Source organism: uncultured Senegalimassilia sp., from assembly GCF_934636665.1.
Classification (GTDB): Bacteria; Actinomycetota; Coriobacteriia; order Coriobacteriales; family Eggerthellaceae; genus Senegalimassilia.
The window spans coordinates 1-53,916 of sequence record NZ_CAKUAT010000018.1 but is presented as its reverse complement, the minus strand read 5'-3'; the positions used below and the strand labels follow the sequence as shown (position 1 = coordinate 53,916).

At 62.4% G+C, this 53,916-nt stretch carries 37 protein-coding genes; 3 read left to right on the top strand and 34 right to left on the bottom strand.

All coding sequences use genetic code 11. The annotated features are described in order from the left end of the window. The 7 genes from Q0G75_RS07960 to loaP form a co-directional block, all read right to left on the bottom strand. A partial coding sequence (locus tag Q0G75_RS07960) for a GDP-mannose 4,6-dehydratase (protein ID WP_294416491.1) occupies positions 1–300 on the bottom strand: 300 nt, incomplete at its 3' end. A gap of 3 nt (positions 301–303) precedes the next feature. After that, positions 304–1,200, bottom strand: coding sequence for a glucose-1-phosphate thymidylyltransferase RfbA (gene rfbA / locus Q0G75_RS07955; protein WP_294416492.1), 897 nt, complete (start codon positions 1,198–1,200; stop codon positions 304–306). 4 nt (positions 1,201–1,204) lie between these two features. Next, positions 1,205–2,470 carry a hypothetical protein gene (locus Q0G75_RS07950; protein ID WP_294416493.1) on the bottom strand — a complete coding sequence of 422 codons (1,266 nt, stop codon included), beginning with the start codon at positions 2,468–2,470 and terminating at the stop codon, positions 1,205–1,207. Next, entirely contained in the window at positions 2,467–3,639 is a 1,173-nt protein-coding gene (locus Q0G75_RS07945; protein ID WP_294416495.1) for a glycosyltransferase family 4 protein, read from the bottom strand. The genes Q0G75_RS07950 and Q0G75_RS07945 overlap by 4 nt, the downstream gene beginning before the upstream one ends. After that, positions 3,639–4,610 (bottom strand): glycosyltransferase family 2 protein, encoded by a 972-nt coding sequence (locus tag Q0G75_RS07940; protein WP_294416496.1) that lies wholly within the window; start codon positions 4,608–4,610, stop codon positions 3,639–3,641. The genes Q0G75_RS07945 and Q0G75_RS07940 overlap by 1 nt, the downstream gene beginning before the upstream one ends. 3 nt (positions 4,611–4,613) lie before the next feature. Beyond that, complete coding sequence (locus tag Q0G75_RS07935) at positions 4,614–5,297, bottom strand: sugar transferase (RefSeq protein WP_294416497.1); 684 nt, start codon at positions 5,295–5,297, stop codon at positions 4,614–4,616. Positions 5,298–5,559: 262 nt separating this feature from the next. Continuing rightward, on the bottom strand, positions 5,560–6,102 hold the full coding sequence (gene loaP, locus Q0G75_RS07930; protein WP_294416499.1) for an antiterminator LoaP: 543 nt from the start codon (positions 6,100–6,102) through the stop codon (positions 5,560–5,562). Positions 6,103–6,773: 671 nt separating this feature from the next. On the opposite strand from loaP, the gene Q0G75_RS07925 reads away from it, so the two are divergent. From Q0G75_RS07925 to Q0G75_RS07915, 3 genes are all read left to right on the top strand, one after another. After that, positions 6,774–9,599 (top strand): transporter substrate-binding domain-containing protein, encoded by a 2,826-nt coding sequence (locus Q0G75_RS07925; RefSeq protein WP_294416500.1) that lies wholly within the window; start codon positions 6,774–6,776, stop codon positions 9,597–9,599. Between the two features lie 264 nt (positions 9,600–9,863). Further along, positions 9,864–10,562: a cytochrome c3 family protein gene (locus Q0G75_RS07920; RefSeq protein WP_294416502.1), complete on the top strand. Its 699-nt coding sequence runs from the start codon at positions 9,864–9,866 to the stop codon at positions 10,560–10,562. Positions 10,563–10,582: 20 nt separating this feature from the next. After that, complete coding sequence (locus tag Q0G75_RS07915; RefSeq protein ID WP_294416504.1) at positions 10,583–12,298, top strand: FAD-dependent oxidoreductase; 1,716 nt, start codon at positions 10,583–10,585, stop codon at positions 12,296–12,298. A 241-nt stretch (positions 12,299–12,539) separates the two neighbouring features. On the opposite strand, the gene Q0G75_RS07910 is transcribed toward Q0G75_RS07915, so the two are convergent. From Q0G75_RS07910 to Q0G75_RS07780, 27 genes are all read right to left on the bottom strand, one after another. After that, positions 12,540–14,255, bottom strand: a complete 1,716-nt coding sequence (locus tag Q0G75_RS07910) for a helix-turn-helix transcriptional regulator (protein WP_294416505.1) — start codon at positions 14,253–14,255, stop codon at positions 12,540–12,542. A gap of 920 nt (positions 14,256–15,175) precedes the next feature. Next, the gene (locus tag Q0G75_RS07905; RefSeq protein ID WP_294416506.1) at positions 15,176–18,433 is read right to left on the bottom strand and encodes an AAA family ATPase; all 3,258 of its coding nucleotides are present in this window, start codon (positions 18,431–18,433) and stop codon (positions 15,176–15,178) included. Further along, a complete protein-coding gene (locus Q0G75_RS07900; RefSeq protein ID WP_294416508.1) occupies positions 18,430–19,785 on the bottom strand; it encodes an exonuclease SbcCD subunit D in 1,356 nt (451 codons plus the stop codon). The genes Q0G75_RS07905 and Q0G75_RS07900 overlap by 4 nt, the downstream gene beginning before the upstream one ends. 243 nt (positions 19,786–20,028) lie before the next feature. Further along, positions 20,029–21,216 carry a hypothetical protein gene (locus tag Q0G75_RS07895; protein WP_294416510.1) on the bottom strand — a complete coding sequence of 396 codons (1,188 nt, stop codon included), beginning with the start codon at positions 21,214–21,216 and terminating at the stop codon, positions 20,029–20,031. 177 nt (positions 21,217–21,393) lie between these two features. Beyond that, the gene (locus Q0G75_RS07890) at positions 21,394–23,640 is read right to left on the bottom strand and encodes a DNA gyrase subunit A (protein WP_294416512.1); all 2,247 of its coding nucleotides are present in this window, start codon (positions 23,638–23,640) and stop codon (positions 21,394–21,396) included. A gap of 83 nt (positions 23,641–23,723) precedes the next feature. Beyond that, positions 23,724–25,721, bottom strand: a complete 1,998-nt coding sequence (locus tag Q0G75_RS07885; RefSeq protein ID WP_294416514.1) for a toprim domain-containing protein — start codon at positions 25,719–25,721, stop codon at positions 23,724–23,726. 295 nt (positions 25,722–26,016) lie between these two features. After that, on the bottom strand, positions 26,017–26,454 hold the full coding sequence (mscL, locus tag Q0G75_RS07880; RefSeq protein WP_294416516.1) for a large conductance mechanosensitive channel protein MscL: 438 nt from the start codon (positions 26,452–26,454) through the stop codon (positions 26,017–26,019). A 306-nt stretch (positions 26,455–26,760) separates the two neighbouring features. Next, positions 26,761–28,485, bottom strand: coding sequence for a helix-turn-helix transcriptional regulator (locus Q0G75_RS07875; RefSeq protein ID WP_294416518.1), 1,725 nt, complete (start codon positions 28,483–28,485; stop codon positions 26,761–26,763). 264 nt (positions 28,486–28,749) lie between these two features. Beyond that, on the bottom strand, positions 28,750–30,237 hold the full coding sequence (locus Q0G75_RS07870; RefSeq protein WP_294416519.1) for an FAD-dependent oxidoreductase: 1,488 nt from the start codon (positions 30,235–30,237) through the stop codon (positions 28,750–28,752). A gap of 10 nt (positions 30,238–30,247) precedes the next feature. After that, positions 30,248–30,820 carry a cytochrome c3 family protein gene (locus tag Q0G75_RS07865; RefSeq protein ID WP_294416521.1) on the bottom strand — a complete coding sequence of 191 codons (573 nt, stop codon included), beginning with the start codon at positions 30,818–30,820 and terminating at the stop codon, positions 30,248–30,250. A gap of 170 nt (positions 30,821–30,990) precedes the next feature. After that, positions 30,991–31,584: an ATP-binding cassette domain-containing protein gene (locus Q0G75_RS07860; protein ID WP_294416522.1), complete on the bottom strand. Its 594-nt coding sequence runs from the start codon at positions 31,582–31,584 to the stop codon at positions 30,991–30,993. Further along, the gene (locus Q0G75_RS07855) at positions 31,578–32,732 is read right to left on the bottom strand and encodes an ATP-binding cassette domain-containing protein (RefSeq protein WP_294416524.1); all 1,155 of its coding nucleotides are present in this window, start codon (positions 32,730–32,732) and stop codon (positions 31,578–31,580) included. Before Q0G75_RS07855 ends, Q0G75_RS07860 begins: the two co-directional genes overlap by 7 nt. Positions 32,733–32,744: 12 nt before the next feature. Beyond that, positions 32,745–33,596, bottom strand: a complete 852-nt coding sequence (locus Q0G75_RS07850; protein ID WP_294381197.1) for an ABC transporter permease — start codon at positions 33,594–33,596, stop codon at positions 32,745–32,747. Continuing rightward, positions 33,596–34,579: an ABC transporter permease gene (locus tag Q0G75_RS07845; protein WP_294416526.1), complete on the bottom strand. Its 984-nt coding sequence runs from the start codon at positions 34,577–34,579 to the stop codon at positions 33,596–33,598. Before Q0G75_RS07845 ends, Q0G75_RS07850 begins: the two co-directional genes overlap by 1 nt. A 269-nt stretch (positions 34,580–34,848) precedes the next feature. Further along, positions 34,849–36,483, bottom strand: a complete 1,635-nt coding sequence (locus Q0G75_RS07840) for an ABC transporter substrate-binding protein (protein WP_294416528.1) — start codon at positions 36,481–36,483, stop codon at positions 34,849–34,851. Between the two features lie 350 nt (positions 36,484–36,833). Beyond that, positions 36,834–39,035 (bottom strand): NAD-dependent DNA ligase LigA, encoded by a 2,202-nt coding sequence (gene ligA / locus Q0G75_RS07835; protein ID WP_294416530.1) that lies wholly within the window; start codon positions 39,033–39,035, stop codon positions 36,834–36,836. A gap of 351 nt (positions 39,036–39,386) precedes the next feature. Then, a complete protein-coding gene (locus Q0G75_RS07830) occupies positions 39,387–39,911 on the bottom strand; it encodes an HdeD family acid-resistance protein (RefSeq protein WP_294416531.1) in 525 nt (174 codons plus the stop codon). Between the two features lie 503 nt (positions 39,912–40,414). Next, positions 40,415–41,347 (bottom strand): cysteine synthase A, encoded by a 933-nt coding sequence (gene cysK / locus Q0G75_RS07825; RefSeq protein WP_294416544.1) that lies wholly within the window; start codon positions 41,345–41,347, stop codon positions 40,415–40,417. A 209-nt stretch (positions 41,348–41,556) separates the two neighbouring features. Then, positions 41,557–41,994 carry an Rrf2 family transcriptional regulator gene (locus tag Q0G75_RS07820; RefSeq protein WP_042435389.1) on the bottom strand — a complete coding sequence of 146 codons (438 nt, stop codon included), beginning with the start codon at positions 41,992–41,994 and terminating at the stop codon, positions 41,557–41,559. Positions 41,995–42,109: 115 nt separating this feature from the next. After that, positions 42,110–44,437, bottom strand: a complete 2,328-nt coding sequence (locus Q0G75_RS07815; protein ID WP_294416533.1) for a YgiQ family radical SAM protein — start codon at positions 44,435–44,437, stop codon at positions 42,110–42,112. A 197-nt stretch (positions 44,438–44,634) separates the two neighbouring features. Beyond that, positions 44,635–45,495 (bottom strand): DUF4013 domain-containing protein, encoded by an 861-nt coding sequence (locus tag Q0G75_RS07810; RefSeq protein WP_294416535.1) that lies wholly within the window; start codon positions 45,493–45,495, stop codon positions 44,635–44,637. A 284-nt stretch (positions 45,496–45,779) separates the two neighbouring features. Next, complete coding sequence (gene rplL, locus Q0G75_RS07805) at positions 45,780–46,154, bottom strand: 50S ribosomal protein L7/L12 (RefSeq protein WP_294416537.1); 375 nt, start codon at positions 46,152–46,154, stop codon at positions 45,780–45,782. A 94-nt stretch (positions 46,155–46,248) separates the two neighbouring features. Beyond that, the gene (rplJ, locus tag Q0G75_RS07800) at positions 46,249–46,767 is read right to left on the bottom strand and encodes a 50S ribosomal protein L10 (RefSeq protein WP_114620067.1); all 519 of its coding nucleotides are present in this window, start codon (positions 46,765–46,767) and stop codon (positions 46,249–46,251) included. A 187-nt stretch (positions 46,768–46,954) separates the two neighbouring features. Next, entirely contained in the window at positions 46,955–48,958 is a 2,004-nt protein-coding gene (locus tag Q0G75_RS07795) for a Tat pathway signal sequence (RefSeq protein WP_294416539.1), read from the bottom strand. A 163-nt stretch (positions 48,959–49,121) separates the two neighbouring features. Further along, positions 49,122–51,797, bottom strand: a complete 2,676-nt coding sequence (gene acnA, locus Q0G75_RS07790; protein ID WP_294416540.1) for an aconitate hydratase AcnA — start codon at positions 51,795–51,797, stop codon at positions 49,122–49,124. Between the two features lie 98 nt (positions 51,798–51,895). After that, complete coding sequence (locus tag Q0G75_RS07785; RefSeq protein WP_294416542.1) at positions 51,896–52,993, bottom strand: isocitrate/isopropylmalate dehydrogenase family protein; 1,098 nt, start codon at positions 52,991–52,993, stop codon at positions 51,896–51,898. Positions 52,994–53,080: 87 nt separating this feature from the next. Next, positions 53,081–53,689, bottom strand: coding sequence for a hypothetical protein (locus Q0G75_RS07780; RefSeq protein WP_294416543.1), 609 nt, complete (start codon positions 53,687–53,689; stop codon positions 53,081–53,083). Between the last annotated feature and the right edge of the window lie 227 nt (positions 53,690–53,916).

Genomic DNA, 53,916 nt, shown 5'->3' with positions numbered 1-53,916 from the left:
GGGCTCGGGGTCTGCGATGGAGTTGTCGTTGTGGGACTCGGCGGCGTAGTGGACGATGGCGTCGTGGCCGGGGACGATCCTGTCGAGCAGCTCGGCATCGCAGATGTCGCCGACCACGAGCTCCACGCGGTCGGTGGGCAGCCCCGCGATGTTCTCGCGGTTGCCCGCGTAGGTCAGCTTGTCGAGCACGGTCACGTGCACATCGGGGTGCTCCCGCACCACATGGTGCACGAAATTGCTGCCGATGAAGCCGCAGCCACCCGTGACGATGATGCTTTTGGGCTCAAAGGTCTCAGCCATACCCTAGTCCTCCTTGGAAGAAATAAGGCCCGAGGCCACTGCCTTGAGATGCTGGCCATAAACGCTTTTGCCGTAGCGCTCTGCGGCGGCAGCCAAGGTTTCCTTGTCGATCCAGCCGTTCTCGTAAGCGATTTCCTCCGGGACCGACACGGGCAAATCCTGCGCACGCTCAACCGAGCGCACGAATTCACCAGCCTCGTAAAGGCTCTCCATCGTGCCGGTGTCCAGCCATGCGTAGCCCCTCCCCAGGGTCACCACGGAGAGCGTGCCGTCCTCCAGGTACATCTGGTTCAGGGTCGTGATTTCCAATTCCCCTCGCGCAGAGGGCTTCACCTGCTTGGCCATCTCGCACACGCGAGAGTCGTAGAAGTACAGGCCCGTCACCGCGTAGCTGCTCCTCGGGTGCTCGGGCTTCTCCTCGATGCTCACGGCGTTGAAGCCCTCGTCGAATTCCACCACGCCGAAGCGCTCGGGGTCGTCCACGTGGTAGCCGAACACGGTAGCGCCGCCGTCCCTCTCGGCCTTCTGCACCGCGCGACGCAGGTGGCGGCTGAGGCCGTTTCCGTAGAAGATGTTGTCGCCCAGCACCAGCGCGCAGGGCTCCCCAGCGATGAACTCCTCGCCGATTACGAAGGCCTGCGCCAGCCCGTCAGGAGATGGTTGCTCGGCGTAGGACAGCTTGACGCCGAACTGGCTGCCATTGCCCAGAAGGCGCTCGAAGTTGGGAAGGTCGTTGGGCGTGGAGATGATCAGGATGTCGCGAATGCCCGCGAGCATCAGAGTGCTCAGCGGATAGTAAATCATCGGCTTATCGTATACTGGCAGCAGCTGCTTGCTCGTGACCGACGTCAGCGGGTACAGGCGCGTGCCGCTACCTCCCGCGAGAATGATTCCCTTCATATAATTATTCCTCTCTGGATTTTATATAGCTACCCGAATTAGCCGGATCGCCCTTCCCATAACGGAAAGCCAGCGACCGTGCCTCTGAAGCGCCCGAAGACGAAACCGTACACAGTTGCTTCCCGGAATCCGAGAAAATCACCATTCCAATAATTGAGAAAAAGGGGTTGATCTGCGGATAGTAGCTGAGGCATTCGCACGCACCATATAGTGAGAAGCAAAGGAAGAGCACCACCGCCGTGCGCGAGACAACACTCTCACCCCTGGCCAGAACCATCAGATTGGCGGCAACAAGAAGCAGAAAAGGAATGATTCCGTACGTGATTAAAAAATGGCAATATGCGTTATCTATCGCATAGAACGATGTTTCGATGAAATAACCGCTCAGGCTTCTGAAATCGACCTCCTGCCCAAAAAGCGTTAACCCATAGTCGTCGAAGAAGTAATGGGCAAGGCTGAGACGGTTGGAGAACAAGTCATCCGTAGCAACAAGCAAAGGGTCTTGGCTTGTATAGCAGACGCATACGCCGACGCTGACCACCACAACGGCCAGAAAAACAGCGATGAACCAAGCCTTCGAGAAGCCAAGCCCTCGCATGGGGACCGCATCCTTCTTGATTGCCAACTGATAGGCAAGAATTAGCAACACTATAAGAGCTGACGTCCTTGAGTTGACAAACCCATAGTCGAGAACGAGGATGACGGCAGTTAGCACAGTTGCCGTTTTTCGCCTCTTGCCCTCGAGCAAATATGTTATGCACGCGACAATGGAAAGAAGATAACCACCGAGCGTGTTCTTGGAGTTAAATCCCAAGGCCAGACTCTTCAAGCCCTGGATGTCGTATCTGTAAAGGCCGCCCCCGCCAAAGAATAAGGTCGATATGCTCGAGACGACAATGGCGAACACGACATAGGAGAAAACGACCTTTACGACGCTCTTCAGTCTCACGCCCTCGCTAGATGCAACAAAGGCCGCAATCACAATGGGCATCGCATCCCGCGAGGCAAGAGAGCACATGGTTCCCGTAAATAGGATGAGGAGAGCTGCGAGCGCTTCTTTATGGGTAAAGCGCTGAAAACCAACAATCTTAATGAAGAGAAGAAACGCGCAGCCAGCCATGAGAGGATTCTTGAGATGAGCCGCGGTAGGCAAGGCATGCTGCAGTGAAGAGGAAAGCGTGATGAGCAGGGAAAGGCCCCAGAACACGAGAGCGACAAGATACAGACGCTCACCGGTGTAGCCTCTCTCGCGGACGGTTGAGCCGCTCATTGTCCCACCACCTCGTGTACCAAGGAGGCAACCTGATCCGCCTGTCGCTCCGCCGTGAGTGTTCTAGCAAACGCTTGTCCTCTCTCAGCAGTGCGACGGACGCGCATCGGGTCTCCAAAAGCGGACTGGAGAGCATCCGCAAGGTCGTCGCTTGATCCGCTCGAGAAAAGAATTCCCCGATCTCCAGAAAGCAGCTCGGCGGTCGCCCCCGAATCAGCTCCCACGACTAGGCAGCCTTCCCGCATTGCCTCAATGGTCACAAGACCAAATGCTTCCGCCCTGCTGCACACAAGCGCTATATCGGCAGCCGAGAAAACCGCCTCAACGTTGTCGCAAAAGCCTTTTATTCGAACAACCCCCGACAATCCATACTCGTCAATTTTGGCTTGGAGCAGCGATGCGTACTTCCTGTCTTGCACCTTCCCATAAAGGCTCAAGACAAAGTTTCTAGGCCCGAGCTTGTGGCGAAGCGTGGCCGCAGCCTCAATGGCGACCAGCTGTCCCTTGTGAGGGGCGATATTGCCCACAAGGACCAGCTCGACCGTTTCCCTGGAAAGAAGGTCGCTCCGAATCGGCATTGTGCGCTCATCCCCGCCCGGAAGGCCGTTATAGATGACGCTGCAGGGTGTGGTGGCGAGATGCGACCACGCCGTTTTGACGGGTTCAGATATGGCGACAAATCGACTCGCTCCCTCAAGAACGGGGATGGCGTCACTCGGATCGGCGAGCTCGTAACCGAGATCTTCCCTCAAAAGTTCCTGTAAGTGAAATACATATGGAATCCCTTTTGAATCTGCAGCTTTGGCGCCGCAGCCTATGACGCCGTCGAAAATGTAGACGAGATCAATCCCATCTTCGTCGCATAGGCGGGCTATCCTGCGCTCGGCAAAACCGTTTAGGATGGACTCGATAGGGCGAATGAGCGCATGAATCTCCTCTTTCCCAGTAAGTCTCCTGCCCGAAATCGGCTTGACCCACCAAAAAAAGGGCATTACCCAAACGATTATGCCTGCGGATTCGAAGTGTTCCTTCAAGCCCCCGGCCCTAGGCAAGACGACAATCGGCTCAATACCCCTCTTCGGCATCAATCCGACTACGCTTTTCCACACGTTGGCCGCCCCGCTGTCCTCGTTGGCTGAGGAAAGGATAAAAAGTACCCGCTTACGCATTACTTCGCCCTCAAAACGTATCGCGGCTGCTCGGCCTTCCTGCCGTCGTGGATACCGCGAAGGAAGGCGGCCAACTTACCTCTCTTGCCGTCCTCGAAAAGAAGCGTAAGGAAAATCTGAGGGATAATCTGAACGGACCCCTCGAACTGCCTGGAGCCCGGCAGCCCCTTGTACTTCTTGCTGTAAAGAATTCTGTTACGCGCTTTGTAGTAGCAGCGAAAGGACGAATGCCCAAACGAGTAAAAGCGCTCAAGACTCCAGGTCCCATCCTGTCCTTTGCGCGGTGTGCGAAGCCATGTCGGCGTGGCCTTGCCACATTCGTGAATCAAGCCTGCGTCTCCGGCCCGCAAAAGCGTATAGCCCTCGAGAAGGAGTCGCTTATTAAAGTCATAGTCCACGTAGTCGATAAAGAAGTTTTCGTCGAAGCCACCAACATACCCCCATGCTTGCACACTAGTGAGGGAGCCAGACGTCAAAATCCCCTTCCTCGCCGCTTGCGCAACCTGGAACACCCTACCGTCAAGCAGACGGCTTGCATCTTCGATGTCCTCCTTGTTTCTGTCGATTACCTGCGGGGCGACGATGCCGACGCCTTTACCTGCGTGTTGAAAAAGCGCATCGACCATTCCAGGCATGCTAACGCTGTCCTGGTCAAGCGTGAGTACATACGAATAGCCACGGTCCTTGCCTAAAACGAACAGCTGGTTCAAAGCGGCCGCAATCCCCTTGTTCTCGGAATTGCGCACCAGACAAACTCGGGGCTCAGATTCGCAATAATCCACAATATCCGAAACATTCCCAGACCCATTGTCCACAACGAAGACCTTGTCAACTTGGTCGGCAATAGACGAAATATTCTGATCGAGACGAATCAAGTCGGGGTTATAAGTAACAATGCCGGCACACACGCAACAATTTGAATTCAAGCTCAAATCTGTTTCCCTATCTGTAGAGGGGACGTAACTGCCCATCGTCTACCGTCCCATAAACATTGCTTTGAAGGTCTTTGCGAACACCCGGGCATCCAGTCCGAAGCTCATATGGCGCACGTAAAAAAGCTCGCGAGCCTGACGTACTCCACCGCTCCAAGTAGAATCGTTTCGATCTGTAACGGCCCACCAACCCGTAATACCCGGTTTGCAAGCCAAAACTTCATCGCGCGCATTACCGAATTCGTACGTCTCTTCGAGCGTCACCGGCCTTGGGCCAATGACCGACAAGTCACCCGTGAGCACATTGATGAACTGTGGCAACTCGTCCAGAGACGTGCGGCGCAGGATGCGGCCCACGCGCGTGATGCGCGGGTCGTCGTCGAGCTTCTGCTCCCTCTTCCAGGTCTCCAACTGCACGGGTGTCATGTACTTCTCGGGGTGCTCGTGGGCGTCGGAGACCATCGTGCGCAACTTGAAGATGTAGATTCTCTTCCCGCCCTGACCTATGCGCTCCTGACGGAAGAAGGGCTTGCCCGGCGAGTCAATGCAGATGGCGGCACATGCGGCTGCAACAGGGATGGCCAGGATGATGCATACCCCAGCGCTGAAGACAACGTCGAAAACGCGCTTGAAAGCGAGATACCCCGCCCCGCCCTTCTTCGGCGCGCCGACCGTCGGGTCGGGAGCAGGGGCCTTGTAGGTCCCCGATGCCCCATAATCAGACACAGGAGCCGGGCAGCCCTCGACTGGCGTGGCGATACGGGCGTGCGCTACCTCAGACGATGCTGCGGCGTCTCCCGACGGCCCCGCGAACGCAGGGTCCGTAATGTCTCCGTTGGCCACTAAGCTACCGCCAATGCGAAAAAACCGGCATTATACTCTTGAATCTTCAAATCAAATGCAACACTTCTGAGCAGCGGCTCACCGCAACCCATCGTGGATAGCGAGCCACAAAGACCATTCCGCTCCTTAGCTTGTCTAAAAACTACTATCTCCACTTTTCCCTATCCAAAAGTTTGCCTTGGGTTTTGCTGACCATTTGCAGGCCTGCTTGGGCTCGCACGGTGCGGCCACCCATCGGCATTTCCAGATACGCTAGGCGCTTGCGATGATTCACCTTGCGCACCCAGTCTTCCCTGCCCCTAAGCGGGCCCTCCACGATCACCAGCTTGCCGTCTTCCATGTAGCCCACGGATTCCCCGACGGTTCGCTGGTCTTTTTGGGTGACCTTTTGCACCCACGCTCGTTCGTCTTCGGTCAGGGGGATGAATGCGTTGTCGTTTCCCAGAATCTTGGTGAGGTTCCTCACGCGGCGCAGCTTGTCGGCCAGCTCGTCTACCTGCGACGTTACGCAGATCAGGTAGCCGGGGAACAAGCGCTCCTTCGAAGGAATCCAGGTGCCATCGGGTCGCCTTTTGCCGGTCAGGTACTGCGGGACGAAGCATTCGTCCAGCACGTCTTCGGCTGCCTGCTTGATGTCATCGCATGCCGTCTTCTCGCGGCCGGTCTCAACTTGCACGACGTACCACATGGGCCGCCCCTTTCCGCTTGGCTTCATGAATTTTGGGATGGCTGCGCCAGCCCGCCATGGTGCGGCAGGTGGCTGTTGGAAAACGCATTCATTCCCCTGGCGCCAACGAACATCGAACGCGATGTTGTTCAGGGCACCCTGGTATGGTGCAGACCGTCGCGCCTAGGGCGTGCCGGCCTACGGAAAACGCGCTGATGGGGTTTCGCCGCAGTGTCGGTGGCACGACATCTTTTGCGATGCGGTGGCCCCGACATGGTGCGAAAAACGTGCCATCGGCTTGTTTTCCATCTCGCAATAATACACGAGAATAAATATCGTGTTGTAAAAATACTGTTATGCCCCCTACATCTTCGCATGCAATGTTCCGAGAGCACTTCTTTCTGCAATAAACGCGGTTTTATGTGGGTCTTTGTGAGTGACGTTCCACAGCGGGCGCAGGATGCCCCCGGGAGCTGCTCGCTGACTGCGCTTCCGCTTACCCCCGCCGACGTTGTTCGCGTTTCGCCTGATGGCGCGGACGCATCTCCGCCCGCAGCACGTTTGGGGCGGCCCCGGCATGTGGCTTGCTATTTCCGCGGCCTTTGCTGGGGCAGCTCCCCTCGCGTTCGCCGGTTCATCTGCTAGAATCGCATGTGCATCGCTTCTATGCTTATCATTTGGGGGAGACCGTCTTGAAATTCTCGTACACGCTCCGCGCCGTTGGCCGACGCGCCGTCGCGCTTGCGTTGAGCGCGGTACTGGCCGCCACCTGCGTCTCGCTGGCGCCGCTTGGCTTGGCATCCGCCCAGGAGCAGGCCCCTGACACTCCTTCGCAATCCGAATCCTCCGAGATCAAAACCGTGCGCGTGGGCTGGCTGCTCAGCAACCAGGGCTTCCAAAACGGCATGCCCGGCGAATATCTGTCCGGGTGGGGCTACGAGTACCTGCAAACGCTGTCCTACTACACCCCCGGCTGGAAATACGAGTACGTCCCCGGCACCTTCCCCGAGCTCATAGAGAAGCTGGAGGCCGGCGAGATCGACCTCATGCCCAACATCTCCTATACCCCCGAGCGTGCCGATAAGCTGCTGTTCTCGTCGAACCCTCAGGGCGTGGAGCACTATTACATCTACGCAAAACCCACCAACGACGCGCTGGGAATGGACGACCCGGCCGCGCTCAACGGCATGACCATCGGAGTAAACCCCGGCGTCGTGCAAACCGAGGTGGGCCAACAATGGATCGAGAATCAGGGCATCACCTGCGACTACCGCTATTACAGCAGCGGCGACGAGCTGTTCGGGGCGCTTTCCTCCGGCGAAGTGGACGCCATCATCATGAACGACACCATATCGTCCGCCGACGCCATGCCCGTGTTCTCCGTGGGCGAGAGCAACTACTACTTCGCCGTGCCTAATTCGCGCCAGGACCTTATGGACGACATCAACGCGGCCACGACCATGCTCAGGAGCACCAACCCGCGCTACAACGACGAGGTGAAGGCGCGCTACTCCGCGCGCAACAGCGGATCGTCGGCGCTAACCAGCCCCGAGACCGCCTGGCTTGCCGAGCACGGCAACACCATCACCGTGGGGTATCTGGACAACCTGCTGCCGTTCTCCAACCAAGGGGAGGACGGGCAGATGGAGGGCTCGCTTTCCGCCCTGGTGGCCACCTTGAGGGAGCAGTTCGGCATCACGGTGAACGAGATGGCGTTCGAGTCGAACGAGGAGCTGACCGACGCGCTGCGCGACGGCAGCATCGATGCGGCCATGCCCATCAACAGGGACTATTGGCTTGCCGAACAGGCGGGGTTCATCCAGTCGTCCATGATGAGCACCACCTCGCTCGTGGCCATCTACGCGGGCGGCAACCTTGACGACGCGCTGAAGGACATCGCGTACCACGACCGCTCGCTGCTTGACGACATCGACCTGAAGGTGCGCTACCCCGAGGCCACCATCACGCAATACCCCGACGCCCATGCGTGCATCGACGCCATCAAGGCAGGCAAGGCGACATGCATGATCATGACCGTCACCGGGCTTGACACGCTGCGCGACCAGGTCGACCTGGGGAACCTTGTCACCTCCGAAATGCCCAAGAGCATCGCGCTGGCCTGCTGGCTGCGGCAAGGCGACGCGCAGCTGCTCAGCATCGTGAACAAGGGCATCATCAACGCCACCGACGACATCGCGGCAAGCGCGTATTCGCATTATTCCTATTCGGACGATCGATCCGAATTCGCTAAGTTCGTCGAGCGCTACCGCGCGCCCATCCTCACGCTAATCGCCCTGCTGCTTGCGGGCACGATCGCCATCCTTGTGTGGTCGCTGCACAGCGCGCGCGAGGCGCAGCGCAGGGCGCAAGAGGCGAACGCCGCCAAAACCGCGTTCCTCGCCCGCATGAGCCACGACATCCGCACGCCGCTCAACGGCATCCTGGGGCTTTTGGAGATAGGCGACCAGCACCCTGACAACGTGGAGCTGATCAGCCAGAACCGCGCGAAGGCCAAGATGGCGGCCAACCATCTGCTCACACTGATCAACGACATCCTGGAGATGAGCAAGATCGAGGACCGCGCCGTGGTGCTGGAGAACGAGCCGTTCAACCTGACGGACCTTTGCCAGGACATCTTCGTGCTGGGGCAGATCCGCGCCGGCAGCCGCGACGTCACGCTGACCACCAGCGGCCCGGAGACCTTCGAATACCCCAACGTGTACGGCAGCCCCCTGCACGTGCGCCGCGTGTTCCTGAACCTGGTGGAGAACTGCATCAAGTACAACAAACCCGGCGGCACCGTGCGCTGCACCGCCGAGCAGATCGACCTGGTCGGGGACAAGGTCGTCTACCGTTTCATCATCAGCGACACGGGCATCGGCATGTCGCCGGAGTTCCTCAAGCACCTGTTCGAGCCGTTCGCGCAAGCCAACGACGACGCGCGCAGCAACTACCAGGGCACGGGCATGGGCATGCCCATCGTGAAGGGGCTCGTGAAGAGCATGGGCGGCAGCATCTCCGTGGAAAGCGAGCTGGGCCGGGGCACCACGTTCACCGTTGACCTGCCGTTTGTGATCGACCAGACGCCTGAGAAAGTTGCGGAAACGTCGGTGGACGCCGCGGATTGCGACATTTGCGGCATGAGCATCCTGCTGGTCGAGGACAACGAGCTGAACACCGAGATCGCCCAGACGCTGCTGGAGAACGAAGGCGCGCTGGTCACCACCGCTGCCAACGGCAAAGAGGCGCTCGAGGCGTTCCGCGTCAAGCCCGCCGGCACGTTCGACGCCATCCTCATGGACGTCATGATGCCCGAGATGAACGGCTACGAGGCCACGCGCGCCATCCGCCTGTGCGACAAGCTCGACGCCGCCGACGTGCCCATCATCGCCATGACCGCCAACGCCTTCACCGAGGACGTGGCGCAAGCCAAGGAGTCCGGCATGAACGACCACCTGTCGAAGCCGATCGAGCTAGAGAAGCTGAAGGCCACGCTGGGGAAGTATCGGGTGAGGTAACGGGGAGCGGCGGGCCCGCAAGCCGAGCGCGCCAGGGGCGCGGCGAACACGCAACGACTCGCGAGTCAGCGGGTTGCGGGCTTGCCGCACCGGGCTTGCGGCAAGCATCCCGTAGCCGCCTCCCCTACCCCCTTCGCTACCTTTCTGACCTGCGGAAACGTTGATATACCCTACTCTATGCAATTCTTTCTCCTTGGGGTTTTCCCTATTCTTTTCCTTGCTCGCACGTAGCAAGAGAAAAGGAACTCAAGGAGAGGAGAACATGTGAGCGAAAACGAGAATGCGCCTGCGCCGAAGCGCGTGCGGCGTGGGGCCATCGTGGGCGGCGTGGTCGCGGTCGTCGTGGTGGTTGCCGCGATCGGGGCGTTCGTCTGGCACGGGCAGCCCAGCTTCTGCAACGCCATCTGCCACACGCCGATGGACGGCTACCTGGAAACCTACGAGGCGACGCCCGGGCAACCCGCAACCGACAAGTGGGGCAACCCCGTGGCCGACGCGTCCGGCATGCTGTCCGCCGCGCATCGCACCAACAGCAGCGACGCCGACTGCCTGACCTGCCATCAGCCCGTCATGAGCGAGCAGATCAACGAGGGCATGGAATGGCTCGGCGGCAACTACACCCTGGTGGCCACCGACGGCAACCCCGACGGCGTGCTCACCGAGCGCAGCACCGACCAGCTGACCGAGGCGCGCGGCGTCCAGGGCGACCAGTTCTGCCTGAACAAAGACTGCCACAACATGACGCGCGAGGACCTGACCGCCATGACCGAGGTCAAAACCGACAACCCCGCCATCAGGATCCGCAACCCGCACTCCTGGCAGCACGGCCAGCAGGCCTGCACCGATTGCCATAAGGCGCACCGCGCCAGCGTGCTCACCTGCACGCAGTGCCACGCCGACATGCAGGTCCCCGAGGGCTGGATTTCCGCCCAAGAAGCGAAACTGCTTCCCGACCAGGCCTAACGCGAAACAGGAGCAACCATATGAGCAATAAGACGTTAAGCCGCCGAAGCTTCCTCACCGGCTTCGGCGCAGCAGGCGCCCTGGCTGCCGCCGGCGCGCTGACGGGTTGCGGCGCCCCCGCCGTGACCACAAAGGAGGACCTGGAGCGCCAGGAAGCCGCCGAAAAAGCCGATTGGTGCGAGAAGCCGGCCGTCCCGCAGAAGGTCGCCGAAACCTTCGACGCCGACGTGGTCGTGGTCGGCGCCGGCAACGGCGGCATGGTGGCCGCCACCACCGCGGCGCAGGCGGGCGCAAAGGTCATCGTTCTGGAGGCGTCCAACGGCCTGGCATGCGCACGCGAGGCCATCGGCGCGCTGAACTCCAAGCTGGCCGGCGAGCACACCGAGGACGTGGCGAAGCTCATCAACTACGCCAGCCAGGTCGAATCCGGCGACATCAACCCGCCGCTGTACCGCACCTGGGCCGAGAAGTCCGGCGAGATGATTGAGTGGATGGCCGAGACGTTGGCGCCGCTGGGAATGGTGTTCCCGTTCGAATGGCACAAGCCCGACGACGAGCATGCCTACTACCCGGCCATGTGCTACAACCCCTGCCTGGGCGAGTACAACCCCGACGGCCCGAACTACACCGCCTACATGCACGTTAAAATGCTGCAGCAGGTGTTCGAGAGCCTGGGCGGCGAGATCAAGTTCCTTACGCCCGCCGAGCAGCTGATCCAGGACGCCGACGGCCGCGTGACCGGCGTGTATGCCACGCAGGCCGACGGCAGCTACATCAAGATCAACGTGGCGAAGGGCGTCATCCTGTGCACCGGCGGTTACGGCGCCAACGACGAGATGCTCGAGGCCCTGCAGCCCGGCGTGACCGACTGGTGCGTCACCGGCAGCGCCACGTGCGAGAAGGGCCAGGGCATCAAGATGGCCCTGTGGGCCGGCGGCCAGCTTGAGGCCGGCGGCGGCTCGATGATCTGGAACCGCGGCGGCATGACCGACGACACCACGTTCGGCAAGCCCTACAACGGCGAGCTGTTCATCATGGGAAGCCAACCCTACCTGCACGTGAACACGCGCGGCGAGCGCTTCATGAACGAGGACCAGTGCTATCCCATGAGCTACGCCATGGGCTGCAACCAGCCCGGCCACTACAGCTGGGAGGTGTTCGACGGCAAGTACTACGAGGACGCCGAGCGCTTCGACACCTGCGGCTGCTCGCGCATCGTGCCGGCGCCGTCGGGGACCGCGTTCAACGCCGACGTGTACAGCCTTGAAGCGGTCGGCAAGGACAACCTCGACAACTTCTGGATCGGCCCGGCGCTGGAGAAGGGCGTGCTGAAGAAGGCCGACACGCTTGAGGGGCTGGCCGACGTCATGGGCTTCACCGGCGAGGAGAAGAAGACGTTCCTGGCCACGGTCGAGCGCTACAACAAGCTGTACGAGCAGGGCGAGGACGTGGACTTCGGCAAGCCGATGTACCGCATGTCGTCGGTGTCGCAGCCGCCGTTCTACGCGGCGCGCATCGCCGGCACCATGCTCGTGACTCTCCACGGCGTGATTACCGACACGAACAGCCAGCCGCTGCGCGAGGACGGCAGCGTCATCGAGGGCCTGTACGTGTGCGGCAACGACCAGGGCGGATTCTATCCGCACAACTATCCGAGCAACTTCACGGGCATCAACGCAGGCCGCACGGCCACGTTCGCCCGCATCGCCGCCAAGCACGCCTGCGGCGTGAAGTAGCGGGAGCCGCGGAGCGCTCGCGAGGCGCGCAGGGCCGGGACCCACGAGGCATAGCAGGATTGAGCGATGCCGGATTCGGGTTTGCCCGCGAGCCTTGCGCGCGGCGAGCGACGCGGGGCCGGGAAGGTTTGGGTGATGCCGGACCGGGATCACCCCGTGCGCTTACGCGCGGCGAGATTTGTGCGATTTGCGAAACCGCAAAAGAGGGCGTCCTTCGGGGCGTCCCTTTTTGCGTTTGGGGCTACAGCTCGTTGCTCATGACCAGGTCGATGAGCTCTTGGCGCGAGTGCACGTCGAGCTTCGCGTAGATATGCTTCGCGTGCGTGGCAGCCGTGTCGCGGCTGATGATAAGGGCGTCGCGGACGTATGGGATGGAGCGCCCGTGCGCCAAAAGCCCGAACACCTCGGTTTCGCGCGGCGTCAATTTATGCTCGCGAGCCAACAGCGCCACCCGCTGCCCGATGAAATCCACAGGCTGAGGGTTTTGCGAGGAGGTGGCGGAAGGAGAAGCGCCAACGGCAACCGGCGCACTCACGCCCGTTTCGCCAGCCGCGCCTTCGCCTTCCCCGCCCGCACCCCTGACACTTTGGGGACGTAGCGCTACCTGTCCGGCCTTCGCTTCGCTAGCTGCGCTCGCGGCATCCACCGTGTCAACGTCCACGGCTGCACCAGCGCCCGTTGCCGCGCCCGCACCGGCGCCCACTGCCGCATCCATGCCCGCCGCCGAAGCCGACGCCGCGCAAACCGCGCCCGCATAAGACTGGGGCGTTTCCCAGGACAAAAACCTGGTTTCGTCGTTGAGCGCCAGCATGACCGCGGCGACCAACGCGACGATCAGCACCGCCGCTGCCCCGGAAGGCTCGATGGCGCTAGCGCCTATCGCGCCCTGCAGGGGAAACGACACCAGCAGGCCGAGCAAATCGCCCACGTGGACGAACAGCCAGCCCACGGCGTACGACTGCACCGGGGTGGCCGCTCCGCGGGCGGCGTAGGACGCGAAGTACATCTGCGTGATGACGCAAAACGCGAAACGCGAGGCGATGCCCACGCCCGCGGCCGCAAAAGCCCCCGTTTTCGCGCCAAGCACGATAATCGCGGCGAATCCGGCGACCATAAGCGGGCACATCCACCGATACGCGAACGACAGGGACACGCGGCGCGGCCCGGCGGTTGCAGACACGCTGACCACCGCCATGAACAGGGCGCTTACCACGAAGATGATCACGGCATGGGACGCATCGGCCGAGGACGACGCCCAAAACGAGCCCTCGATGCTCACGAACATGCACGCCGCCAAGATGCCGAAGCCTCCGCGGCCCATGGAGCCGAACGCTTCGCGCAACGGAAGCGGGGCGGCAGGCAGGGACGCGTGGTCTGCCGAGGCAGAAGCGCTGACCTCGAGCCAAGCACGCCAGAGCAACACGCCGCTGATAAGCGGATATATCGAAACAAGCGCAATCGACGCGCCGTGAGGCACCGCCATGGTGGCAATCGACAGCAGCGCGGCAACGAACGCGGACGCCGGCGCGCACGATTCGACGGCGTCTTGCGGCAAGCGCGCGTACAGCTGGCCCCACATCACCCACATGAGCGCGCTGCCCGCGCCCGTGAGGATTGCCGACGCGGCGAACAAAAACGGCGTTGCGGCGAAGCCGTACGCCGGAAGGAACAGCATCGGCGTGGTGGCGGTCACCGCCAAAGGCGCAGCGACGATGAGCGCGCGGCAGTTCGTCGGCGGTCCGAGCCGGCGCTCCGCCGCAACGATGACGATCAGCGACACCACCGCTGAACCGACTGGCAACACGCTCACCGCCAGGCGCCTGGCAACGCCGCCTCCCATTGCGTCGACCACCATGGACGACCCGTCCATGGACCCGGAATAGAACGCGCAAAACGCCCAAGCCAGCAAGAATCCCCATCCCAGGCAGCGGGTGTTCGCTTTTATCTCATCGATCATAATCCCCCCTTCGCTTCGCCTATCATACGGTAAAACACCAGGTGAAAGGAATCACCCGCTTTCGGGCATTGACGCAAGCCGAGCACAGGGAGGGCGGAAACGCACGGACGCTGAGGACGTGCCGAACCGCAAGGCCAACGAGACCATGGAGCCCACCAACTCCGTCGGACACTTAGCGCTACGTCCCCAAAGTGTCCCCAAAGTGTTCGGCGCGCGAACATGCCTGTTTCCCGACGGACCGCCAGAGCGCCAAGCCCACCGCGTTCGCCGCCTCGTGAAGTTAACGGGGCCCGCCAACTTCGCCGACTCACCGAGTCCCGCCATCGCCAACCCCCCGCTGGACACTTAGGGGGGCATAGCGCTATGTGTCCAGCCAACGTATCCGACGCGTAAACGTGCCCGCATTGATTCCTCCTCGGCTTCAACTAAGGAAATTGATGGAGGTTTGCCTCCTTGAAGCATGAGCCAACGGAAGGAAATCGCGATTCGCTTCCATTAAGCAAGGGATAACGGAAGCGAATCGTGTTTCACTTCCGTTAGGTAAGGCTTTACGGAAGCGAAATGAGTTTCGCTTCCGTAAGATGCGCATTAGCGGAAGCGAACTGCTATTCGCTTCCGCTATTAACGAATTATCTGAAACGAAAGCGCGCTACAGACGCTCTCATGCATCGACGAAACTTGTTGGATTTGCAAGTTTCGTCGATGGCATGGTCAAAACTTGCAGCGGGTGCAAGTTTTGACCATCGGCTGTGCGGCGGCCGGCATCGCCAGCCTGAAACTGGCAGCCATTGGGGCATGTGTTATCCGCCCTAAACCCCGACGCCCCTTACGACATGCGTTATCGGCCTTAATAAAACGCGACGGCCTTTGCGCCGGGCGTTGCCGCCTAGCGCAAAGGCCGTCGATTCGTTCGAAAACCCCTAGGCTTCTACTTTTGCGGTAGAGCCGGATTGGGTTTTGGCCACGATGATGCGCTTGGGAATATTCGCCTTCAGATCCTCAACGTGACTGATGATGCCCACCAGCTTGTTGCCGCCCGACAGGTCAGACAGCAGGCTGATGGCGTTGCCCAACGCACCCTGGTCGAGCGAGCCGAAGCCCTCGTCCACGAACATGGTGTCGAGCTCGATGCCGCCGGCGTGAGCCTGCACGATGTCGGAAAGCCCCAGCGCCAGGCACAGCGACGCTTGGAACGATTCGCCTCCCGAAAGCGACGACGCATCCCTGGCGCGCCCGGTGAAGCTGTCGATGACGTACAGCCCCAGGCCGGCCTTCGAGTTGCCCGCAGACTCCGACCAGCGCACCAGCTCGAACTGCCCCGCCGTCAGCACGCGCAGGCGCTGGTTCGCCGCCGCGATGACCTTGTCGAAGTACATGCCCTGCACGTACGCCTCGAAGCGGACTTTTGCGCGTCCGGTCAGGTTGCCGTTCGCGGCATCGGCCATCAGCTTGATCCGGCCGTAGCGTTCTTCGATATCGCCCGCGCGCTTCAGCGTTTTGCGCAGCTGCTCAAGACACTCCCCGTTCGCGGAAACGCGCAGGTTCACGGCGCCAAGGCGCTCGTTGGCCAGTTTGCCCTGCTCCTCGTAGTCGCTGCGCTCCTTTGCCGCTGCGGCAGCGTCGCCTGCGGGCAGCTCGGCCAGCTGCTTGTCCTTCGCAGCCAGCAGCTCGCGTTTGGTTGCAAGTTGCTGCGTGTTTTGCTCGACCGCCCGCTGGGCCGCATCGCGCCTGCGCTTCAGGCCGTCGGCCAGCTGACGCAGCCGCGCGGCCTCGGTTTGAGCCGCATCGAGCGAGGGGAAGTCCAGGTCGGCGCGCAGATGCTTCGCCTCCTGCTCGGCAAGCTGCTGCGCTTGCGTTTGGTTTTGCAGCGTCTCCCCGGCCTTGCGCGCCTGCTCGGCCACCTGTTTCGCAGCTTCTTCCGCAGCTTGCTGGCCGCGCTGAGCGGCGGCGAGCGCGGAGACCGCGCGTTCGGCGTTGTTCAGCTCGGTTTGCGCGACGCTTGCATCATGCTGCGCGTTCTCGAACGCGCGCTGGGCTTCGTCCACGGAAACAACCGCCAGGCGCTCCTTAAGGGCGCGCGCTTCGGCCTCGACCGACGCGTGATCGCGCTCCGCAGCCTGGCGGGCGTCCTTGACCTGCGACAACGCCGTTGCAGAACGCTCATGCGCCGCCTCAGCGTCGGCAAGCGCCTTCGCAGCGCGCGTCGCCTCGTCGCAACGCAGCTGCGCATCTGCCTTCGCATGCTTCGCGGCCGCAACGCCATTGCGCGCCTGCTCAAGAACTTGCGCGATGCTCTGCTCGCCGCCATGCTCCTTGTCGAACTCATCAAGCGCAAGCTGCGCGGTCTCGCGACGAGTCTTTGCACCCTCGGCTTCGCGCGCCGCCTGATCGACCGCCGCCTTCGATGCAGCCTCAATGGCCGTTGCCTTGTCGATCTGATCATCGCTCGGGATGCTGCCCGCCGCCTGCGCCGGCATGGGATGATGCACCGAACCGCACACCGGACAGGGCAAACCATCCTGCAAATCTGCCGCAAGCAGACCCGCACGACCCGCACGCTGGGCCTTTTGCAGCTGCTGCACCTGCGCCAAGTCCTTATCATGAACGACTTCCGCAGCTTTGAGCCGCTCGACGGCACGAAGGTGCGGCTCGGCCGCAGCCTGAGCCGCCTGCTGCAATTCGCCGCGACGCTGCACCGCCCGGGAAGCATCCTGCTCCGCACGCAACGCGCGATCGAGCGCGGCGCCCGCCTCGCTCAGCGCAACGTCAGCGCCGGCGAACGACTCGCTTGCCGCCTTCGCCTGCGCAACCGTATCCTGCGCTTTGCGTTCGGCCCCAACCAGCGACTCTTCCTGCTCCAGCAAGGTTTGCACCTGCTTTCGGGCCTTTTGCGCCGCCGCAACCTTGGCAGCAAGGTCTTTTGCGCCCGCAAGCGCCTCGCCCGCGGCATTCACGCGCAGCTGCGCCGCATCGAACGCCGCCTGCGCCTGCGCCTGGCGAACGTCCGAGCCCGCAAGTTTCTCCACGGCCTGCGCCGCCTGCGCCCGCTGCTCTTCCGCCTTGCCGGCAGCTGCCTGAGCAGCCTTGGAAGCCTGCTCAGCACGCGACAACGCTTCCTTCGCAGCCGAAAGCCCCTGATCGGCACGCTGCAGCGCCTGGTATTTCGCGAACGTCCCCTCGATAACCGCCGCGCGCTCGGTTGCCTCCAGGCGTTCGGCATCGTGCGCGCACTCCTGCTGCAGCGCCGCCTGCAAACCTTCCGTCCGCCCCTCGTGCTGGGCAACCTCTTCGGCAAGCGCCGCACGTTCCTGCTCGTAACGCGGACGGTTCTTCACCTGCTTCACCAGCGCATTAGCATCCGCCCATTTTCGACGCAACTCCTCGACCTGCTCGCTGAGCTGCGCAGACTCTGCCTTATCGCGCGTCAAAAGCCCCTCAAGCAGCTCGACCAGCCACGCGCCCATAGGCGCTCCGCTGCGACGGCGCTCGTCGAGCTCCTCCTCGCGCGCATCCTCTGCCGCAAAACGGACGGTTTGCGCGCACCGCAAAACCTCGCTTTTCAGCTTCTCGTTCTCGCGCTCGAGTTTGCGGCACTCCTCGCCCAGGCGATCTTGCAGCATCTCGTACTTTTGCGTGGCGAACAGCTTGCGGAAGATGCCCTCGCGCGTTGCCGTGTCGGCCGTGAGCAGCTTACGAAACTCGCCCTGCGCCAGCATGACGATCTGCTTGAACTGGTTCGCATCGATGCCCAGCAGCTCTTCCACCTGCATGTTCACCTTGCGCACGCCGCTGATGCAACGCCCGTCAGGGAGCTCGATCTCCGCGTTCGCAGGCTCTTTCGTGGTGCCTTCGCCGCGCTTCTTAGCACGCTCGTAATCGGGATTGCGCTTTACGCGATAGGTCTGCCCGCGATAGGAGAACTCCAGCTCAACGAACGTTTTGCTTGCCGGATCGGCGAAATCGCTGCGCAAACTTGCGGAAGACCGGGCACCGTTTCGGCTGTCGCCGCTTGCCTCGCCGAACAACGCGAAGCAGATGGCGTCGAAGATCATGGTTTTGCCCGCGCCCGTGTCGCCGCACACCAGGTACACACCCGAGCAGCCAAGCGTCCGAAAGTCGATTTCCGTCTCGCCAGAATACGGTCCGAACGCGGACATGGTCAGCTTCAGCGGCTTCATTGCGCACCCTCTTCCTGCCCATCGGGGCCTTTTGCGGCCGAGTCCTCAACCTTCGCAATCAGCTTGCGCGCGAAATCTTGCTGCTCATCATCCAGGGGATTGCCCACCTGGCTTTCATAGAAGGCGCCGAACATCTCCAACGTGTCCATGCTGTCGGGGTCCGCCGTAAGCTGAGTTTGCGGGCGGTCGACAAGCACCGTCACATTGTCATAGTCCAGCATCATGGCGTTGGGGAACACTTCGTGGATCTTCGCCATAGCGTCCAACTGCGGATGCTCATCGGAAAGCGTGATGTGTAGGTAGTCCTGTGAGGCATCGCGCACCGCGGCGGCCGGCGCGGACACATCGTCAGCCTGCACAGCCGCATCACCGGCGCCATCGGCCAGCGCCGCCTCGTCGTTGGCGTCATCCGCCGCCTTCCCATCGTTGGCGCCGCCAGCCGAAACTCCGGCATCCACCAGCGAACCGCCCGCTGCGGCACCCATCGCCAGCACATCCGCCAGCGTGCCGCGAACCTCGCGCACGTCATACAGCGGCACGAGCGGAATCAGCTCGAACGATACGCATTCGCCCACGTCATCGCCCGGTTTCTTCTCCCCTAGCTCAACCAGCGCCACGCTCTTGCCATACCGCGCTTCGCTAAACGAATACTTCAGCGGCGAGCCCGAATAACGCACGGTGTCGCGCCCCACGCGCTGCGAGCGGTGCACATGCCCGAGCGCCACGTAGTCGAACGCGTTGTACACCGACACGTCCACGTTATCCATGCCGCCCAGCTTGATCTCGTCGTCGGCGCGATCGGGCGCCGTGCCGTACGCCGTCACCAGCTGGTGCGACAGCACAACGTTGCGTTTCCCCTGGTCGATATCGCACGCGCTCAGCACCGCACGCAACGCGGCCGAATAGTCGTCGCCGATTTCCTCATCGGGGAAGAACCTGCGCACGTCGCCGGGCTTCAAAAACGGCAGCAGCCAGAACTCCACCGGCCCGTGCTCATCCTCAAGCTCAACCCGCTCGACTTCGCCCGCATACACCGGAGGCAGGCAAACGCCCTGCTTCTCCAACAGCCCCTGCGCATAGGCGATGCGCTCGGCGGAATCATGGTTGCCGGGGATGGCCAGCACGCGCAAACCCGCCGCCACCGCATCGGTCAAAAACGCGTCGAACACGGTGACCGCCTCGGCGCTCGGCGATGCCTTGTCGTAGATGTCGCCGGCAATCAGCAACACGCTGACCTGGTGCTTCTCCGCAATATCCAGTATCTGCCGCAGAATATAGCGCTGATCGTCCAGCATCGACATGCCGTTAACGCGCTTCCCGATATGCAAATCGGAAACATGCAGCACCTTCATACCGCCGCCTTCCCCCGAGCCAAAACGCCCGAATCATCCCATCACGTTGACAACGCTGACCATGCCGTACGCCCAGCAATGTAACACCCCAGGTCAACGCTGGATTTTTTCACTGCAGAATCATTGCTTCCCACGCGTGATTCTGCAGCACGCCTACGAAATGCACAGTTTTTAAAGGGCTGATTCCTACGAAATGCAGGTTTTTCACAGCCGCATTTCCGACGAAATGCGGAATTTTCACCATCAGCCCTTCAACAGGGCGGTGGCGTTTTCCCGAACAGCACGCCCGAGCGTAAGCAAACGCTGCTCCGAAAACGCAAAACCATCCGCCTGCCGCCCCACGCGCGCCAACGCTGCACCATCGAACGCGAAATCACGCAAACGCTCAAGCTGCTCTCGCTGCTGCGGGCCCAAAGCCGCACGGGCCTGCTGATAAGCTGTCGGACCGAACGCGCCGAGCGTAGCGGCGAAGCGCTCGCGCAGAAACTCTTCAGTAAGTGCTTCCGTACCATATTGCGGAAGCAACGCCAAATTGTTGTCGAAAATGGACGCAAAGCCCAGCACGCGCCCAGTGCGGTTATCGCGAAACACGCCATAGTTGCCCATGTGACGATCGGGGTTCATAATCACCGCGTCGAACACCAACATGGACCGAAACCGCTGCGCAGCCTCTTCGCCGAGCTCATCGAAGAACGCCAACGCGCGCTCCAAGTTCATCTCGTCTTTCGCATCGCGATCAAGCATATAGGCGAACGGCACGAACGATGTTTCCGCATCATTCATCAAAACGCACGTCGAGCACAGGCGTCCTTGCCAAGCATCCAGGTCATATGCGACATGAGGTAATCCCATGGCAGCGGCAACCTGGCTTGCCAAGTACTCGGACACAGGTTCAAGGCCCAAGCCATCGGCGTGCGCCGCCTTATAAAGCACGCGCTGCCCGTTCACAACGCGCCACGTCTTCGGAAACGACCCCGACGGCGACAACTCGCTGGGAATACCGGAACCCACCTGGCTTGAAGGAATGCGTCCCGTGTACGCAATGATGGAAAGTACCGTATCGAAACTGTTAGAAAACAGGTTATACTCGGCGAAACAAGGCCGTTCACCTGCGGGAACAATGCAATAGGAATCATTGATCGACATGCCCTTCGTCACATCGATGATTCCTTTCGTGTCGGAAGCCTGCAACCCGAACGGCGCAAGGATGCGCTCAACGTACGCGCGATTCTTCGGGATTCGACGAGAGTCCAGGAATCGCCGCAACTCGACATCGTTCGAGCAGCCCGCCAGGTTCATAGGCAGCAGGCGCTCCGCCCCCGGCTCTACGCGCAAGCCGACGGCGCAAGACTCGCCAAAACAGTTCGTCTCGAACACGAACGAGGCGATTCGCTTGTCGAACAATCGTATCTCGTAATCCTGCGACGCCATGTTTCTCCAAACTGCTTTCCGCTGACCTACCAGGACGAACGCACCCTTCTCGCCTAGCCCGCACGGCACACCCGACGCCCAATGCATCCAGCACACTCGGCACGCCCTTCGTGTTGGCCGCGCCCAACACGCTCAGCACGCCCAACACGTCGCGCGTCCGCCCTGCTTCACCGGTTGCTACTCTTCCAGGTCGAACAGGCTCTTCATGTCCGTTTCCTTCATGGGCGAGCCGGAGGAGGGCAGGCTTGCCGCGCGGAATTTCTCCACGCTGGCGGTACCGCCCAGGAACTCCTCGGCCGTGCCCACCATGGTCACAATGCGGCCGTTCTTCGCAGTGAATGCCAGAACACCTTGCGTGCTGTTGGTGGTCTTGGTTTTCAGCAGCGAGGTGTTGAAGTTGATCAAACGCTGGTCGCTTGACACCAAGGCCAGGTCGCGGTCCTCTTTCAGCACAGTTGCGAACAACAGCTTGCTGCCGCCGTAGATGGCGTTCTTCAAGCGCTTGCGGTTGGTCTTCGTTACGTAGCCCGCCAAGGCCACGCGCGCCACGCGGCCGTTCTCGAATACGAACAACACGTCGGCCTTGTAGTCCTCGGGGTCGATTACCCAGATCACGCTCTCGTCGGGATCCATCCCCAGGTCGGTGGGCAGGTACGAGCCCAGCTGCGCCGACTTGGTGTCTTCGAACTGCGCCACCTTGCACTTGTACACCTGGCGCTGATCAGTGAACACCAGCAGCTCGTGGGTGTTCGACGACGGGAACTCGATGAAGGGCTCGTCGCCGTCCTTGTACTTCAGCGTGGTGGCCTTGCGCAGCACGCGCTCGGTCATCTTCTTCAGGTAGCCGTCGCGCGAGAGCATCATGGTGACGGGATATTCCTCCACCTCGGGCTCCAGGCTGACTTCCACGATGTCGCCCGGCTCGACCAGGCCCGTTTTGCGCGGCGCCACGTGCTTCTTATTCACCGCGGCAAGCTCGTCGCTGATGACCTGCTTGATCTTCTGCTCGCTGGCCAGGACCTCCTTCAGCTCGGCGATGTCGCCTTCCAGCTTCGCGATGTCCTTTGTGCGGTTGAGGATGTACTCCTCGTTGATGTTGCGCAGCTTCAGTTCGGCCACGAACTCGGCCTGCACCTCGTCGATGCCGAAGCCCTTCATCAGGTTCGGCACGACCTCGGCCTCCAGCTTGGTGTTGCGGATGATGGCAATGGCCTTGTCGATGTCCAGCAAAATAGCCTCAAGGCCGTGCAGCAGGTGCAGTCGGTCGCTCTTCTTCCCCAGGTCGAAATTCATGCGACGCCGCGTGGAATCCACGCGCCATGCAACCCACTCCTGCAGAATCTGACGCACGCCCATAACGCGCGGATACCCGTCCACCAACACGTTGAAGTTGCAGGAGAACGAATCCTGCAGCGTGGTAGAGCGGAACAGCTTCGCCATGAGCAGCTCGGGGTCGACGCCGCGCTTCAGGTCGATGGCGATGCGCAGGCCGGAAAGGTCGGTCTCATCGCGGATGTCGGCGATCTCGCGCACCTTCCCCTCTTTCGCCAGCTTGACGATGCGCTCGATGATGATGTCGGTTTTCGTGGTGTAGGGAATCTCGTACACCTCGATGATGCGCTCGTCGGGCAGGTAGCGCCAGCGCGAGCGGATTTGGAAGCTGCCCAGGCCCGTGTTGTAGATGCGATCCATCTCCTCGCGACGGTAAATGATCTCGCCGCCGGTGGAGAAGTCGGGCGCAGGCATGTATTTCTGCAGGTCGCAGTCAGGGTCCTCAAGGAAGTGCATGGTGGCTTCGCACACTTCGTTCAAGTTGAAGCCGCAAATGTCGGAGGCCATGGCAACGCCGATGCCCTTGTTCGCCGACACCAAGATGTTGGGGAACGTGGTGGGCAGCAGGCGCGGCTCCTTCATGGCGCCGTCGTAGCTGTCCATGAAGTCGACCGGGTCCTTGTCGATGTCCTTGAAGATCTCGGCGCAAATGGGGGAAAGCTTCGCCTCAGTGTAACGCGAGGCGGCGTAGCTCAGGTCACCGGAGTAGTACTTACCGAAGTTGCCCTTGGATTCCACGAAGGGCGTGAGCAAAGCTTCGTTGCCCGTGGCAAGGCGCACCATGGTTTCGTAGATGGCCGAATCGCCGTGGGGATTGAGCTTCATGGTCTGGCCGACGATGTTGGCGCTCTTCTGGCGCGCGCCGTTGAGCAAGCCCATCTTGTACATGGTGTACAGAAGCTTGCGGTGCGACGGCTTGAACCCGTCGATCTCCGGGAACGCGCGGGACACGTTGGTGCTCATGGCGTAGGGCATGTAGTTCACTTCGAGGGTTTGCGTGATGGGCTGCTCCAAAACCTCGGAGTGCAGGCCGATCACGTTGGGGTTGTCCACATGCTTCTTCTTCGGTTGTGCTTTGGTCTTTCTTGCCACGGTCTCCCCTTGATGCGAATGGGCGGGCGCCGTCTTGCGGGCGGCCGCCGGTTTAGATCTTCAACAGCCTTGCGAAAGGCGCCTTATTGCAGGTCAAGCTGGTCGAGGTATTCCCTGCCATGCTCGGCGATGTGGCGTTTACGGCCCTCGTCGTCGTTGCCCAGCAGCAGGTTGAACATGGTTTCCATGCGCTCGATGTCCTCGGGCTCCACCTTGATCAGGCGGCGCGTCTCGGGGTTCATGGTGGTGAGCCACATCATGTCGGGATCGTTCTCACCAAGACCCTTGGAGCGGTTGATGGAGCACTTCTGCCCGTCGATTTCCTTCAGGATGTTGTTCTTCTCAAGATCGGTGTAGGCGAAGTAGGTCTTCTCCTTGCAGTTGATCTCGTACAGCGGCGATTCGGCGATGTAGACGAACCCCTCGCGGATGAGCGTGGGCACCAGGCGATAAAGCATGGCCAGGATAAGCGTGCGGATATGGTAGCCGTCGACGTCGGCGTCGGTGCAGATGATGACCTTGCTCCAGTTCAGGTTGTCCAGGTCGAAGGTGCCAAGGTTCTTCATGCGGCGGTCGTTAACCTCCACGCCGCAGCCAAGCACGCGCAGCAGGTCCATGATGATCTCGGACTTGAAGATGCGCGGGTAATCCTCCTTCAGGCAATTGAGGATCTTGCCTCGCACCGGCATGACGCCCTGGAACTCGGCGTCGCGCGACGTGCGGATGGCGCCTGCTGCCGAGTCGCCCTCTACGATGTAGACCTCGCGGCGGCCCTTGTCCTTGGAGCGGCAGTCGATGAACTTCTGCACGCGGTTGGCCATGTCGGTCTTTTGCTGCAGGTTGGTCTTGATGCTCTGGCGCGTCTTCTCCGCGTTCTCACGCGAGCGCTTGTTGATGAGCACCTGCTCCATGATCTTGTCGGCGGACTCTTTGTTCTCGATCAGGTACGTGCCCAGGCGTTCCTTGAAAAACGCCGTCATGGCCTGCTGGATGAAGCGGTTGTTGATGGCCTTCTTCGTTTGGTTCTCGTAGGACGTTTGCGTGGAGAAGCAGTTGGTCACGAGCACCAGGCAATCCTGCACGTCCTGCCACTTGATGGCGCTTTCGTTCTTGTTGTATTTGCCCTGTTGCTTGATATAGGCATCGATTGCGCTGGTCAGAGCACTACGCGCAGCCTTCTCCGGCGATCCGCCGTTTTCCAGCCACGACGAGTTATGGTAGTACTCCTGCATCTGGAACGTGCGCGAGAAGCACAGGCATGCGGTGATCTTCACGTTGTAGTCGGGCAGGTCGTCGCGATCGCGGCCGCGGCGGTCGGCCTGGATGAAGAAGGGCTCGGTCAGATAGTCATGGCCCACCTTCTCCATCACATAGTCCTCGATGCCCTTGGGATAGCAGAACTCCTCTTCGGAGAAGACGCCGTCCTCCCCCTCGATGCGCAGGCGGAACGTGACGTTGGCGTTGACCACCGCCTGGCGGCGCATGGTTTCGCGATACCAGTCGTCGGGGATATCGATTGCGGTGAAGACCTCCAGGTCAGGACGCCATTTGATGGTGGTGCCGGTGCGCGCCTCGTCGGTGGGCTCGACCTGCAGCGCCTTCTTCTTGGCGCCGACCACCTTGCCCTTCTTGAAGTGCAGCTGGTACTTGTTGCCGTCACGCCAAACGGTGACGTCCATGTACTCGGAGGCGTACTGCGTGGCGCACGAGCCCAGGCCGTTGGTGCCCAGCGAGAAGTCGTAGTCGCCGCCTTGGTTGTTGTCGTATTTGCCGCCCGCGTACAGCTCGCAGAACACCAACTCCCAGTTGAAGCGCTTCTCGGTGGGGTTCCAGTCAAGCGGGCAACCGCGGCCGTTGTCCTCCACCTGGATGGAGCCGTCGGCGAAGGCGGTGAGGGTGATCAGATTGCCGTAGCCCTGACGCGCCTCGTCGACCGCGTTCGACAGGATCTCGAACGCGGCATGAGCGCAGCCATCCAGGCCGTCGGAGCCGAATATGACCGCCGGGCGAAGGCGTACGCGCTCCTCGTCCTTCAACTGGCGGATGCTGTCGTTGCCGTAATTGACCGTGCTTTTTGCCATACCGTTCTTTCGCTTCTCGTATTCCCCTTGTGGTGTGTCTACCGCAAGTTACCACAAGGGTTGCCCGCCCCACAGCAACATCACGGCAAAAACATCGTACACCTGTTCGCTGATTTAAGCAAGAAACAGTGCCGCAAACGTGAAAAGCGCCTGGTCACCCAGGCGCTTTTCACGCGATGCTATCCCGCTCGAATCCGATTTCCCTACGCACGACGCTTAGGAGACGTAGGGCTGAGCGTCCGACAAGCCCACGGGCTCAATGCACCCGAAGCGTCGCTGCGTGAATCCGTCTCCGCTATTCCGCCTTGGCGGGAGCGTCGAACGCCGCTGCGCAGTGCGGGCAGCGCGTGGCGCCTTCCTTGACCTCTTCCAGGCAGAACGGGCACGTGGGAACGGCCGCAGGGGCCTCCTCTTCCTTGCCCGTGAGCTTCTCGCCCAGGTTTTGCGCCTTGTTCACGGCCTTCACCAGCAAGAACACCACGAACGCGACGATAAGAAAGTTGATGCAGGCGCTGATGAACGCGCCGAAATCGATGTCGGTGCCCGGCACGACCAGCCCGGAGATGGTGTCCGCGCCGCCACCGGCGACCACCGAGATCAACGGGTTGATGATACTGGTGGTCAGCGCGGTGACGATGGACGTGAACGCACCGCCGATGATGACGCCGACTGCCAGGTCCATCACGTTGCCGCGGTTGATGAACTCCTTGAACTCGTTCAGGAACTTCTTCATCTGCTTCCCCTCCAAACGATCTGCAGCATAAACGATGCGCCCATACTACACGCGCGATCATCGGCGGCAAAGAGGAGCCCCAAAATTGCCGGGGCCCGCCATTTTGTCCCCCGCTCCCCAACGACCAGGTGTTTTGGGACGTGCGCAGCCCGCCTTCGCATGGCCGCGCACGATACTCGAAGCTCGGTGACGCTTCGGGGACGTAGCATTAAGTGTCCGGAAACGTCAGTGCGCGTTAGGCGCAAACCCGACGCGAACCCAGACACTTAGGGATACGTCCCCGAAGCGTCAGGCACACGGAACTCGCTAACGCATTTCGCGAACGGCTTGCTGAAGTTCCCGTTTGCTATGCACGTCCATCTTCGCGTAGGCGTTTTTCGCGTAGCCGCGCACGGTGTTCTCCGAAAGCACCAGCAGCTCGGCAATCGCCGCCTTGCTTTTGCCCTCCGCGAGCATAAGCGCCACTTCGGCCTCACGGCGCGTCAGCCCGAATCCCGCGGTCAACCGCGCAATGCCCCCATCGTCGGCCGCATGCAAGACCGCCTCGGGCTCTGGTCCCGATTCGGCAACATCGCCCGCAAAACTCGACCCGACACCGCTTTCCGTCTGCGCTTCGCGACGCCCGGCAATCGGCAGCTCGACGGCATCGCCTTCGCCGCCGGCAACCTCAACGGCAACGCCCGCGCGACCAGCGACCGCGCCCTCCGCAACACGGCCCGCAGGCCTCGCATCGCCTTCATCAGCTTCTTCACCGGGAAAGCCCGCCAACAACGCTCGGCTGCGCGGAACGTTATCGCCAAGCAGCACCGCGATGGAAACGGACAGCACGCACACCATCAACGCGGCCAGCAGCGTCATCAACGAGCTTTGCGGCGCGAAAACCAAGATGCCCCAGCGCCCGACTTCGCGTGCGAGCAGAAACACCGCCCAGCACACGCCGAGCACCGCGTACGGGTTCCACGAAGAATGGCGCGCGACGTCGTAGCAGATGACCCACAGAATGCCGAGCGTCATGGTGTTGGCGATGGACACGAGCGCCGCACCGCCGGCAAAACCCCACCATTCCAGCGTGGCCATCAGCACCACGCCCGCCGACGCCGCAACCACCTCGAAACGCCACAGCGTCGCCGACGAGACCGCACGGCCACGGCCCAGCGCAGCCCAGGCCCACGCCATGCACAGTACGATCACGCCGCCTTGGTGCAACAGTTGCATCCCCAGCGGCAACGCGATGGATTCGCCGAACGGGAAACCTCGCGACACGCCCATGACCAGCATGAACAATGCCAATCCGGCCAACAAACGCAAGAAATCGACGCGCGACCCCGCACCATACGCCTTCTCGGCGATCGCGAAGGCGGGGCACTCGCGCGACGACGAGAAGCCGCCTGGCGCCTGCGGCCACCCGCGCTCATCGGCCACGCGCATCGACCGGCCGAAGCACACATACGAAACGGTAGGGAGGAACACGCCCACCAGATAGCACGTCGAACGCGGCAACGCACCCATGACGAAGCCGCCCAACGACCCCAACGCCAGCGACCCCAATGCGCACAGCAAAGCCGTTCGCGGACGTAAGCGCAGGTAGAACGCCATCCACATGCCGCCGCCCCACACGATGCCCAGCCCCGCGCACGTGCACGCCGCGTACAAGACTGCGTCGGAATCAAGCGTTCCGTTTAAGAAGAACAGCACGCTGCCCAGCGTCATGGCCGTAACGGAGAACCATTCGAGCGCCTTCGCGGACCGACGCCCCATCAAACCGCGCAGGGCGAACGCCACCAGCAAAACGGTGAACGCGATACGCACGAAATTGATGACGACGCTGACCAGCCCGGCATCGGACAGCACGTAATTGCCGTACAGGTTGCACTGAATCCAAATACGAACCACCGCAAGGCCGAAAAAAGCAAGTGTGCAGCCGTCGAACGCCTGGCGCAGCGCCGCGCACGCTGCCGCCCTTTCGACGACGCGCCGCCCGCCGGCATCGGCCTTGCGAACTTCTCGTATGTTCTCTAAATCGCTTCCCACTGAGCCCTCTCCCGGACTTCTTCCTTATTTCCGGCAGTATACCTTTTCGGCACATCGCTGAGCACGACAAAGGCGCCACAGTTCGATCTCGAACCGCGGCGCCTTATCGCCTCGCTATTTCGCAAGCTCATCGCAACAGCCGCGTCAACCGCATATGCAACCGCATGGTTACGTTCGCCGCTGCATGCGTGAACGGAACCGCAGCGGCACACGCCAGCCCGCAGCCAAACACGGCGCGGCGCACGCGCTCCCATTGCAACGGCCCTACACGCCAAGCGCCTCCTTTGCCGCATTCGCGCCCGCAAAGCGACCGGACGTGTAGGCGAAGTTCAGACCGCAGCCACCCGCCGGGTAATCGTCGTAGATGAAGGTGCCACAGCACACCTCACCGGCCGAGTACAGACCGGGGATAACCTCGCCCTGCTCGTTTTTCACCTGGAAATCGGTGTTGATGTCGAAACCGCCGAACGAGCCGTGCGTGCACACGCCCATCTTGAGCAGGTAATACGGCGCCTGCGTCAGCGCCACCAAGTTCGCCGCGCCCTTCTTGAACTGCGTGTCGGCGCCCGATGCGACCATCTCGTTGTACGCCGCCAGCGTCTCGGCACACGCCGCGCCATCCACGCCCAGCTGCGCCGCTGCGGCCTCGACGGTATCGCCCTTGGCGAACATGCCCTGCTCCAGGCCCATGGCGACCTTCTTCTTGAGCTTATCGGTCAAACCGTCGACCATTGCCTGGTCGTACACGGCGAAGAACTGCTGATCGTCGAAGTGCGCCACCTGATAGTAGATATCGTGCGTCTGGCCGCCTTCGTTCACGAAACGCTTGCCCTTCGAGTCGACCCACAGCGCCTTAGCGCTGATCAGCTTGGACTGGCCGGGCTCGACCGGGCATGCCAGGATGCCGTTCGTGCCGCCATGGCCCGTGTAAGCCGCGCCGATGTCCAGGCCCATCTGCAGGCCGGAGCCGTCAAGGCCGATGCCCACTTCCGTGTAAACGCCAACATAATCAGGGCAATACTTCGCAATCATCTCGGGATTGCGGCAGAAACCGCCCGACGCGATGATGACGGCCTTGGCGTTGTAGATGACCTCCTTGCCCGCCTTCTCGGCGCGCACCCCCACGACGCGACCCGTCGACTCGTCGACGATCAACGCGGTGGCGTCGGTATCGAAATGGAAGTCCACGCCCTGCTCGTTGGCCAGCTGCGTGACTGCCTTCAGCGCGTCATCGGCGTTGTTCTTGCACATGTGGCCGCGCTTAACCTTGTCCTTGCCGTTGCCCTTAATCTCGTCCTTGAACGGCACCTTCAGATCCTCGCGCAGCCAGTCGATCGTCTCGCCGGAGTGATCGGCCATGAAGCGGTTCATAGCCAAGTCAACCTTGTCGGCGTTGCGCGTGAGCAGATAGTTGTAGTAGTCATCCGGCGTGTCGTCGATACCGAGCTCCTTTTGCTGCACCGTGCCCGAGCCATAGAACGTGCCGAGCGCCAGAGAGCTGGAACCGCCCTGCCAGCCGAGCTTCTCGATGCACACCGTCTTCGCGCCGTTTTTAGCGGCGAAGGCTGCCGATGTGGTACCCGAACCACCTGAACCGACGACCACCACATCATAGTTATACTGCGTCGCGCCCTTCGAGCAACCGGTCAGGTTGCCAAGCGCGATGGTTGCCAACCCCAGGCCCGCAAGGCCGACGAACTGGCGGCGGCTCAGGCCGCGACGTGCGTCAAGCGTCATATCGTTCGTAGTCATTCCGCTCCCCCTAGCTCTGCTTCGCGCTCATGTAGTCGCTGTACGACATCCAGCCATCGGGCACCTCGGCCTCGGCATGGCACTGCGTGCAGTACATCACGGATTCGGAATGCGCCTTATGGCATTCGCCGCAGTCGATATCGCCATGCTGCTGCACATGCGGGTTGAACGCCATATCGCTGGTGGATTCGGTGAGCTCGTCGCGCGTCATGTTGTGGCACGACTCGTTCAGGCAGAAACTCTCGTTGTATTGGAACGTATTCTCAGCAACGGGGTCGGTGAAGTCGCCGGACACCCACGCGGTGGCCTCGGCGACCTGGTCGTCGAGCTTCGCCTCATGGCAATCCAGGCACACTTTGCCCTGCTTCGCGTGAACCGCCGACAGCATCGACGAGTTGCCGGACTCGTATGTTTTCACATAGCGATCCATCGGCTGATGGCAGATGGCGTTGCAGAAACTCGGCTGCTGATGCCAGACCCAAAAACCCGCGCCCGCAACCGCGATCACAGCGATCACGACGACCGTGACGATGAGCCCCTTGCGCCCTTTTTGGGCGTTTCCGGAAGCTTCCGTTTTGCTCATGGCCCTTCCTCTCCCTCGTGAAACCATGCAAAATCCTCGCGCGTCCTTGCGGAGGACATGACGAAGGATAGGCTGGGGACGAAGCGACCAGCAGACACGAAGCAGGGTGGTTTACCAGGCAATTTCGAAAACGGGTGGGCAAACGGGTGGGCGAAACGTCCAGGATTACGTTACGCCAGTGCGACCTCTCGAGTCGCGATGCGGGCGGTGAGCGCAGGGGTATGGGACACCAGCAACATGCCGGCGTTTTCTTGGGCGACGTAGTCTAGCAGCACGTGCCAGATGTGGGCTTGGGTGACCGCGTCGAGCATGGTGGACACCTCGTCGCAGATCAGGTAGCGCGGGCGCGTGGCCAGCGCGCGGGCGATGCAGAAGCGCTGCAGCTCGCCGCCGGACAGCTCGTGAGGAAAACGCTGCAGCCATTCATCGCGGATGCCCAGGTCGTCGAGCAGCTGCTGCGGCACCTCGCCCGCCTCCGCCAGCGTTTTGCGCATGCGCAGGCGCGGGTCCACCGCCTGCTCGGGATGCTGCTGGATCAACTGCACCGGGCACACGCCGCGACGCGGAAGCGGCTGCCCATCCACCAGCACCTGACCGGATTGCGGGCGCTCAAACCCGGCAAGCACGCGGCACAGCGTGGTTTTGCCGAACCCCGAGGGCGCCTGCAGCGCCACACGCTCGCCAGGTTCCACCTGCAAGTTGAACCCGCTGTACAGGGGCTTTGCGCCGGGATACCCGAACGTGATGTCTCTGGCCTCTAGCACGCGCCACCTTCCTTCCCATCGAAACCGTCCGCACCCTCGCGCGCCAGCTCCGGCTCATGCTCTTCTTCACGCTCGGACTCTGGCGCCAGCTCCTTCTCGTCTTCGCCCGCGCGGACTTGCTCCGCTTCTTTTCCATCCTTGCACCCGAACGCCGACGCCAGCACCTCTCCGCCTTCGCGCTCCGGCGCCTTCCCACCAGCGCTTTCGCCCACGGCGAAATCGTGCTCGGGGAGAGCGTGCCACAACTGGCGGGTGAACGGATGGCGCAGCAGGCTGGGATCGGCAAAGCTCGCCGTCGCCGTCTCCTCCACCACGGTTCCGTCCTTGAACACCGCCACGCGGTCGGCCACGCGCAGCGCCAGCTCGATATCGTGCGTGATCAGCAGCACGCCGTTGCCCTCGTTGGCGAAGGCGCGGAAGTCGTCGAGCGCGCGAACCGCCAGGTCAAGGTCAAGACCGGGCGTAGGCTCGTCGGCCACGATCACGCGAGGCGAATCCATGAGCGCGCAACACAGCAGCACACGGCGCGCCATGCCGCCCGACAGCTCGTGCGGGTACAGGCGCGCGACCTCGGGACCCAACCCGTAGCGCTCGAACAGCTGCGCGCGACGCGTTTTGCGCTCGGCCTTCGACAGGTCGTTCGCAAAACCCTCGACCTGCTTGCCCACGCGCATCATGGGGTCCAGATGGCTCACGCTTTGCGGCACGAGCGACAGCCCGTGCCCGCGCAGGGCGCGCAAACCCGCCGCATCCATGCGCTCGCCGTCGAACCAGATGTGCCCCGTCACCGTGGCGTTGGGCTCGAACAAGCCCAAAACCGCATCCGCCAGAAGCGTCTTGCCCGAGCCCGACGCGCCCACCACGGCCACGATCTCGCCGGTGTGCACAGCGATGCTCAACTCGTGAAGCACCTGCACATCGTGCTGCTTCGCCTTGAAATACGGCGCGTCCTCGTCGTACATGCGGAAGCTCACGCTCAGGTCCTCCACCTGCAGCAGGTGATGCCCGCCGCCGTGGCTCGACGTTGCCGCATGCGTATGATGATGGTGCAGCTGCGCACCCTCGTGCGCGGTGCGCTCATGCGCCAACTCGGCGGCTTTGCCCGCCGACGACGCCTCCATAGGCGCACCGCCGTTCGTCTTCGTCATCATCTTCCCTACCTACTTCTGCGCGGTATGCGGGTCGACCAGCTTGCGCAGGTTCTGCCCGGCCACGTCGAACAACAGCACCGTCGCCATAAGCGCCAGGCCGGGGAACACCGCCAGCCACCAGGCGCCCGTGGACAGATAGCTCATCGATTCGCTCAAGATCACGCCGATGGCCGGCTGCTCGGGCGGCAGGCCGAAGCCCAAAAACGTGATGGACGCCTCGTGCAGGATGGCGTGCGGGAACAGCAGGATCAAACCCACCACGAACTGCGGCAACACATACGGAACCATATGGCGAAGCGCGATGCGCGCCGGGCTTTGCCCCAGCTTGCGCGCAACCTCCACGAACTTCGACTGGCGGCATTGCAGCACCTCGGCGCGCACCACGCGGGCAAGGCTGGCCCAATGCGTCACGGCAACGCCGATGGTCACGCCCCAAAAGCCCTTCCCCAGCGCGAACGAGATGAGCACCAACAGCACGATGTGCGGAACGCCCATCATCAGGTCGATCATCCAGCTGACCACGGCATCCACGCGCTTGCCACCGAGCGCGGCGGCGCAGCCGAGCACCAACGCGATCACCGACGACACGGTAGCCGCCAGCAAGCCCACCAGCACGCTGGTGGAAAGGCCGGCCAGCGTGCGCGCCAGCATGTCGCGGCCCATCCAGTCGGTGCCGAAGGGATGCTCAAGCGAGGGCGCCAGGTTCTTCGCCGTGAAATCGGTGACCGTTGCCTGGCCGTACAGCGCGATGCCCGCCGCAACCACGGCCAGCAACGCAAAAGCCGCCAAAACGCACGCCGCCAGCGTGGCCGTGCGGTTGCCGCCCCTGCGCTGCGCAGGAGCATGGAGCACGTTTTCCATTACGCCCTCCCTTCGCTCACGCGCATGCGCGGGTCCAAAACGCCGTACAGGATATTCGCCAGCAAGTTTCCGCCGAACACCAACGCAGCGCTGACCAGGGCGATTCCGGCCAGAAGCGCCACATCGCCGCCCAGGCCGGCGGTGACGGCCGCCTGCCCCAGGCCCGGATACGAGAACACCTGCTCGACCAGCACCGAGCCGCCGAAGATCTCGGAGATGAACGCGCACTGCAGCGTAACCGCCGGCAGCGCCACATTGCGCAAACCATGGTGCAAAACCACGCTTAGCTCCGATTCGCCGCGGGCGCGCGCGAAGCGCACGTAATCGCTTTCCAGCACGTCGACCACCTTCTCGCGCGTGTGAAGCGCAATGTTGGCCACGCCCGTCACCGAAAGCGTGAGCGCGGGAAGCACCAGGTGGTGCGCTGCATCGGTCAGCGTCACGTCGGCCGCCGACACGCCGATGGGCACGGAGAACCCGATGGGGAACCACCCCAGCTGCACGGCGAAGATCATCAGAATAAGCAAACCAAGCCAAAACGTGGGCGTGGACGCCAGCAGGAAGCAGTAGCCGCGCACCACGCGGTCGACCGTCCCGCCGCGGCGCGCGCCGGCGACGACGCCCAACGCGAAACCCAGCACGCCGCTGACCAGCCATGCGATGCCCATGAGCGCTAGCGAGTTGGCCGCGCGGTGCGCGATCACCTCGGACACGGGCGCGTTGAACCTGAGCGACGTCCCCATATCGCCGTGCAAAAGCGCGCCCGCCCAGTTGGCGAACCGCTCCCAAAACGGCACGTCGCCGCCCCAATAGCTGGCCAACTGCGCGCGCTTGGCCTCCGACATGTTCACGTATGCGGCCTGTCCCACGTTGGCCTGGACGGGGTCGATAGGCGAGGCGCTCACCAGCGCGAACACCACCAGCCCCACCGCCAACATGAGCAGCACGAACCGCACGATATGTCGAGCAAGATACTTCGTCATACCTACTAATGTCCCAAATCTCGAAATCTTCCCCGGAAGCCCCTCGACTTCCAAGCTCAAAACCCCTTCGGCTGTCGAAGGGGCCTGCAATCTGCGGCCGGCCCACTTTCGAGCAGACGCTAAAGCCGCCCGGAAACCCCTCGGCTCCCGAGTCCCGAAGCCAAGCCGCAAGAACCGCAAAAGCGGGGCAAGCCCTACGGCAAGCCCCGCCAGCGAACAGGGGACGGAGGTGTGTTCACGAGCCCGCCCCTGCGGCGTTCAGCCGGTTGCTACCAGCTCCACTTATCCACGTTGTTCACGATCGACCAGCCATGACCATGCGGATGCGGCTTCTGCTCGGCAACCTTCAGGCCCTCGGCCACGAAGTACAGGTGGTCGACGTTGGCGAACCACACCCACGTGGCATCGCCCTGCGGCGCCGGGCCGTTCTCGCCGTCACACATGGCCAGCTTCCATTCGTCATACGAATCGGCAACCATGGGGTTGGCCAGCGCGGCGTTCAGGTGCGCATCGACCGCGGCGTTCTCGTAGCAAGAATAGTTGCCGTTGCCCTTGGAGTAGTTCAGGTTGTACACCTCGATCGGGCTGTTGGAGCCCCAACCCCACACGACCGGATCGCTGAACTGGTGCTGATAGATGTCGTCCCAGCTTGCGCCCTTCGGCGTCACCTTGATACCCAGCTCGTTCATCTGGTTGGCGAACTCCATGGCAATGGCCTGACGCACCGAGTCGGAGGAGGAATAGTATAGGTCGAACGCGGCTGCCACGCCGTCCTTGACGCGCACGCCATCAGCGCCGGCCACCCAGCCCGCCTCGTCGAGCAGGGCCTTTGCGCGCGCAAGGTCCTCTTCGCACTTCATGGCGTCGGACGACCAGGGCATGTTGTCGCCCACGCTGTAGGCGATCTGGCCGTAGCCGTTCAACACGTTGTCGATGAGCGTCTGACGCTTCACGCCGTAGTTGATGGCGCGGCGTAGCGCCAGATCTTGCGTCACCGCGTTGCCGGCGGGATACTCCTCGCCCGTCTGCTTCTTGGTAGCGCCCGGCGCGATGGTGGGCAGGGAGATGCCGCGCGAGTCGACGGACGCGCAGTTCAGCAGGTCGTAACCCTTCGGCTGCTGGTTGGCGAAGGTGGCCGACGTGAACGCAACGTCCACCTGGCCGGAACGGGCGGCCGCCAGACTGGCGTCCTCCTCCATGAACACCACCACGACGCGCTCGATCTTCGGCGCCTCGCCGTAGTAGTCGGGATTGGCCTTCAGGATGACCTGCTGGCCGCGGTCCCACTGCTCGAGCATGTAACGGCCGCTGCCCACCGGATTGCTGCCGTAGTCGGCATCATGGCCGCCATCAGGCACGATGCCGATAACTGCCAGCGTGTACAGCAACGCGTTGAACGGCTTGTTCAGATGAATCTCGCAAGTCTCGTCGTCAACGGCGACGGCCTCGTCGACCATGGTCAGGTCGCACTCGCTGGCCTCGTTGTTGGCCACGCCGTTGATGGTGTAGGCAACGTCATGGGCGGTAACAGGTTTGCCGTTAGTGAACTTGGCGTCGGTGCGAATGGTGAACGTCCAGGTCAGGCTATCGTCGCTGCACGAGTAAGCCGTTGCCAGGTCGTTCTCGAAGCCCATGTCGGCCTTCGTGGTCAGAAGCGTGGACTGGATAAGCGGCTCGTGCACATGCTCGCCGCAGCCCCAGGAAACGAACGGATCGAAACCGGCAGCAGGCTCGCTGCTCACCGGCATGGAAACGGTAACCTGAGAAGCGTGCTCCCCGCTAGCGGCGGAGCCGGAGCCCGCATTGGAGCCGCCAGCGCAGGCGCTCAACACGCCGCCAAAGCCTACTGCAGCGACGCTTACGCCCGCCACCTGCAAAAACGTACGCCTGGAGAAGCTCTTCATCAAGAAATCCTTTCATCGACCAGGCGAAGGCACGCGACGTCTGCGATTTCATTGCGCGCCTGCCCGGTGTTACGAGGTATCAATCCGTAACACACTATAGCAGGCGCGGTATTGGATATGATGTTACGAATCTCAAATTCGTAACTCCTTCATGCGAACGGCCCCGAAACACCGGCATCCGGTCGATTTTCGCGGACGTCTCACATGGCGGACCGGCTCGGGCGAGGCTACCGCGAGCAAACGCGCGCCGCGGTCGGTAGATTCTCGTGCGGGCAAACGTCGCGAAAAACGCCCGCAAGCAGCACACGCCGGCAACGCTTGCGAAACACTCCAGACAGCGCCGCCGCTCGCTATTCCCCGTCCGCCGTCGGGGCCTCGCCCGTCTCGATGATGTGCAGCAGCGCCGCCTCGTCCAGCACGGGGACGCCCAGCGCCACGGCCTTATCGTACTTGCTGCCCGCCGCCTCGCCGGCCACCACGAAGCTCGTCTTCTTCGACACGCTGCCCGACACCTTCGCACCGCGCGCCTTCAGCGCCGCGCCGGCCTCGTCGCGTTTCATGCCGCTTTGCGTCAGGCTGCCGGTCAGCACGAACGTCAGCCCCTCGAGCGTCTGCGGCAGCGCATCGGCGGTTTCCGCCTCCACGTCGTCGGCCAGACGCACGCCGTGCTTCGCCAGACGCTCGATGACCTGCACGTTGTCGGGCGTGCGCAGGAACAGGTACGTGGAATGCGCGATCTTCGGGCCCACGCCGTCCACCGCCGCCAGCTGCTCCTCGGTGGCCGCCATCAGCGCATTCATGCTCGGGAACGCGCGCGCCAGCGTTTCGGCCATGGTTTTGCCCACGTGGCGCATTCCCAGGCCGAACAGCGGGCGGGCGAACGGACGCGTACGCGACTCGTCGATGGCCGCCACCAGTTTCTTCGCGATGGTCTGCCCCAAGCAGATGGGCTCGCCCTCCTTGTTCGTGCGGCCCGTTTGCAGCTGCGCCAGCTCCACCTCGTCGAGCGTGTAGTAATCCGCCACGTCGCTCACGCGACCGGATTCCACCAGCCGGCGCACGATCTCCTCGCCCATGCCGTCGATGTCCATGGCGCCGCGGCTAGCCCAGTGCAGCAGACGCTCAAGCGCCTGAGCAGGACAATCGATGGAAATGCAGCGGTAATCCGCCTCGCCGTCCTCGCGGACCACGGGGCTGCCGCAGCTCGGGCACTCCTTGGGCATGCTCCAAGGCTGCGCGTCGGCCGGACGCAGGCTGAGCACGGGGCCTAGCACCTCGGGAATCACGTCGCCAGCCTTGCGCACGATGACCGTGTCGCCCACGCGCACGTCCTTGCGCAGCACCTCGTCCTCGTTGTGCAGCGTGGCGCGCGCCACGGTCGAGCCCGCCACCAGCACCGGGTCCATCTCCGCCACCGGCGTCAGCTTGCCCGTGCGCCCCACCTGCACGGTAATGTCGCGCAAAAGCGTGGTCTTCTCTTCGGGCGGGAACTTGAACGCGATGGCCCAGCGCGGCGCGCGGGCCGTGTAGCCCATGGCCTCCTGCTTCGCGAACGAGTTCACCTTCACTACCACGCCGTCGATGTCGTAGGGCAGCGCATCGCGGCGCTCCAGGCTTTTGCGGCAGAACTCGTGCACCTCCTCCGCGCTGCTGACCAACGCGATGTCAGGGTTCACGTGGAATCCCGCCTCGCCCAGCCATGTGAGCAGGTCCCACTGCGTTTCCGCCACCAGCTTTCGCTCGTCGCCCACGGCGTACACGAACGTGGAAAGGTCGCGATGCGCCGTGATCTGCGGGTCCTTCTGGCGAAGGCTGCCCGCTGCGGCGTTGCGCGGGTTGGCGAACGGCTGCTTGCCGTTGGCCTCGGCGGCGGCGTTGAGCGACTCGAAGCTGGTCTTGGGCATATAGCATTCGCCGCGCAGCTCGATGGAAACGTCGGCGTCGCGGATGCCGGCCATGGCGCCGTCGCGCAGACGCAGCGGCACGTCCTTCACCGTGCGCACGTTCACCGTGATGTCCTCGCCCGTGGTGCCGTCGCCGCGCGTGGCCGCGCGGATAAGGCGGCCTCCCTCGTAGGTGAACGCCACCGACGAGCCGTCGATCTTCAGCTCGCACACCAGCTCGGGAATGGTGCCGAAGAATTCCTTGACGCGCGCCAGCCATTCGTCGAGCTCCTCGGCGCCCATGGCATCGTCGAGCGAGTACATGCGGCGCTCGTGCTGGATGGGCGCGAACTGTTCGCCCACGTAACCGCCCACGCGCTGCGTGGGGCTGGACGGGTCGATGAGCTCGGGGTGCGCCGCCTCGAGCGCGCGCAGCTCGTGCATCAGCGAGTCGAACGCGGCGTCGCTGATGGCGGGCGCGTCCTTGGCGTAGTACAGGTAGCTGTTGTGCTCGATCTCGCGGCGCAGCGCCTCGATGCGCGCCGCCGGATCGCCGGTCGCCTCCGCCAGCGCCTCCCCGCTTAGCAGGGACTGCTGCTCGATGACCTGGTCGTTCGCCTGCTCATTCGCCTGGTCGTCCACCTGGCCGTCCACCTGCTCGTTCGCCATCTCAAGCCCTTTCACTCGCCGCTTCGTCCGCAGCTCCGTCCGCCACCTCATTCGCAGCTTCATTCGCCGCCCCGGCCAACGCAGCACCGCGCAACCGCGGCGTGCCAGCCGATAAGAAAGCCTCGGGCACATGCCCGAGGCCCATTTTTCCGTTGCGATTTTATCACGCGCGCACGGCACCAGCCGAAACCCGACGCAGCGCACACGCCTTTGCCCAGCCACCGGTCAAAGCATTACCGAACGAACGCGTCCTCGCCCGGCGCACCGGCCGACCAGCTTACCTACTTGCCAACCGGCAAGCCCGCCAAGCAGCTATCGAGCGATACGCCCAAAGCCGGCAAACCCGCAGCGCTACATAGCGATATAACGGCCCGCGTTCCAACCGTACACCATCAGGGTTGCAGCGCGCACCAGCAGGATGACGGCCAGGAAGATGCTGAGCATCTGGGGCATGACGAAGAACGCGATGCCGCACAACACGTTCAGCACGCCGCTGAACAGGCCCCATCCCCACATCGGGACGCCCCAGCCGTGCGCCTTCACCGATGCGAAGATCTCAAACACGCCGAACGCCACGAAGCACACGCCCACCAGCCACGGCACCACCGCGGAGAACGCAAGCGGGTGCAGCAAGAAGATCAGGCCAAGCAGCACATCGATGATGGCGTAGGCAAGCTCCCAGCCGCTGCGCGGCAGGATGTTGCGCAGCCTGATGTAGCTGATGATGTCGAACACGCCCGCCACCAGGAAGAACGCGCCCACCACGGCCGCAATGGTCACGATGGTCAACCCCGGTGCCAACATGCAGAAGAAGCCAGCCGCCGCCAGTGCGACGCCCGCGAAAATCAATCCCCAGTCATGCTTGCTCGCGCTCATGATGCGCCCCTTTCCCCGATAACCTTTCGTGCGAGACGGGAGCCCCGTCACTATCGCATCAGACGGGCTTTCCCGTCCTTATCGCGTTGGGCGGGTTTCCCCCACCCCCAACGTTTTCCTTATTGTACCCAAGGTCGCGCTCGCGCGGCACTCAATCGGCGAATCGTAACGAGCTCGTAGCCCGCGTCAACCGCAAAAGCCCACCATACGCAGAATGACCCTGTGCCGGCCGCAAAACCTAATTTACACGCAACCCCGCTTCACGCACAAAGGCTCGCCAAAACCGCAAGCGCTGATGAGATCGCAACCAAACGACGCCCATCCGATCTGCAAAGGCTCGTTTTCGCAGCTGGCCCTACGTTCGCTACAACGCCCACCCCGCACGCAAACCCCCGCCTAACGCGCAAGGCGCCCCGCTCCTGTTTGGAGCGGGGCGCCTTCGCCGAGTTCTCTCTTATCCGCCAGCCTGCGTCGCTTCGCCGCAAACAGGCGGTTTGCGTTCCCTAGAAGTTGAACATCGCCGTGGACAGGTAACGCTCGCCGGTGTCGGGAAGCACCGCCACGATCAGCTTGCCCTTGTTCTCGGGGCGCTGCGCCAGCTTCGTTGCGGCGGCAACCGCGGCGCCGGAGGAGATGCCCACCAACAGGCCATCCTTGCCCGCCAGCTCGCGACCGGCCTGGAACGCCTCCTCATCGGTGATGGGCAGCACCTCGTCGTAGACCGACTGGTCCAGCGTGTCGGGCACGAAGCCCGCGCCGATGCCCTGGATCTTGTGCGCGCCGCCATGGCCCTCGCTCAGCACCGGGGAGCCGGCGGGCTCGACGGCGACCACCTTGATGTCGGGGTTCTGCGACTTCAGGTACTTGCCCGTGCCGGAAAGCGTGCCGCCGGTGCCCACGCCGGCGACCAGGATGTCCACCTTGCCGTCGGTGTCCGCCCAGATCTCGGGGCCGGTGGTGCGCTCGTGGACGGCAGGGTTGGCCGGGTTCGTGAACTGGCTGGGGATGAACGAGTTCGGGATCTCCTCGGCCAGCTCGGACGCGCGGGCGATGGCGCCCTTCATGCCCTTGCTGCCGTCGGTGAGCACCAGCTCGGCGCCGTAAGCCTTCATGAGGTTGCGGCGCTCGACCGACATGGTTTCCGGCATGGTGATGATGATGCGGTTGCCGCGGGCGGCGGCCAGCGAGCACAGGCCGATGCCGGTGTTGCCAGAGGTCGGCTCGATGATGACGGTGTCGGCATCCAGCTTGCCCTCGGCCTCGGCCTGGTCGAGCATCGCCTTCGCGATACGGTCCTTCACCGACCCTGCCGGGTTGAACAGCTCCACCTTGCCCACGATGGTGGCCTCAAGGTTATGGTTCTTCTCGTAGTTGGACAGCTCCACCAGCGGAGTGCCGCCGATCAACTCGGACACGCTCTTGTAGATGGCCATGATGTTCCTCTCTCGCTTGTCCGCCGTTGATTGCCACGTGCGGAACGCCGTTTTCATGCCTGTTATCCTACTATGTCTCTAGGCAATGTCAATATCTATTTCAAAATATTATCCCGTATTTCCGGCGGATTGGTGGGTATTACATCGCCTTACCGGTGTTTCCACGGGTAGATAGCGAAAAGGGCGCAAGCTTGAAAGCTCGCGCCCTTCCGTTAAATCGAATAACTGTCCGCAGCCACCGCTGAATGCTCGTCGATGATGCTCTGCAGCGTGATGCCGCCCAGATACTCGTTGATCACCTTGTACAGCCCGCGCCATACACCCAGCTCCATGCAGGGAACCGGCATATTGCAGTCGAAGGTGTCATCCTCCAGGCACGACGCCGGCGCAAGCGAGCCCTCGGTGACCCGCAGCACATCAAGCACGGTGATCACGCTGGCCGGTTTCGCCAGCTGATAGCCGCCGGCAGCGCCGCGCACCGAGCGCACTAGCTTCGCCGTGACCACGTTCGACACGATCTGCTCCAGGTACTTCTTCGAGATGCCCAGCGACTCGGACACCTCTTTCAGCGACACGGGGCCGCCGCCATCATGCTCCGCCAGATACAGCATCAAGCGAACCGCGTACAGGCCCTTCGTTGAGATCTTCATGCGCGCTGCCGCCTTTCTTCCGCAGGGGAAAAGCGTCGACGGCCTAAGCGCCGACGCCGTTGAATGCAACCCCTATAGTATACCCTCTCCACCTAGGGAATATGCTGTGATTCAGCTAGCGCCGAGGCGCTTTCCCGCGCGTGCCGTTGCCTTTGCCGCCGCCGTTCGGGGAACCGCCGCGCTTGCCCGCGTTCGCGCCGCCCGAAGAGCCCCCTCGGCCTCCCGCGCCCCCTGCAGCGAGACCGCTTCCGCCGAAGCCTCCTGCACCGCCGCGCTTCCCGGCACCGGCCGCACCGCGGCTTCCGGAGACGCCCTTGCCGCCGCCCGAACCCTGGCCGCCTTCACGGCCCTTCGGCCCGCGCATCGCGTTCTTCGCGCCCGCCACGCCCTTCTTCGCGCCAGCGCCATGCCCGCCTTCGCCCTTATAGGGCCTGATCAGGCACTTCGGACCGAACCCGATCAGGTCGGTGCGGCCCGCCTTGCGCAGCGCCTCCATCACCAGGTCGTGGTTCTTCGGGTCGCGATACTGGATAAGGGCGCGCTGCAGCGCCTTCTCGTGCGGGCTTTTCGGCACGAACACGCGCTCCATGGTACGCGGGTCCACGCCCGTGAAGTACATGGCCGTGGACATGGTGGACGGCGTGGGGTAGAAATCCTGCACCTGCTCGGGGTTGAACCCCATGTCGCGCACGTATTCCGCCAGCTCGATGGCCTCATCGAGCGTGCTTCCAGGGTGCGAGGACATCAGGTACGGCACCACGAACTGCTTCAGCCCGCAAGCGTCGTTGGCCTGCTGGAACAGCTTCACGAACTTCTCGTACACCTGATGCTGCGGTTTGCCCATCACGCCGAGCACGGCGTTGGAAACATGCTCGGGCGCCACGCGCAGCTGCCCGCTCACGTGGTGCTCGCACAGCTCGCGCACGAACGCCTCGCCCTTGTTACGGTCGGCCAGCACGTAGTCGAAGCGGATGCCCGAGCGCACGAATACCTTCTTCACGCCAGGTAACTCGCGCAGTTCGCGCAAAAGCTGCAGGTAGTCCGTGTGGTCGGCGTTCAGCTTGCGGCACGGCTGCGGCGACAGGCAGTGCTTGTTGCGGCACGCGCCGCGGCGCAGCTGCGCATCGCACGCAGGCTGGCGATAGTCAGCCGTGGGGCCGCCCACATCGTGGATATAGCCCTTGAACTCCGGGTCGGCGACCATCTGCTTCGCTTCTTCCACGATAGACTCGTGGCTTCGCACCTGCACGATGCGCCCCTGATGGAACGTCAGCGCGCAAAACGCGCACTCGCCGAAGCAGCCGCGATTGCTGGTCAGGCTGAACTTCACCTCTCGGATTGCCGGAATGCCACCGGCCTCCTCGTACATGGGGTGGTACGCGCGCGCATACGGCAGGCGGTAGACCGCGTCCATCTCCGAGGTGGTCAACGGCTTGCTCGGCGGGTTCTGCACCACGAACTCATGATCGGAATAAGGCTCTACCAGGCGTTTTCCCGTGAAAGGGTCGCTGTTGCCGTATTGCACGTTGAAACTGCGCGCGTACTCGAGGCTGTCCTTCTGCATGCTATCGAACGAGGGCAAAAGCTCGTAATCGTACACGTGCTCAAGCGTTTTCGCGCGATACACCGTGCCGTCGATGAACGTGATGTCGGACACGTCAAGACCGGCCGCCAGCGCATCGGCAATCTCCACGATGGAATGCTCACCCATGCCGTAGCTGACCAGGTCGGCGCCGGAATCAAGCAGGATCGAACGCTTCAGCTTGTCCGACCAGTAATCATAATGAGCCAAACGGCGAAGCGAGGCCTCGATACCGCCCAGCACGATGGGAACGTCCTTGTACGTGCGGCGAATCAGGTTGCCGTAAACCACCGCCGCGCGATCGGGGCGAAGCCCCATTTCACCGCCGGGCGAGAACGCATCGGTACTACGATGCTTCTTGGCAACTGTATAGTGATTCACCATCGAATCCATGTTGCCGGCGGAAACCAGGAATCCCAGCCGGGGCTTTCCCAGAACCGTGATGCTTTCGGGGTCGCGCCAATCAGGCTGGCAGATCACGCCGACCTTATAATGGTTCGCCTCAAGCAGACGCGTGATGATGGCCATGCCGAACGAAGGATGGTCGACGTAAGCATCGCCGCACACGAACACGAAGTCGCAGCAGTCCCACCCGCGCTCCTCCATATCGACGCGGCTAACCGGCAAGAACGCGCTGCGCGGCGGCAGGGACGCCTTAGGCTTGGGCTGCTTGGTCGCAGGTGCTGTCGCGAAATCGCCACGCGATGCGCGCGCCTTGCCCGAGCCGTGCGAGCTTTGCTGCTTACCCGAACCTCGGGAACCTTGCGCCTTGTTCAACCCATGCGCGCTCTTCGGTTTGCCCGAGCCATGCGCCTTCTCGGAATCGCGACGGCCAGCGCCAGCAACGGGGCCTTCGCCCAAACGCTTATCCTCACGCGACGCGTACCGGGAGTCCTGCTTTCCCGACGCAGTCCGTTTACCCTGTCGCCCCGAGCCGCGCTGTGCTGCACCGCCCTGCGCGCCGCCGCGGCGCGACGGCTTACCGCTGCGATTGCCTGCATGCCCTTCGGATGCGCCTCGCGACCCTTGGCCTCTATTCCCTTGTTTCACGGAACCGCCTATCTCGGCGCCCCGTTGGACGCCATCTCGAACGGCATGGGGTCATCCTGACCGCGCCATGCCGGAACGTCGAATTGCCTTGTCCAGTATCCCACGGCGCGCGCCTGCATCACCACCGCGAACGCCGATGCCGCCGAAACTACCACAGCCAAGACAAGACAGACGACGACTAGGCACATACCCGCAGCGACGACAAACATCATGTCAGGCGCGGTACCGTTGGAGAACAGCCCATACGCTCCCACACCGATAACGCCCCCGACCAAAAGCAACCCGACGATCCCTGTAACCACTGCCGGAACGATGGCAAGCACAATGGAAAGCCCCAGCACGCACAGCAGGCCCTTCATGTCATGGCGCATCATAGCCCACAATCGAGGAACCTGAAAACCAGGCCCCAAGCGTCCATAGATACTCGCACGGATGGACGCCACCAGGAAAAACATGAGGGACGCCAAGGAAACCGCAAGGCTGAACAGGGAATACACCGGGTTCACAACCGCAGCATCGCCGGCACCGCCCCAAACGGCATGCGAAACGTTGCTCAAGCCGCGTCCCGCAAGCGCATCCCAACAGCCCTCGAGCGCTGCGGGGATCACCACGCAGCACACGATGCAGATTGCAAGCACGATCAGCCCGCGGCGATACAGCAGGCCGTCCTCGTTCCCGAAGATACGCGCAGGCATGGGCATATGCACGCCCCAGGCAATGTCGCGCGCCCAACCGAACGCATAGCCCAGCAGCACCACCGGGCCGAAAACCGGGATGAACGCGATCAGGCCCAACAAGAACATCTTCCCCAGCCAGCCTTGGGAGCTTTTCACATCGTTCCATGCGGCGCTGAAATACCCTGTCTGCATGGCGCTTCCTTCCCGTCGTGCTTCTTCGCGATAATACCAACTCGTCTTCCAGGAACGTTACACGCCCTACGCAAGCAACGCCGCATCCGTAACCATTCTGTTGCGTTCCGAAGCGCGAACGCACGGCGAAAGCGTGAACCGGGGACGGAGGCATGTTCACGTGTTTAGCCCTTGGGAACCCGAGATGCCGCCGTGAACAAACCTCCTTCCCCGGTTCACAATCCCAAACAAAAAAGGACCCGCTGCAAGCAGCGGGTCCTGTAAAAGCAGTCGGAAGACTGAATTTACTTCAGGGTCACAGCGGCGCCGGCCTCTTCCAGAGCCTTCTTGATCTCCTCAGCCTTGTCCTTGGCCACACCCTCCTGGATGGTGGAAGGAGCACCCTCGACGGTCTCCTTAGCTTCCTTCAGGCCCTGGCCGGTGATCTCACGGACAGCCTTGATGACAGCGATCTTGTTGTCGCCGAAGCCCTCGAGCACGACGTCGAACTCGGACTTCTCCTCAGCGGCAGCAGCGCCAGCAGCCGGAGCAGCAGCAACGGCAACCGGAGCAGCAGCGGACACGCCAAAGGTCTCCTCGATGTCCTTGACCAGCTCAGAAGCCTCGAGCAGGGACATTTCCTTCAGAGCCTCGATGATCTCTTCGCGAGAAACAGCCATGTTAGTTTCCTTTCAAAGGGGCTGGATCATCCTTATGTTCCAGCCGAAATTTCAAATGCATTATGCGGCACGTCTTATGCCGCAAGAAGCTTGCTTACGCAACCTTCTGATCGGCAACGGCCTTTGCGACCTGAGCCAGGCCACGCGGCACACCGTTGATAGCGGTTGCCAGACCCTGAGCCACACCGTTGATGGCAGCAGCGATGTGAGCGTACAGCTCCTCGCGAGAGGGCAGGGAAGCGATGGCCTCCACCTCTGCGGCGCTGACTGCAGCACCCTCCATCAAGCCACCCTTGATCTGCAGGTTCTCGTTGGACTTGGCGAATTCCTTGACGGCCTTCGCGGCAGCAGCAACATCGGAACCGGCGAACACGAATGCGCTCGGGCCATGCAGCATGTCGTCCAGCGTAGGCAGCTCGGACTCGGACAGAGCGATGCGCATAACGGTGTTCTTGTACACCTTCATGCATGCACCGGACTCGCGGACTGCGTTGCGCAGAGCCTCGACCTCCTTGACGGTCAGACCGCAGGCGTCGACGACCCACACAGCACCCGCACCCTCCAGATCTTCCTTGATCGCGGACAGCATGGATTGGTTCTTTGCGTTCGGCATTGTTACACCTCCTTCTTCTCAAACTCGGGTTCCGCCCCATGCGGGTGGAGTCGCGCTTGAGAAAAAGAACGACCCCTGCCGTCCTAAGACACAGGGGTCGTTGAAGTGCGATACTTAACAACCACCTCGGCGGGCCGCAATTGCTTGCGATTGAACCTTTCGGTGCCTGCTGTCTCGGGCAGCGGAACTATTGTTGTTGCTCCGTCTTCTGCTGGTCGGCCGTTTCCGCGGTTTGTTCAACCGTCTTTGCGGCCTGCTCAGAAGATGACTTACCTATAGTATCAGATTTATTCTGCGTGTCAACAAGTTCTTGGACGGAATTCGTGGTATCGCCGGCGATGTACTTGAAGGTGATGGTATCGCCTTCCCTATAGCCCACGATGCCGAGCTGCGCAGGCAAGGCGAAATCGTAGATACCCTCAACGCCTTCCAGCGTCACATAGAAGTGGGAGTTGCCGTCCAGGACCGCCTGCGTCATGCTGCGGATTGCGCCCGTCTGCTCCTGCGTGTTGGCCTCCGCGGCATCGCCGGAAAGCGTTCCGCTGGTTGCCAGCATCGCCTGATAGGACTTCTGCGTCTCCGCAACCGTGTCGCCCGTTGCCACGTTCTGGTAATGCTGGATGTCCACCATCGCGAACTTCTTCACGGTGCCCGCGTTATCCTTCAGCGCCATGAAGTACGTCGGCTGCTCGGACACGTTGATCAGGATGGGGAACGTGGCGGAGTAACGCAGGTTCTGCACCGCGCCCTCGGCCGACTGCATGGCCGATTCCTCGGTAGCGCCCGCCACCGGATAGTAATGGGATTCCGCCGTGCGCTGGTTCACCAGCACGAAGCCAACGATGGAGTTGTCCGCCGTAGCCGACGTCACGCCCGTGTACACCCACACGTCATCGTCCTTGGCAATATAGTTGTAGCCCACGTTGCCATCGGTGCCCGGCGTGGTCTGCACCACGTTCTTCTGGCCCAGCCAGCTGTTCAGCCAGCCGTCCTGGTACTTACCCGACCAGTTGTACTGCTGGATAAGCAGCTCGGCCGGATAGGCGCGGTCGACCCATTGGGGTACATCGTCGATAGCCAGGTCCGTGCACTCGCCCGTGGTAGCGTTCACCATGACCACGCGCTCGATGGTGGTACCGCCGAACAGGCCGATGGTACGCGTCTGCACCGGGCAGATCCACCAGGGCTGGCCGTCCTCATCGATCTCGAACGACTTCTCATCGAACATGTAGAAGGGGTACTTCAACTGCACGTAGCGGTCGATGTTGCGTGCCAACGGCTCGGAGCGCGAATAGAAGATGGCGCGGTCGCCCAGCTTCACAATCTGCGCATCCTGCGTGGTCATGTCCACCAGCGCGTACGCCGGGATGCCCTCGGCTCGGTTCGTCAGCCACTTGAACAGGTCGGCATAGCCCAGCGGGCTCACGCGCACGGGCGTGCCCTGGTAGTTGATCTGGCTATACGTGCCTGCGATCTCGAACTGGCTGACATACTCGGGGATGTTGCCCATAGCGCGATTGCCCAGCAGCGTCGCGGAATCGCGGTCGATAATGGGAATCTCGGAGTAGTCGACCTGCTGGATATCCTGCGCGAAGTCAGCGTCCTGCGTTTCCAGCACGCTGGCGTACTTGGCCGCGTTGCCGGGGAACACCGACAGCGACGCCAAAGCGCCAACCACGCCGACCAGCGCGATGGCCACGGGAATCCACGACGCCACCTTGAACGCCTTCGCCTTCGTGCGGCTGGGGTCCACCTTGCTGTTGCCCGTTTCGTACGTGCGCGACTTCACGTTCCACAGCAGGAACAGCGGCAGCAGGATGAACACGACCACGAACATCCACGTATCCACGCTGTGGATGTTGATCGGCGGATGGAACCACCAGTAGGCCGCCGCCACGATCAGCAGCACCAACACCGCGGTGATGATGAGCGCCTTCTTGCCCATCTTGCCCATCTTATCGCCGAACGAGAACTCGGGGATGCCCCCGCCGTTGCCGCCCTTGTTGCCGCGGCCGCCGCTGAACGCGGTGAACGGGTTTTCGGAACCTTGGCTACCGGCACCGCCTCCCGACGAGCTGCCCGCACCCCCTTCGCCGGAGGCGCCAGCGGGCCCTCCGAAGCCTGCGCCCATATCGAAGCCCGATTGCTTCAGGGCGTCGATGAGCGATTCAAAACCGGATGTCTGTTTCACGGCATCCCTTTCTCCATTGATGGATGAACAATGTTCCACATTGTAGCGGAACGCGTCCAGCTTCCCTTGAAACCGAACGCGTTCCGTTACCTTTTATATTCGTTGCGATGACGGCCGGCCAACGCCGCCCGCCTCCGCGGCGCGCAACGCCAACCCGCTGCCCCTATTTCGCCAGCTGGCGAAGGACGTACTGCAGGATGCCGCCATGCTCGAAGTACTTGCCTTCCGTGGGCGTGTCCACGCGGACCGTCGCCTTGAAAGCGACCTCGGTCCCGTCGGCCTTCTTCGCCGTCACATCCACCACGCGCGGCTCGGGCAGGCCCTTCGAAAAGTCCACGGCACCGACCGTGTACTGCTCGGAGCCGTCCAGGCCCAGGCTCTCGGCGCTTTCGCCCTCTTCGAACTGCAGCGGCATCACGCCCATGCCGATAAGGTTCGAGCGATGGATGCGCTCGAAGCTTTCCGCGAACGCCGCGCGGATACCCAGCAGCATGGGGCCCTTCGCCGCCCAGTCGCGCGAGCTGCCGCTTCCGTACATCTTGCCGGCAACCACGACCAGCGGCACGTCGGCCCGCTCATAGTCCATTGCCGCATCGAACAACGGGGTGATCTCATCCTTCAGGAAGTCGCGCGTCCAGCCGCCCTTCTTGCCTTCCGCCAGTTTGTTGGACAGCTTCACGTTGGCGAACGTTCCGCGCATCATGACCTCATGGTTGCCGCGACGGGCGCCGTAGGTGTTGAAGTCTGCCGGAACGACATCGCGCTCCTCCAGGTACTTCGCCGCCGGGGAGTCCAGCGCGATGCTGCCCGCGGGCGAGATATGGTCGGTGGTGATGAAGTCGCCCAAGAAGGCCAGCGCTCGCGCATCCTTGATGGGCTCGGCCGGCGCAGGCTGCGCGCCCATGCCGTCGAAGTACGGCGCGCGGCGCACATACGTGGAGGCCTCGTCCCACGCGAACGTGTCGGACGGCTCGCTTCCAAGCTGCTGCCAGGCGGCGTCGCCGTCGTACAGGCCGCGCGAGCCCTCCTCGTAGAGTTCCTTCGTGGCGAAGTTCTTCAGCAGGTCGGCAACCTCGGCATCGGTCGGCCAGATGTCGGCCAGCTTCACCGGCGTGCCGTCGGCGCGTTCGCCCAGCACGGCATTGGGCAGGTCCACGTCCATGGTGCCAGCCAGCGAGTAGGCGATCACCGTTGCCGGAGCGCCCAGATAGTTCTGCGACACGTCGGGCGAGATACGGCCCTCGAAGTTGCGGTTGCCCGAAAGCACGCTGGCAAGCTCCAGGTCGTCGGCGATGTCATGCAGCGCCGGCAGAATGGGGCCGGAATTGCCGATGCAGCTCATGCAGCCGAAACCGCACGTGTAAAAGCCCAGTTCGCGCAGGCCGTCCAGCAGGCCGGCGCGCTCAAGCAGCAACTCGGTGGCATGGCTGCCCGGAGCCAGGATGCACTTCACCCACGGCTTCGGCTTCAACCCCGCCTCGGCTGCCTTCTTTGCCACCAGGCCCGCCGTCAGCATCATGGAGGGGTCGGTAGCGGTTGTGCAGCTGGTCACCGCGGCGATGGCAAGCGCGCCATGGCCCAGCTCGCAAGCCTGGCCGTTCACGTCGACCGTTTCCTTCTTACCCAGGTCAAGGCCGCGATCGGCGCAAATCTCATGGAAGCGCTCCTGCGCCTGCTCAAGGAAGATGCGGTCATGCGGGCGCGACGGGCCGGCGATGCTGCGCTTCACGCTGCCCAGATCCAGCTCGACCACGTCGGCGTACACGCGCTCGGGCGCCTGCGGGTCGTTCCAGAAGCCCTGCGCCTTCGCATACTGCTCGACCAGCGCCACCTGCTGCTCGCTGCGACCGGTCAGGCGCAGATACGCCAGCGTCTGCTCGTCAACGGGGAACAGCGTGCAGGTGCTGCCGTATTCCGGCGTCATGTTGGAGATGCACGTGCGCTGGGTGGCGTTCAGGCTGTCCAGGCCGGGGCCGAAGCACTCGACGAAGCAACCGACAACACCCTTCTCGCGCAGCATCTTCGCGAACGTCAGCGCCACGTCCATGGCGGCAACGCCCTCGGACAGCTTGCCCGTCAGGCGCACGCCCACAACCTTGGGAACCAGCGTGGTAATCGGCTGGCCCAGCGCGGCGGCCTCGGCCTCGATGCCACCGACGCCCCATCCCAGCACGCCGATGCCGTTGGCGGTAGGCGTATGGCTGTCCGTGCCCACCAGGGTGTCGAAGTACACCGTGGGGTTCTCGCCCTCCGGCGTTTCCACACCGGCAACCGTGGAGGTCATGGCAACCTGCGCGAACTGCTCGATGTTCAGCTGATGGCAGATGCCCGCTCCCGGAGGGACGATGCGCACGTTCTGGAACGACTTCTGCGCCCACTTCAGGAAGTTATAGCGCTCGCCGTTGCGCTGGAACTCCAGCTCCATGTTCTTCTCCATGGCGCAGGAGCAGCCAGCCACATCGGCGATGACCGAGTGGTCGATGACCAGATCGCAAGGAATCTGCGGATTGATTTTCGCCGGGTCGCCGCCCAGGTTCGCGCAGGCCTCGCGCATCACGGCGAAATCCACGAACACCGGCACGCCCGTGAAGTCCTGGAACAGCACGCGCGCAGGGCTGAACTCGACCTCGCTGCCCACCTCGCCCGCGCAACCGGCCTCGACCACGCGCTTGGCCAGGTCGGAAGCCGCCTCCGGGCTCTCGGCATTGCGCAGCACGTTTTCGAGCAGCACCTTCAGCGCATATGGAAGCTTCTCGGAGCCCTCAACCTGCTCAACCGGATAGTAGGTGTAAGCCGCATCGCCCACGGAAAGGGTAGCGGCGAACTTCTCGTTCTTCATATCGTCCCCTCTTGGTGCATGTCGCACCCTGATATCGATCTTGCTGAACACGATACAGCCGGCTTCCCGCAAATCACCGGCCGACGTCTACCGAACGATTACGCCTGAGCCTTGATGGCGGCGATAAGCGCCTCGGTGAACTCGGTGCAGCTTGCCGCCGGGGCGCTGCTACCGGTGGCCTTGCGGATATCGCCCGTCAGCATGGAGCCGTCGGCGTACACGGCGCGGACGCCGCGACGGATGCGCTCGGCGATCTCCAGCTCCCCAAGATGGTCGAGCATCATGGCCGCGGACATGATCTCCGCGGTGGGATTGGCCTTGTTCTGGCCAGCGATGTCGGGAGCGGAGCCATGCACGGCCTCGAACACCGCGTATTCCTTGCCGATGTTCGCGCCCGGGGCGATACCCAGGCCGCCGACCAGGCCCGCGGCCAGGTCGCTGGCAATGTCGCCGTACAGGTTGGGGAACACCACCACGTCGAACTGCGCCGGGTCGATAACCATGTTCATGCAGAACGCGTCGATGATGCGGTCGTCAAACTCCACGCGGCCCTCGTATTCCTTGGCCACCTCGCGTGCCGTGCGCAGGAACAAGCCGTCGGAGTACTTCATGATGTTGGCCTTATGAGCAGCGGTGACCTTTTTGCGACCATGCTTCAGCGCGTATTCGAAGGCATAGCGCACGATGTTCTGGGTAGCCGTGATAGAAATAGGCTTGATGGAGATGCCGGAATCGGGACGGATAACGCCCGCGCCCTCGTCCTCGCAGAACTTGATGAGCTTCGAAGCGGCTTCAGAGCCCTCTTCGAATTCCACGCCTGCATACAGGTCCTCGGAGTTTTCGCGGACGATGACCAGATCGACGTCGTCATAACGGCCACCAGCACCGGGCATGGACAGCACCGGACGCAAGCACACATACAAATCAAGCGTTTTGCGAAGCGCAACGTTGACGCTGCGGAAACCGGTTCCAACGGGAGTGGTGCACGGACCCTTGATGGCAACCTTGTTGCGCTTCACCGCCTCGATGGTCTCGTCAGGCAGCGGAGTGCCCGTTTTCTCGGCGCATGCCGCACCGGCCTCAGCGACTTCCCAAACGATGTCCGCACCTGCGGCTTCCACAACCTGCTGCATCGCAGCAGACGTTTCCAAGCCGATGCCGTCACCCGGAATCAAGGTTACAGTATGCTGTGCCATTGCCACTCCTTCTGTCCTGCGCCGCAGCGCATACGGGTTGAAAGAAACAGGCTGCACCGCAACGCGGCACAGCCCGAGGTTCCAAGTTTATTGGCCTTGAACGTTGTCAATGATGGTTTGCGCCTTGCGCTTCAAGGCACCCCTGCCATTATGCGCATCAAACGACATACGTTCAACAAGTGCTTCCTTAACGTGCTCCGAAAGCTTGCCAGTGGCGAACTCCGAAACGGCATTCAGCATGTCGTTGAACTCGACATCGCCGTGATAGCACTGGATAGCTTCGTCGATGAGCGGCCAGACGTTCTCGCTGCGCTTTTCGGTGGTAGCGCCATACGCGCAGAAGAAGCGCATGGCAGCCAGGCGCACGAACCCGTTCTCCTCATCGAACAGCGCGTTCTCGGCGCCAGCAAGCGCCTTGTCGGTGCAACGCGACTCAACGGGAACGAGCGCGGTGAGCGCATCCAGGCTTTCCCAGCGGGTCTGAGCCTCAGGACGATTGAGCGCATCCACCAAATCAGACGCGTAGGGAACGAGCAGCTCGGGGCTGACCTTCGCAACAAAAGCCAGGGAGCCTGCTGCATTCTGTCGATTACGACGCGAAGAGTCGCCCAATTGCGCAACCAATCGCTTGAATTTGTCCTCGTTCGTAAGCGCCTCACGCGCCACGAATTCGATGACATCCATGCTTCCAGCCATGTGGTAATCCTCCATACCGCCTAGTATTTTCCAAGGTCATTATACCTTTTTGCGATTACAAGCCCCGCATTCAGCGCAGAATTAACACGGCGGTAAACTGGGTTTTAGGGGCTTTTGCGACGAATAGCCCACATCAGGCAAAGTCTGCGCGTCTGCGCGTCTGCGCGTCTGCGCGTCTGCGCGTCTGCGCGTCTGCGCGTCTGCGCGTCTGCGCGTCTGCGCGTCTG

Coding starts and splice junctions, on each gene's coding strand:
- Q0G75_RS07940 (WP_294416496.1), bottom strand. CDS start 4,610: ATGGGCAGTTACGTCCCCTCTACAGATAGGGAAACAGATTTGAGCTTG.
- Q0G75_RS07780 (WP_294416543.1), bottom strand. CDS start 53,689: ATGGCTGGAAGCATGGATGTCATCGAATTCGTGGCGCGTGAGGCGCTT.
- acnA (WP_294416540.1), bottom strand. CDS start 51,797: ATGAAGAACGAGAAGTTCGCCGCTACCCTTTCCGTGGGCGATGCGGCT.
- Q0G75_RS07785 (WP_294416542.1), bottom strand. CDS start 52,993: ATGGCACAGCATACTGTAACCTTGATTCCGGGTGACGGCATCGGCTTG.
- Q0G75_RS07845 (WP_294416526.1), bottom strand. CDS start 34,579: ATGACGAAGTATCTTGCTCGACATATCGTGCGGTTCGTGCTGCTCATG.
- rfbA (WP_294416492.1), bottom strand. CDS start 1,200: ATGAAGGGAATCATTCTCGCGGGAGGTAGCGGCACGCGCCTGTACCCG.
- Q0G75_RS07945 (WP_294416495.1), bottom strand. CDS start 3,639: ATGCGTAAGCGGGTACTTTTTATCCTTTCCTCAGCCAACGAGGACAGC.
- Q0G75_RS07950 (WP_294416493.1), bottom strand. CDS start 2,470: ATGAGCGGCTCAACCGTCCGCGAGAGAGGCTACACCGGTGAGCGTCTG.
- Q0G75_RS07855 (WP_294416524.1), bottom strand. CDS start 32,732: ATGACGAAGACGAACGGCGGTGCGCCTATGGAGGCGTCGTCGGCGGGC.
- Q0G75_RS07900 (WP_294416508.1), bottom strand. CDS start 19,785: ATGAAGGTGCTGCATGTTTCCGATTTGCATATCGGGAAGCGCGTTAAC.
- Q0G75_RS07850 (WP_294381197.1), bottom strand. CDS start 33,596: ATGGAAAACGTGCTCCATGCTCCTGCGCAGCGCAGGGGCGGCAACCGC.
- Q0G75_RS07830 (WP_294416531.1), bottom strand. CDS start 39,911: ATGAGCGCGAGCAAGCATGACTGGGGATTGATTTTCGCGGGCGTCGCA.
- Q0G75_RS07820 (WP_042435389.1), bottom strand. CDS start 41,994: ATGAAGATCTCAACGAAGGGCCTGTACGCGGTTCGCTTGATGCTGTAT.
- Q0G75_RS07810 (WP_294416535.1), bottom strand. CDS start 45,495: ATGCAGACAGGGTATTTCAGCGCCGCATGGAACGATGTGAAAAGCTCC.
- rplL (WP_294416537.1), bottom strand. CDS start 46,154: ATGGCTGTTTCTCGCGAAGAGATCATCGAGGCTCTGAAGGAAATGTCC.
- loaP (WP_294416499.1), bottom strand. CDS start 6,102: ATGTGGTACGTCGTGCAAGTTGAGACCGGCCGCGAGAAGACGGCATGC.
- Q0G75_RS07910 (WP_294416505.1), bottom strand. CDS start 14,255: ATGATCGATGAGATAAAAGCGAACACCCGCTGCCTGGGATGGGGATTC.
- Q0G75_RS07840 (WP_294416528.1), bottom strand. CDS start 36,483: ATGAAGAGCTTCTCCAGGCGTACGTTTTTGCAGGTGGCGGGCGTAAGC.
- Q0G75_RS07870 (WP_294416519.1), bottom strand. CDS start 30,237: ATGACTACGAACGATATGACGCTTGACGCACGTCGCGGCCTGAGCCGC.
- Q0G75_RS07895 (WP_294416510.1), bottom strand. CDS start 21,216: ATGGCGTCGCAGGATTACGAGATACGATTGTTCGACAAGCGAATCGCC.
- Q0G75_RS07885 (WP_294416514.1), bottom strand. CDS start 25,721: ATGGCAAAAAGCACGGTCAATTACGGCAACGACAGCATCCGCCAGTTG.
- ligA (WP_294416530.1), bottom strand. CDS start 39,035: ATGGCGAACGAGCAGGTGGACGGCCAGGTGGACGACCAGGCGAATGAG.
- Q0G75_RS07865 (WP_294416521.1), bottom strand. CDS start 30,820: ATGAGCAAAACGGAAGCTTCCGGAAACGCCCAAAAAGGGCGCAAGGGG.
- Q0G75_RS07905 (WP_294416506.1), bottom strand. CDS start 18,433: ATGAAGCCGCTGAAGCTGACCATGTCCGCGTTCGGACCGTATTCTGGC.
- mscL (WP_294416516.1), bottom strand. CDS start 26,454: ATGAAGAAGTTCCTGAACGAGTTCAAGGAGTTCATCAACCGCGGCAAC.
- rplJ (WP_114620067.1), bottom strand. CDS start 46,767: ATGCCGAACGCAAAGAACCAATCCATGCTGTCCGCGATCAAGGAAGAT.
- Q0G75_RS07915 (WP_294416504.1), top strand. CDS start 10,583: ATGAGCAATAAGACGTTAAGCCGCCGAAGCTTCCTCACCGGCTTCGGC.